The 57,671-nt window shown below is 62.9% G+C and carries 51 protein-coding genes (2 of these 51 running past the window's edge); 16 read left to right on the top strand and 35 right to left on the bottom strand.

Annotation, left to right across the window (positions count from 1 at the left end; genetic code table 11):
* On the bottom strand, positions 1-419 hold the 5' portion of the coding sequence (locus AC0Z42_RS13380) for a DUF2271 domain-containing protein (protein WP_485468706.1). Its footprint begins 97 nt before the window's first position; only the first 419 of its 516 coding nucleotides appear in the window; the start codon lies at positions 417-419; the stop codon falls past the left edge of the window.
* 44 nt (positions 420-463) lie between these two features.
* The gene (locus AC0Z42_RS13375; protein WP_485468705.1) at positions 464-1,108 is read right to left on the bottom strand and encodes a PepSY-associated TM helix domain-containing protein; all 645 of its coding nucleotides are present in this window, start codon (positions 1,106-1,108) and stop codon (positions 464-466) included.
* Positions 1,109-1,330: 222 nt separating this feature from the next.
* On the opposite strand from AC0Z42_RS13375, the gene AC0Z42_RS13370 reads away from it, so the two are divergent.
* Entirely contained in the window at positions 1,331-1,828 is a 498-nt protein-coding gene (locus AC0Z42_RS13370; protein ID WP_485468704.1) for a pyridoxamine 5'-phosphate oxidase family protein, read from the top strand.
* 78 nt (positions 1,829-1,906) lie between these two features.
* Positions 1,907-2,497 carry a DUF2239 family protein gene (locus AC0Z42_RS13365; RefSeq protein ID WP_485468703.1) on the top strand — a complete coding sequence of 197 codons (591 nt, stop codon included), beginning with the start codon at positions 1,907-1,909 and terminating at the stop codon, positions 2,495-2,497.
* A 13-nt stretch (positions 2,498-2,510) separates the two neighbouring features.
* Here AC0Z42_RS13365 and AC0Z42_RS13360 read toward each other — a convergent pair whose 3' ends face one another.
* The 13 genes from AC0Z42_RS13360 to AC0Z42_RS13300 all read right to left on the bottom strand — a co-directional run bounded on the left by AC0Z42_RS13360 (position 2,511) and on the right by AC0Z42_RS13300 (position 18,777).
* A complete protein-coding gene (locus tag AC0Z42_RS13360; RefSeq protein ID WP_485468702.1) occupies positions 2,511-2,786 on the bottom strand; it encodes a hypothetical protein in 276 nt (91 codons plus the stop codon).
* A gap of 141 nt (positions 2,787-2,927) precedes the next feature.
* Positions 2,928-3,242, bottom strand: a complete 315-nt coding sequence (locus AC0Z42_RS13355; RefSeq protein ID WP_485468701.1) for a KGG domain-containing protein — start codon at positions 3,240-3,242, stop codon at positions 2,928-2,930.
* Positions 3,243-3,388: 146 nt separating this feature from the next.
* Positions 3,389-4,090: a ligase-associated DNA damage response endonuclease PdeM gene (gene pdeM, locus AC0Z42_RS13350; protein ID WP_485468700.1), complete on the bottom strand. Its 702-nt coding sequence runs from the start codon at positions 4,088-4,090 to the stop codon at positions 3,389-3,391.
* Complete coding sequence (locus AC0Z42_RS13345; RefSeq protein ID WP_485468699.1) at positions 4,087-6,552, bottom strand: ligase-associated DNA damage response DEXH box helicase; 2,466 nt, start codon at positions 6,550-6,552, stop codon at positions 4,087-4,089. Before AC0Z42_RS13345 ends, pdeM begins: the two co-directional genes overlap by 4 nt.
* Positions 6,549-8,186, bottom strand: coding sequence for an ATP-dependent DNA ligase (locus AC0Z42_RS13340; RefSeq protein WP_485468698.1), 1,638 nt, complete (start codon positions 8,184-8,186; stop codon positions 6,549-6,551). The genes AC0Z42_RS13345 and AC0Z42_RS13340 overlap by 4 nt, the downstream gene beginning before the upstream one ends.
* Entirely contained in the window at positions 8,179-9,204 is a 1,026-nt protein-coding gene (locus tag AC0Z42_RS13335) for a ligase-associated DNA damage response exonuclease (RefSeq protein ID WP_485468697.1), read from the bottom strand. Before AC0Z42_RS13335 ends, AC0Z42_RS13340 begins: the two co-directional genes overlap by 8 nt.
* A 79-nt stretch (positions 9,205-9,283) precedes the next feature.
* Positions 9,284-11,008 carry a RecQ family ATP-dependent DNA helicase gene (locus tag AC0Z42_RS13330; RefSeq protein WP_485468696.1) on the bottom strand — a complete coding sequence of 575 codons (1,725 nt, stop codon included), beginning with the start codon at positions 11,006-11,008 and terminating at the stop codon, positions 9,284-9,286.
* A gap of 119 nt (positions 11,009-11,127) precedes the next feature.
* Entirely contained in the window at positions 11,128-11,526 is a 399-nt protein-coding gene (locus AC0Z42_RS13325; RefSeq protein ID WP_485468695.1) for an MAPEG family protein, read from the bottom strand.
* Between the two features lie 41 nt (positions 11,527-11,567).
* Entirely contained in the window at positions 11,568-14,939 is a 3,372-nt protein-coding gene (locus AC0Z42_RS13320) for a hybrid sensor histidine kinase/response regulator (RefSeq protein ID WP_485468694.1), read from the bottom strand.
* A complete protein-coding gene (locus AC0Z42_RS13315; RefSeq protein WP_485468693.1) occupies positions 14,936-16,057 on the bottom strand; it encodes a hybrid sensor histidine kinase/response regulator in 1,122 nt (373 codons plus the stop codon). The genes AC0Z42_RS13320 and AC0Z42_RS13315 overlap by 4 nt, the downstream gene beginning before the upstream one ends.
* Before the next feature lie 158 nt (positions 16,058-16,215).
* Positions 16,216-16,803, bottom strand: coding sequence for a chemotaxis protein CheB (locus tag AC0Z42_RS13310; RefSeq protein WP_485468692.1), 588 nt, complete (start codon positions 16,801-16,803; stop codon positions 16,216-16,218).
* 21 nt (positions 16,804-16,824) lie between these two features.
* A complete protein-coding gene (locus AC0Z42_RS13305) occupies positions 16,825-17,649 on the bottom strand; it encodes a CheR family methyltransferase (protein ID WP_485468691.1) in 825 nt (274 codons plus the stop codon).
* A 123-nt stretch (positions 17,650-17,772) separates the two neighbouring features.
* Positions 17,773-18,777, bottom strand: coding sequence for an aldo/keto reductase (locus AC0Z42_RS13300; RefSeq protein WP_485468690.1), 1,005 nt, complete (start codon positions 18,775-18,777; stop codon positions 17,773-17,775).
* An 87-nt stretch (positions 18,778-18,864) separates the two neighbouring features.
* Between AC0Z42_RS13300 and AC0Z42_RS13295 the strand changes: the two genes are divergently transcribed.
* Positions 18,865-19,743 carry a LysR family transcriptional regulator gene (locus tag AC0Z42_RS13295; RefSeq protein WP_485468689.1) on the top strand — a complete coding sequence of 293 codons (879 nt, stop codon included), beginning with the start codon at positions 18,865-18,867 and terminating at the stop codon, positions 19,741-19,743.
* Between the two features lie 62 nt (positions 19,744-19,805).
* Positions 19,806-20,309 carry a GAF domain-containing protein gene (locus tag AC0Z42_RS13290; protein WP_485468688.1) on the top strand — a complete coding sequence of 168 codons (504 nt, stop codon included), beginning with the start codon at positions 19,806-19,808 and terminating at the stop codon, positions 20,307-20,309.
* Here AC0Z42_RS13290 and AC0Z42_RS13285 read toward each other — a convergent pair whose 3' ends face one another.
* A complete protein-coding gene (locus AC0Z42_RS13285; RefSeq protein ID WP_485468687.1) occupies positions 20,310-20,906 on the bottom strand; it encodes an O-methyltransferase in 597 nt (198 codons plus the stop codon). It lies immediately after the preceding gene.
* 37 nt (positions 20,907-20,943) lie between these two features.
* A complete protein-coding gene (locus AC0Z42_RS13280; RefSeq protein ID WP_485468686.1) occupies positions 20,944-21,843 on the bottom strand; it encodes a DMT family transporter in 900 nt (299 codons plus the stop codon).
* A gap of 93 nt (positions 21,844-21,936) precedes the next feature.
* Between AC0Z42_RS13280 and AC0Z42_RS13275 the strand changes: the two genes are divergently transcribed.
* Both AC0Z42_RS13275 and AC0Z42_RS13270 read left to right on the top strand, forming a co-directional pair.
* Positions 21,937-22,716, top strand: a complete 780-nt coding sequence (locus AC0Z42_RS13275) for an AraC family transcriptional regulator (RefSeq protein WP_485468685.1) — start codon at positions 21,937-21,939, stop codon at positions 22,714-22,716.
* Positions 22,717-22,797: 81 nt separating this feature from the next.
* Positions 22,798-25,239, top strand: a complete 2,442-nt coding sequence (locus AC0Z42_RS13270; protein ID WP_485468684.1) for a tetratricopeptide repeat protein — start codon at positions 22,798-22,800, stop codon at positions 25,237-25,239.
* Between the two features lie 3 nt (positions 25,240-25,242).
* On the opposite strand, the gene AC0Z42_RS13265 is transcribed toward AC0Z42_RS13270, so the two are convergent.
* The 4 genes from AC0Z42_RS13265 to AC0Z42_RS13250 form a co-directional block, all read right to left on the bottom strand.
* Positions 25,243-25,575, bottom strand: coding sequence for a hypothetical protein (locus tag AC0Z42_RS13265; protein ID WP_485468683.1), 333 nt, complete (start codon positions 25,573-25,575; stop codon positions 25,243-25,245).
* Positions 25,576-25,610: 35 nt separating this feature from the next.
* Positions 25,611-26,414 carry a type I methionyl aminopeptidase gene (gene map, locus AC0Z42_RS13260; protein ID WP_485468682.1) on the bottom strand — a complete coding sequence of 268 codons (804 nt, stop codon included), beginning with the start codon at positions 26,412-26,414 and terminating at the stop codon, positions 25,611-25,613.
* A gap of 21 nt (positions 26,415-26,435) precedes the next feature.
* Positions 26,436-27,011, bottom strand: a complete 576-nt coding sequence (locus tag AC0Z42_RS13255; RefSeq protein WP_485468681.1) for a TetR/AcrR family transcriptional regulator — start codon at positions 27,009-27,011, stop codon at positions 26,436-26,438.
* A gap of 91 nt (positions 27,012-27,102) precedes the next feature.
* Positions 27,103-28,344, bottom strand: a complete 1,242-nt coding sequence (locus tag AC0Z42_RS13250; RefSeq protein WP_485468680.1) for a hypothetical protein — start codon at positions 28,342-28,344, stop codon at positions 27,103-27,105.
* Positions 28,345-28,636: 292 nt separating this feature from the next.
* Here AC0Z42_RS13250 and AC0Z42_RS13245 point away from each other — a divergent pair, with 292 nt between their 5' ends.
* Positions 28,637-29,998 (top strand): serine hydrolase domain-containing protein, encoded by a 1,362-nt coding sequence (locus tag AC0Z42_RS13245; protein WP_485468679.1) that lies wholly within the window; start codon positions 28,637-28,639, stop codon positions 29,996-29,998.
* Between the two features lie 55 nt (positions 29,999-30,053).
* Here AC0Z42_RS13245 and AC0Z42_RS13240 read toward each other — a convergent pair whose 3' ends face one another.
* Positions 30,054-30,356, bottom strand: a complete 303-nt coding sequence (locus AC0Z42_RS13240) for an HNH endonuclease (RefSeq protein ID WP_485468678.1) — start codon at positions 30,354-30,356, stop codon at positions 30,054-30,056.
* 261 nt (positions 30,357-30,617) lie between these two features.
* Between AC0Z42_RS13240 and AC0Z42_RS13235 the strand changes: the two genes are divergently transcribed.
* From AC0Z42_RS13235 to AC0Z42_RS13225, 3 genes are all read left to right on the top strand, one after another.
* The gene (locus AC0Z42_RS13235) at positions 30,618-31,046 is read left to right on the top strand and encodes a hypothetical protein (protein WP_485468677.1); all 429 of its coding nucleotides are present in this window, start codon (positions 30,618-30,620) and stop codon (positions 31,044-31,046) included.
* 231 nt (positions 31,047-31,277) lie between these two features.
* Positions 31,278-32,699, top strand: a complete 1,422-nt coding sequence (locus AC0Z42_RS13230; protein WP_485468676.1) for a serine hydrolase domain-containing protein — start codon at positions 31,278-31,280, stop codon at positions 32,697-32,699.
* A 322-nt stretch (positions 32,700-33,021) separates the two neighbouring features.
* On the top strand, positions 33,022-34,536 hold the full coding sequence (locus AC0Z42_RS13225) for an AMP nucleosidase (RefSeq protein WP_485468675.1): 1,515 nt from the start codon (positions 33,022-33,024) through the stop codon (positions 34,534-34,536).
* Positions 34,537-34,554: 18 nt separating this feature from the next.
* Here AC0Z42_RS13225 and AC0Z42_RS13220 read toward each other — a convergent pair whose 3' ends face one another.
* From AC0Z42_RS13220 to AC0Z42_RS13205, 4 genes are all read right to left on the bottom strand, one after another.
* Positions 34,555-35,025 (bottom strand): RES family NAD+ phosphorylase, encoded by a 471-nt coding sequence (locus AC0Z42_RS13220; protein WP_485468674.1) that lies wholly within the window; start codon positions 35,023-35,025, stop codon positions 34,555-34,557.
* Positions 35,022-35,504, bottom strand: a complete 483-nt coding sequence (locus tag AC0Z42_RS13215) for an antitoxin Xre-like helix-turn-helix domain-containing protein (protein ID WP_485468673.1) — start codon at positions 35,502-35,504, stop codon at positions 35,022-35,024. Before AC0Z42_RS13215 ends, AC0Z42_RS13220 begins: the two co-directional genes overlap by 4 nt.
* Positions 35,505-35,626: 122 nt before the next feature.
* Positions 35,627-36,097, bottom strand: coding sequence for a cyanophycin metabolism-associated DUF1854 family protein (locus tag AC0Z42_RS13210; protein WP_485468672.1), 471 nt, complete (start codon positions 36,095-36,097; stop codon positions 35,627-35,629).
* Positions 36,098-36,099: 2 nt separating this feature from the next.
* A complete protein-coding gene (locus AC0Z42_RS13205) occupies positions 36,100-38,373 on the bottom strand; it encodes a cyanophycin metabolism-associated ABC transporter (RefSeq protein ID WP_485468671.1) in 2,274 nt (757 codons plus the stop codon).
* 480 nt (positions 38,374-38,853) lie between these two features.
* On the opposite strand from AC0Z42_RS13205, the gene AC0Z42_RS13200 reads away from it, so the two are divergent.
* The 3 genes from AC0Z42_RS13200 (at position 38,854) to AC0Z42_RS13190 (ending at position 47,013) form a co-directional block, all read left to right on the top strand.
* Complete coding sequence (locus tag AC0Z42_RS13200; protein WP_485468670.1) at positions 38,854-41,031, top strand: cyanophycin synthetase; 2,178 nt, start codon at positions 38,854-38,856, stop codon at positions 41,029-41,031.
* Between the two features lie 66 nt (positions 41,032-41,097).
* Entirely contained in the window at positions 41,098-43,668 is a 2,571-nt protein-coding gene (gene cphA / locus AC0Z42_RS13195; RefSeq protein WP_485468669.1) for a cyanophycin synthetase, read from the top strand.
* Between the two features lie 168 nt (positions 43,669-43,836).
* Positions 43,837-47,013: a bifunctional diguanylate cyclase/phosphodiesterase gene (locus tag AC0Z42_RS13190; RefSeq protein WP_485468668.1), complete on the top strand. Its 3,177-nt coding sequence runs from the start codon at positions 43,837-43,839 to the stop codon at positions 47,011-47,013.
* A 1-nt stretch (position 47,014) separates the two neighbouring features.
* Here AC0Z42_RS13190 and AC0Z42_RS13185 read toward each other — a convergent pair whose 3' ends face one another.
* Entirely contained in the window at positions 47,015-47,464 is a 450-nt protein-coding gene (locus tag AC0Z42_RS13185) for a YbjN domain-containing protein (protein ID WP_485468667.1), read from the bottom strand.
* A 212-nt stretch (positions 47,465-47,676) separates the two neighbouring features.
* On the opposite strand from AC0Z42_RS13185, the gene AC0Z42_RS13180 reads away from it, so the two are divergent.
* Positions 47,677-47,970, top strand: coding sequence for a hypothetical protein (locus tag AC0Z42_RS13180; protein ID WP_485468666.1), 294 nt, complete (start codon positions 47,677-47,679; stop codon positions 47,968-47,970).
* A 44-nt stretch (positions 47,971-48,014) separates the two neighbouring features.
* Entirely contained in the window at positions 48,015-48,884 is an 870-nt protein-coding gene (locus tag AC0Z42_RS13175; RefSeq protein WP_485468665.1) for a MurR/RpiR family transcriptional regulator, read from the top strand.
* Here AC0Z42_RS13175 and AC0Z42_RS13170 read toward each other — a convergent pair.
* The 3 genes from AC0Z42_RS13170 to AC0Z42_RS13160 all read right to left on the bottom strand — a co-directional run bounded on the left by AC0Z42_RS13170 (position 48,881) and on the right by AC0Z42_RS13160 (position 51,402).
* Positions 48,881-49,291, bottom strand: a complete 411-nt coding sequence (locus AC0Z42_RS13170; protein ID WP_485468664.1) for a YgiW/YdeI family stress tolerance OB fold protein — start codon at positions 49,289-49,291, stop codon at positions 48,881-48,883. The two genes, AC0Z42_RS13175 and AC0Z42_RS13170, sit on opposite strands and share 4 nt — an antisense overlap.
* Before the next feature lie 82 nt (positions 49,292-49,373).
* On the bottom strand, positions 49,374-50,747 hold the full coding sequence (locus tag AC0Z42_RS13165; protein ID WP_485468663.1) for an ATP-binding protein: 1,374 nt from the start codon (positions 50,745-50,747) through the stop codon (positions 49,374-49,376).
* On the bottom strand, positions 50,731-51,402 hold the full coding sequence (locus tag AC0Z42_RS13160; RefSeq protein WP_485468662.1) for a response regulator: 672 nt from the start codon (positions 51,400-51,402) through the stop codon (positions 50,731-50,733). The genes AC0Z42_RS13165 and AC0Z42_RS13160 overlap by 17 nt, the downstream gene beginning before the upstream one ends.
* 179 nt (positions 51,403-51,581) lie before the next feature.
* On the opposite strand from AC0Z42_RS13160, the gene AC0Z42_RS13155 reads away from it, so the two are divergent.
* The gene (locus tag AC0Z42_RS13155) at positions 51,582-52,907 is read left to right on the top strand and encodes an aspartate aminotransferase family protein (protein WP_485468661.1); all 1,326 of its coding nucleotides are present in this window, start codon (positions 51,582-51,584) and stop codon (positions 52,905-52,907) included.
* Positions 52,908-52,915: 8 nt separating this feature from the next.
* Here AC0Z42_RS13155 and AC0Z42_RS13150 read toward each other — a convergent pair whose 3' ends face one another.
* The 5 genes in view from AC0Z42_RS13150 to AC0Z42_RS13130 are tightly spaced (at most 19 nt apart) and all read right to left on the bottom strand, a layout consistent with a single transcriptional unit that may run on beyond the window.
* Positions 52,916-53,179 carry a PAAR domain-containing protein gene (locus AC0Z42_RS13150; protein WP_485468660.1) on the bottom strand — a complete coding sequence of 88 codons (264 nt, stop codon included), beginning with the start codon at positions 53,177-53,179 and terminating at the stop codon, positions 52,916-52,918.
* Positions 53,180-53,198: 19 nt separating this feature from the next.
* A complete protein-coding gene (locus AC0Z42_RS13145) occupies positions 53,199-54,497 on the bottom strand; it encodes a hypothetical protein (protein ID WP_485468659.1) in 1,299 nt (432 codons plus the stop codon).
* Complete coding sequence (locus AC0Z42_RS13140) at positions 54,494-55,792, bottom strand: hypothetical protein (RefSeq protein ID WP_485468658.1); 1,299 nt, start codon at positions 55,790-55,792, stop codon at positions 54,494-54,496. The genes AC0Z42_RS13145 and AC0Z42_RS13140 overlap by 4 nt, the downstream gene beginning before the upstream one ends.
* Positions 55,789-57,087, bottom strand: a complete 1,299-nt coding sequence (locus tag AC0Z42_RS13135; protein WP_485468657.1) for a hypothetical protein — start codon at positions 57,085-57,087, stop codon at positions 55,789-55,791. Before AC0Z42_RS13135 ends, AC0Z42_RS13140 begins: the two co-directional genes overlap by 4 nt.
* Positions 57,084-57,671, bottom strand: partial view of a hypothetical protein gene (locus tag AC0Z42_RS13130; RefSeq protein WP_485468656.1) — the 3' portion only. It continues 687 nt past the right edge of the window; the window shows 588 of its 1,275 coding nt (coding positions 688-1,275); its start codon lies beyond the right edge, outside the window; its stop codon occupies positions 57,084-57,086. The genes AC0Z42_RS13135 and AC0Z42_RS13130 overlap by 4 nt, the downstream gene beginning before the upstream one ends.

The raw sequence follows: 57,671 nt of genomic DNA, 5'->3' as shown, positions 1-57,671 counted from the left end.
ACCAGTTCGCGGCCACCGGCTTCGCGCGCCGCTTCCACCACCAGCTGGTATTCGCCGGCCGGCAGCTTGTCGAGCACGGCTTTGGAACCGGGGAAAGTCAGGTTGTGTTCGCCTGGCGCACGGGTGGCGCCGCTGACGCCATCGACCGGCATGGCCAGGTCGCGCCCGCTCTTGCGCCACCACAGGCGCATGTCCTTGAGCCACTTCTCGCCCGCCTTGTCTTTCTTCTTCACGTCGTACAGCACGGCCAGGTTGCCCACCACTTTCTGGTCTGCCGATTCGAGCCAGGCGGCCACGTAAGGACGGTGGTATTCCGCTACGTTCAGTTGCGGGATTTCAAGCTTGAGGGCCAGGTCGGCCGCCATCGCCGAGGTGCCGATCAGGGGAAGACCGAGCGCAAGGGAGTAGCGTAATTTCATGGTATGCCTGTCAAAGTAAGGAGAAAACAAGGAAAAGAAAAACATCAATGGATAAACAGCAGCGCGATCGCGCAAGGGATCAAAATACCGAGGCCAACCATCGGCCAGGTGAACGGCCGGTTGGCTGCGTGGAACTTCAGAATCAATAGTCCCGTCAGGCAAAACACGATGCACAGCCCGGCAAAAATATCGATGAACCAGATCCAGGCCACGCCCGTGTTGCGGCCCTTGTGCACGTCGTTGAGCCAGGATATCCAGCCGCGGTCGGTGAGTTCATATTCGGCGGCGCCGTCTTCCAGGCCGATGCGCACCCAGGCGTCGCCGCCCGCTTTCGGCAGCGGCAAATAGACTTCGTCGACGCTCCACTCGGCCGCACGCCCGCCTGCGTTAAGCGACCACTGCTGTTCCAGCCAGCGCTCGGCCGCTGCAGGCATCGGCGCGTTGGCGCCATCATGCTTTTCGGCATAGGCGGCAAGTTCCGTAACCAGCGGCGCAGGCAGTTGCGCTTTCTGCCGGGAAATCACAGGCTTGGCTTCGATCTGGCTGGCGTGGTTCAGGGTAATGCCGGTGATGGCAAACAAAAACATGCCCAGCAAACATAGTGCCGAGCTGATCCAGTGCCATTGATGCAATTGCTTCAGCCAGAGGGCCCGGCTGGCAGGATTGCGCGACACATCAGCTTGCTTCATTCCCATCCTTCAATAGTGCATACGTTTATCATTATCAAACAAATGATAATGATTATCATTTATTAAGTCAATATCAGAAATGGGCACAACAACACCGTTTTGTAACAAGACTGAAACATGGGCGGGCGCGGCCGGCCTGCCCCGCAAAGTACGCTGTCGAACAGAGCGGCGCTCGTGTGCGGCCTATGCTGTGGTTCAGGACAACTACAAACGGAGCACAGCATGACTTCCTATACCAGCGAACAGATCGCCACCATTGCCGACAAGATCAAAAGCGTCAAATTCGGCATGTTTACCACCAGCGACGACACGCGCACCCTGACCAGCCGCCCGCTGACCCAGCAGCAAGTCGACAGCGAAGGCCAGATCTGGTTTTTCGTCACCGACGAGGCAGCCTATACGCGTGACCTGCTGAACAACCCGCAGGTCAATGTCAGCTTTTCCGAGCCCAGCGACAGCCTGTATGTGTCGGTGTGCGGCCGCGCCGAATTGCTGAAAGACCGCGCCAAGGCCGAAGAATTGTGGAACCCGGTCGTCAAGGCCTGGTTCCCCGGCGGCCTCGACGATCCCCATCTGTCGCTGATCAAGGTCACCATCCAGTCGGCCGAATACTGGGACAGCGACGCCAGCAAGATGCGCCAGTTCTTTGAAATGGCCAAGGCGGCGATTACCGGCGACACGCCGAAAGACCTAGGCGAACACGGCCGTATCGACCTCTGATTATTTTACCCGGGTTTTATTGACTTTTATTTTAACCCGGGTAAAATTGGCTGCTTACCCTATTCAGAAGGAGGCAGCATGAACCCATCCCCCCTGACCGCGTTTGCCGGCAAGAGCAAGGTTGCCGCCGGCACATTGCATGCCGTGGCGCAAACCTTGAAGGAACTTGTAAGCAAGGATCCCGACGCGCAAATCCTGGTTTTCAATGATGACAACGGACAACAAGTCGACCTGAACCTGCACGGCAGCCTGGCCGAAGTATTGCAGCGCCTGCCGCGTCCCCCCATGGACGTGGAAGAAACGGTAGCACCTGCTGCGCCACGCACGGCGGGCCGGCCCAAGCTGGGCGTGGTGGCGCGTGAAATCACCTTGCTGCCACGCCACTGGGAATGGCTGGCAACACAGCCCGGTGGCGCTTCTGTGGCGTTACGGAAATTGGTGGAACATGCACAGCGCGACAACAAGGCACAAGACGAACAGCGGCAGGCGCGTGAAACCGCCTACCGCTTCATGAGTGCCTTGGCCGGTGATGAAGCAGGCTTCGAAGAAGCGAGCCGCGCCTTGTTTGCAGGGCAGCGGCCAGCCTTTTTGACACAGGTGCAAGCGTGGCCAGCCGATGTGCGCGAGCATGCACTGCGGCTGGCACAAGCGGCCTGGAGCGTCAATTAAACGTCAGACAGGGTCAGACGCCGGTGCTGCCCGTCACATCGGGGGCGTCGTCGGCGCTTTGCCGGCTCTGGCCGGCATTACCACCCTGATACTGGCGTGGCAGCCGGTCGGCTCGCCGCACTTCGCCGATGGAAAACAGGTCGTCGCCAATGTCGAGTCCCCGTTCACTGTCGACCAGCACGAAATTCTCGCCTTCCTGTGCGTGGCTTTGCCGGTTGCCACTGCCTGCCTGCTGATGCCCTGGATCGCCTGCCTTGCCGGCTTGCTCCGGTGGATGATTCTGCGCCATGTCGACCTCCGTAAGTGAAGTGCTGCGTAATCGCAACCTTTCCAGCATAGTCCACGGCGCGATGGACAGGCATAGGAAGTCGTCAGATCGGTATGTAGGATTTATCCTACACAGAGCGCAGGCGCATGGCTGCTTACAGCCTTAGCCGCCGCGGTTGCCGCCACCGCTACCACTACCGCCACCGGACGAACCCGAACCACCACTTTGCTTGTTGCCATCATTTTTATGGCTTTGGCTGCCGGCCCGGCGTGCTTCTTCCGAGGTGAATTCGTGGGCCGTGCCTTTTTCATGGGCGGCACGACCACCTTCGCTGGCGATTTCACGCTGCTGCGCCGGATCCATCGACGCAAAACCGCGTTTGCTGGTGTCGCTTTGCTTGTTGCCGCTACCGCTACCGGCATTGCCGCTGGCTTTGCCGCCTTGCTGACCTTGTTTGTTGTCACTCGATGTAGCCATGATGATCTCCTCGATGGTTAATAATGCCGGACGTTGAACCATACTTACGCATGGGAACAGTCATCTTAGTGCGCGATCGGCTAACCCAGAATAGGCGCATGACAAGACGACATGTAGGAACTATCCCGCCTGCGGTGGCGCAGTTACTATTGGTTTTTGATCGATGGTATCAGACACTCAACAGTATCCGGCCCCTGTCCGGGAACCCGGAATATGGCCGTGTCCGCCACTACAAAGATGGCCTCGTCTGGCGCGGGGCGGATCGCATGGCCGCCCGTAAATGCACCGAACGAAGGCAGCATGGCGCGATGCGGCCCCAGCAAAAAACACGGCAGACGCAAGCTCTCTCGCGCGGCGCGCAAGTGAAACACCGGGTGCACATGGCCGGCCAGCACATAGGCATCTGTTTCCAGCTCCGGATGATGGCATAGCGCAAACGGGCCCACCCGGTGCGGCTCATCGACCATGGTAATGCCCAGGCTGGCCGGCGGATCGCCCGCATGCAGGTCGTGGTTGCCGCGCACCAGGCTCAGGCGCAAGTGCGGATGGCGCGCGCGCCAGGCATGCATGGCCGCCAGGGTGGCAGGCGCATGGGCGGCCCTGGCATGCAAAAAGTCGCCGAGGAATACAATTTCCTCGCAAGCATGCACATCGAGCAGTTGCGACAGGGCCTGCAGGTTACCGGTGGTGGTACCGTGCGGCACCGGCACGCCCAGCGAACGAAACGCGGTGGCCTTGCCGAAATGGATATCGGCCACCAGCAGCATCTTGCGCGCCGGCCAATAGATGGCCTTGCTGGCCAGCAGCCACAGCGTTTCACCGGCAAGGTTGACGATGCAATGTGTCATGCGGCCGCTTTTTCCAGCTCGCGCACCAGTCGCGCCACCCGGTCCGACAGTTTTTCCGTGGTCAGCTTTTCGCGGAAACGCTCGACCATCAGGCCAAAGGCAAACGGCGAAGCACGCTTCAGGGCGTGCACGCTCATGCTGCGCTGGTGCAGCTCGCGCAAGGTGTCGCGCAGGCGCGTCAGCTCCAGCTCCTGCTCCAGCACTTCGCGCTGCGCTTGCGTCAGCAGCAGATTTGTCGCGTCATGCTTGCGAAACACCTCAAAAAACAGCGACGACGAGGCCTGCAGCTGGCGCGTGCTTTTCGGCTGGCCCGGATAACCCTGGAATACCAGGCCGGCAATGCGGGCGATTTCGCGAAAGCGCCGCTGCGACAACTCCGTCGCGTTCAGGCTGGCGAGCACATCTTCCAGCAAGTTGTCCAGACTGAACAGAGGTACTTCCCCGCCCGTTGCCGCCGTAAACAGCGGCGCAAAATCGAGGTCGTCGGCGCCCAGCAATTCAAAACCATAATCATTGACGGCGATCGACAAGGTGGCCGGCTGCACGCGGGCAATCCGGTAGGCCAGCAAGGACGCCAGCCCCAGGTGCACCGAGCGGCCCGCAAACGGATACAGGAACAGATGATGGCCTTCGCGGCTGGCCAGGGTTTCCACCAGCAGGCTGTTGCGCGTGGGCAGGCTGGACCATTTCTGCTGGATCGCCAGCAGCGGCGCCAGCGCCTGCATCTCCGGTCCCGCCGCCGCGCCCTCCTGCGCCTGCTGCAACTGGTCGAGCACGGCATGCGCCAGTTCCGACGACAGCGGCATCTTGCCGCCCTGCCAGCGCGGCACGGCGCCACGGCTGCCGGTAGCGCGCCGTACATAGGCCGTCATTTCATGCACCCGCACGAATTCCAGGATGCGCCCGCCAAACAAAAAATGATCGCCCTGCTTCAGGCGCGAGATAAACGATTCCTCGATGCTGCCGATCTTGCCGCCGCTCATGTACTTCACCTGTATCGACGACTCGGACACGATGGTGCCGATGCTCATGCGGTGGCGCCGCGCCAGCGCCGCATCCGGCACGCGGTAGATACCTTGCTCGTCCGGCAACACTCTGCGGTATTCCGGATACACGGTCAGGCTCTGTCCGCCACGCGCGACAAAATCCAGCGCCCACTGCCACTCCTGCGGCGTCAAATGCCGGTACGACCAGGCCGTGCGCACTTCCTCGTACAATTCCTGCGAGAGGAAGCCGCCGCCGAGCGCGATCGTCACCAGGTGCTGCACCAGCACGTCGAGCGGCTTGTCGGGCACCGGCCGCGCTTCGAGCTGGCCTTGCGCCAGCGCCTGGCGCGCGCCCGCCGCTTCCAGCAATTCCAGGCTGTTGGTCGGCACCAGGGTCACGCGCGAAACGCGCCCTGGCGCGTGGCCGCTGCGCCCGGCCCGCTGCACCAGGCGCGCGATGCCTTTCGCGCTGCCGATCTGCAATACGCGCTCGACCGGCAAAAAGTCCACGCCCAAGTCCAGGCTCGAGGTACACACCACCGCCTTCAATGTTCCCGCTTTCAGGCTCTGCTCGACCCACTCGCGCACCTCGCGCGCCAGCGAACCATGGTGCAGGGCGATCAGCCCGGCCCAGTCGGGCCGCGCATCGATCAGGTGCTGGTACCACAGTTCCGCTTGCGAACGGGTGTTGGTAAATACCAGGGTGGTGGCGCTGCCCTCGATTTCTGCAATCAGGGGCTGCAGCATCTGGATGCCCAGGTGGCCGCCCCAGGGAAAGCGCGTGGGATTGAGCGGGATCAGGCTGTCGACCACGATGCGCTTGCGCACCTTGCCTTCGACCAGCACGCCGCTGTTGTGTTCGCCAAGCAGCACATCTTGCGCCTGCTGCAAATTGCCGAGGGTGGCCGACACGCCCCAGGTGATCAAAGCCGGATTCCAGCGCCGCAGCCGCGCCAGCGCCAGCTGCACCTGCACGCCGCGCTTGCTGCCCAGCAGTTCGTGCCATTCGTCGACGATCACCGTTTCCAGCAGATTGAAGCGCTCGGCGGCATCGGCCTGCGACAGCATCAGCGACAGGCTTTCAGGGGTTGTCACCAGCACATCGGGCCAGGCTTTCGACTGGCGCGCGCGCTGCGCCGCGCTGGTGTCGCCGGTGCGCGCCTCGATGCGCCAGCCCGGCGCCAGTGCTTCGCCCGATGCTTGCAGCGCACGCACGGTATCGGCCGCCAAGGCACGCATCGGCGTAATCCACACCACGCGCAAGCCCTGCTTGCGGCTCTTGCGCACCAGGCGACTGGAGCGCAGCAAGGCGCCGAACCACACAGCATAGGTCTTGCCGGAACCGGTGCTCGCATGCAGCAGGCCCGGCTGGCCGCTGGCCGCCGCGCGCCAGACGGCGCGCTGGAATGGAAACACGCTCCAGCCCCTGGCCACGAACCAGTCATCGATGCGCTGCGCCAGCGCGCTTTTGCTCATGGGTTTTCCACCCCGCCCAGCAAAGCCTTCAAATTGTCGAGCGTATCGGCCTGGTCGATCGATTTGTCGTCACGCTGGCGCAAGATGCGCGGAAAGCGCACCGCGATGCCGGCCTTGTGGCGGCTCGACGCGGCGATGCCCTCGAAGCCGATCTCGAATACCAGCGTCGGCTTGACGCTGCGCACGGGGCCGAATTTTTCCACCGTGGTCTTGCGGATCACGGCGTCGACCTTGCCGATTTCAGCGTCGGTCAGGCCCGAATAGGCTTTGGCAAACGGCACCAGTTTGCGCTCGCCGTTTTCATCGTCATCCCACACGGCAAAGGTGTAGTCGGTGTACAGCGAAGCGCGCCGGCCGTGGCCCGCCTGGGCATAGATCAGCACCGCATCGATGGAAAACGGATCGATCTTCCATTTCCACCAGGTGCCCACATCCTTGGTGCGGCCCACGCCGTAAGCGGCCGAGAGCGCCTTGATCATCATGCCTTCGACACCGCGCGCGCGCGACTCCTTGCGAATCGCCGCCAGCTCTTCCCAGCTGTCGGCCGTGATGCGCGGCGACAGGCGCAGCGCCGGCTCGGCAATGTCCTGCACCAGGGTTTCCAGCAGCGCGCGCCGCTCGTGCTGCGGCAGGTGGCGGATATCGACGCCGTCGAGTTCCAGCACATCGTAGGCGACCAGCGCGGCCGGCAATTCGGCCTGCAGCTTGTTTGACACCGTCTTGCGGCCCATGCGTTTTTGCAGGTCGGCAAACGGCGATGGCGTCTCGCCCGGCTGCCAGATCAGGATTTCGCCATCGATCACGCAGCCTTCCGGCAAAGCCAGGCGCGCCAGCTCGGGAAAACGTTCGGTGATCAGCTCTTCGCCGCGCGACCACAGCCAGGTGGTGCCATCGCGCCGCAACAGCTGGGCCCGCATGCCGTCGTATTTCCATTCAACCAGCCATTCGCCGACCTCGCCCAGGGTCTCCGGCGCCGCCTGCAAAGGGTGGGCCAGGAAAAACGGATACGGCTGGCCGCCGCGCAGCGCGTGTTCGCCGGCGGACTCCTCGCTGATCAGTTTTAGAAAACCGGCGCCGGTGGGGCTGACCTTGCCATCGGTCCAGCCCATCAGGCGCTGCGCGATCAGCTTGCTGTCGACCGCCGCGATGGCGCTCAGCGCACGCGTCACCAGCAGCTTCGACACGCCGACCCGAAAACCGCCGCCGATCAGCTTGATCAACAAAAAGCGCTCGCGCGTTTCCAGTTCATCCCAATATCCGAGCAAGGCGCTGCGTATCGCCTCGGGTGCGGCGCCGCGCAAGGGAGCAATGCGCTGTTCGACCCATTCGGCCAGGCCGATATCGCTGACATGGCTGGGCGCGGGCAGGATCAGGGCGATGGTTTCGGCCAGGTCGCCGACGGCATGATAGGCCTCGTCGAACAGCCAGGTGTCGAGCACGGCCGCCTCGGTGGCGTATTCGCGCAGCAATTTGGTGGGCACGGCCTGGCGCGGCTTGCCGCCGGCCAGGAAATACACGGCCCAGGCCGCATTTTCGGGCGTCGCGCTGCTGAAATAGGCTTGCAGCGCGGCAAGCTTGCGGCTGGTGGAGGTAGTCTCGTCGAGCTCGGCGTACAGGCGGGCGAATTCACGCATGCGCGTCTCCCGCCTGATTGGCAGCATCGGCCGCCTCGTCATCGCCATATTCGGTCTCGAAGCCGCCCGCCTGCCAGCCGTTCTGCTGCAGCCAGCGCACCATGATCGGAATCGAGCCATGCGTGACGATCACGCGCTCGGCTTCGGTGGCCTTGATGGCGCGCATCAGGCCAGGCCAGTCGGCGTGGTCCGACAACACAAAGCCGCGATCGACGCCGCGCCGGCGGCGCGCACCGCGCAGCAGCATCCAGCCGCTGGCAAACGCATCGCTGTAGTCGCCAAAGCGTTTCATCCAGGCCGAGCCGGCAGCCGACGGCGGCGCGATCACCATGGCGGTTTTCAAGGCCGCCTTGTCCGTCACATCGCCCACCATCACGGTGTGCGGCAAGGCCACGCCGGAGGCACGGTAGACTTCGGTCAGGGCTTGCGCGGCGCCATGGCAGATGATGGGACCGATCTCGGGGTCGAGCCCGGCCAGGATGCGCTGGGCCTTGCCGAAGGCATAGCAGAACAGCACGCTGGTGCGCCCTTCGGCCGCGTTCTTGCGCCACCACTGGTTGATCTCATCGTAGATTTCCTGCGACGGCTGCCAGCGGTAGATCGGCAAGCCAAACGTCGATTCGGTAATGAAGGTATGGCAGCGCACCGGTTCAAACGGCAGGCAGGTGGGATCCGACTCCAGCTTGTAGTCGCCCGAGGCCACCCACACTTCGCCGCCGCATTCCATGCGTACCTGGGCTGAGCCAAGCACATGACCGGCCGGGTGCAGCGAGACGGTCACGCCGTTTTGATTGATGCGCTCGCCATATGCCAGGCCCTGGATAGCGACCGGCCCCAAACGCGATTGCAGCACCTTCACGCCGGAATCTGCGCTCAGGTAATGGCCATGGCCCACACGCGCATGGTCGGCATGGGCGTGCGTGATGATGGCGCGCTCTACCGGGCGCCACGGGTCGATATAAAACTGGCCCGGCACACAATACAGGCCTTCCTTGCGCACTACTACCATGTCGCTCATGCCAGTCCCATGTCGAAAAATTCTTCAATGGAACCATTTTAGCGACACGTCGCCTTGTCCTCTGTCCGACAACGCACACTCAGGCAGGAGCAACGAACTCGGCCATGAAAGTTCTGGTGGTTTCTTCAGGAAACTCGATGGTCACCTGGTCGCCCGCCACCGACAGCACAGTGCCGATATCAAAGCGCGGTACGCGCACCCGGCTGCCGACGGCGATCTGCGGTGCTGCCGGCGTGGCTGGCATTGCCTGCACCAGCGGCGCCAGCGTGCTCAATTGCAAGTGCTCATCGAAGGTGATCGGCGACGAGACGGCCGGCGGCGACAAACAGTTGTCGCAGCTGCAGCAGCGCTCGAAGTCGCCCGCGTCGCCAAAATAATCGAGCAGCAGCTTCCAGCGGCAAAAACCGCTCTGTGCATACGCCACCATCTGTTCCAGCGCCTGCTTGTCGCGTTCCTGTTTTTCGATATAGATCTGTTCCAGCTGCGCATATGACGGCGTCCTGGCCGTCACCGCTTTCAGGCAATAGCCAAGCTTGCGGTCCTGGCGCAGCAGCTTGCCATCCTTCAGCAATTTCAGGCACACCTTCAGATGGCCATCGGAAAAATCGGGCAGGCGCCCGGCCAGTGCATCAAAGGAAAACGTGGCCGGCAGCTCCTGCGCTTCGAGCACGATGGCGGCCAGTTCGGTGGCGGTCGGATAGTGCTTGGCGAGAAAAAATTGCTGTACCCGCTTGTCTTCCTGGAAGTACAGCAAGGTGCAATCGGCCGGCAGGCCATCACGCCCCGCCCGTCCCGATTCCTGGTAGTACGCTTCCAGGTTGGCCGGCACCTGAAGGTGGATCACGAAGCGCGTGTCGGGCTTGTCGATGCCCATGCCAAAGGCATTGGTGGCCACCATGATGCGGCGTTCGCCGCGCATGAACAAATCCTGGTGTTCCTTGCGCTCGCGCGCGGCCAGCTTGCCGTGGTAGCAGGTCACGCTTTCGCCCAGCTCCTGCAGCCGTTCGGTCAGTTCTTCGACGGCTTTCACCGTGGCCGCATAGACGATGCCCACGCCCGCCGTTTCGCGCAGCAGACGCAGCACCTGATCCTGTTTTTCCTCGGCATTGGTGACCTGGATCACGCTGTAGCGCAGATTGTCACGGTAGATGCCGGTATTGACGATATGGAGCTTGCGCGTATCGAGCTGGGCGCCAATATCGTCGATCACATCGTCGGTGGCGGTGGCGGTCAGCGCCAGCACCGGCGGGCGGCCCAGCGCGCGCAGGGCGGCGGCGATTTCCAGGTAAGCCGGCCTGAAATCATGGCCCCACTGCGAGATGCAATGGGCTTCGTCGATCACCACCAGCGACGGCGGCGCAGCGGCCAGCAGCGTCAGGAATTCGTTTGTTGCCAGGCGTTCCGGGGTACAAAAAATGATCACCTTGCCGCCCGCTTCGATGGTGGCGATGGCGTCCTGCTCTTCGGCGCGCGACAGGCTGCTGTTCAACTGCACGGCCGTAATGCCCAGGCCGGCCAGCTTTTCCTGCTGGTCTTTCATCAGCGAAATCAGCGGAGAAACAACGACGGTCGGGCCCGGCAGCAAGGAGGCGGGAATCTGGTAGCACAGCGACTTGCCACTGCCGGTAGGCATGATGGCCAGGGTGTCGCGCCCGTCCAGCACGCTGTCGATCACGTCCTGCTGGCCCACGCGCAGGCGTTCGACGCCAAAGACGGTGCGCAGCAGACGCTTGATTTTCTTAGCGGGAGTTTTGGCCGGCGTCTTGCCGGCGGTCTCGGGTAATGCAGTGGCGAGGGTGGCCATCTTGTATCCGTAAGGTGAGTGCCGGCGCCCGTGCGCCAGCGTGACCTCACTCTACGGTTGAGCTGAAATGTGCACCATAGGACGCCTGCCACAGCCCCTGTAGGATTTCAGGAAGTGGTTCAGGAAGAAAACAGGATCGCCCACAAGATCATGACCAGGCCGACAAATGACACGCCCCACACCAGGGTGCGTACCACCGGAATGCCGAGCGCATAAATCGGCACATACAGCACGCGTGCCGCCAGATACAGGATGGCGCCGTACAGCGTCAGGCTGTTGTGCACACCGGCCACATGAGCGATCAATACGGCAATCGCAAACAGTGGCAGGGTTTCATACAGGTTGGCCTGTGCCCTTCTCAAGCGGGCCGTGGCCTTGCCTACCGGCGGCCCCGGTTCGTCACGCGCGCTCATGTTGTAGGTGGCGCCGGTCTCGCGCGTGCGGGCACTCGACGCCATGAAAATTTGCACCAGCGCCAGCACCAATGTCCAGCCGAGTATCGTCAGTTCAGGAGTCATGCTTGTCTTTCAGTTAGTTAAACCGGGCAAGATTGCCCGGCTCACGATTGTTCCAGCGCCGCCTGCAGTTCCAGCAGGTCGTAGGGCTTGCGCAGCACGCTGGCCGAAAAGCCCAGCTCGTCCATCGATTCCTTGCCGTAACCGGTGGAAAAGATGATGCGCATGCCAGGCTTGTCGCGCAGCACCATGCGCGCCAGCGCAATGCCCGACATGCCAGGCAGGCTGACATCGGTAAACAGGATATCGAATTCTTGCTCATTGAGCAATTCCCATGCCGATTCACCGTCCGACACGCCACTCACCGTATGGCCCAGCATGCCCACCAGTTCGCACACCATCAGCTGGGAGTCGAGATTGTCTTCCACCACCAGGATTTTCATTGAGCTTGGCACGTCTCCTTGCGGCACCGGCGCGTGGCCCGTCAGGTCCAGGCCCGGCGTGCCGGCCGCCGCGCTGTCGTTTGGTGTGGCGGACCAGTCGAGCTGGCGCGCACGCAGTTGCTGCTGGCGGTTGGCCAGCACATGGCGCAGCTTGTGCGCCAGCTCTTCGCGACGGTACGGTTTGCTCAGCAACTCCACGCCCGCGTCAAGCCTTCCTTCGTGCACGATCACATCCTGCGCATAGCCGGAGGTAAACAGCACGGCGATATCGGGCTGCATCTCGCGCGCCATGCGCGCCATGTCGGTACTGCGCACCGGGCCAGGCATGATCACGTCGGTAAACAACAAATCGATCTGCGCGCCGCTTTGCAGCACCGCCAGCGCGCTTTCGCCATCCTCGGCCTTCAGCACCTTGTAGCCCAGGTTGCCCAGCATGTCGACCACGGTGGCGCGCACGCCCACGTCGTCTTCCACCACCAGCACGGTTTCGGTGCCGCCGGTGACCACGCCGCTCAGTTCCTCCTCGTCCGCCGCTTCCGCCATCAAGGTGCGCGGCAGGTAGATCTTGACGCCGGTGCCATGCCCCGGCTCGCTGTAGATGCGGATATGGCCACGGCTTTGCGTCACGAAACCATAGGCCATCGACAAGCCCAGGCCGGTGCCCGCGCCTTCGGGCTTGGTGGTAAAGAACGGCTCGAACGCGCGCTGCAGCACCGGGCCGCTCATGCCCTTGCCGGTATCGGTCACCGACAGCATCACGTACTGGCCGGCCGGCACATCAAGGTTGTGCACATACTGCTCGTCAAGCACGACATTGCCCATCTCGATGGTCAGCTTGCCCACGCCATCCATGGCGTCGCGCGCATTGATGGCCAGGTTCAGGATCACGTTTTCAATCTGGCCCCGGTCGACCAGGGTATTCCACAGCCCGGCGCCGCCCACCAGCACGATGTCGATTGCCTCGCCCAGGGCGCGCCGCAGCAGCGCATCCATGTTGCGCACCACGCGCGACAGGTCGGCCACCACCGGCTGCAAAGGCTGGCGGCGGGCAAAGGCCAGCAAATGCGACGACAGCTTGGCGCCGCGCTCGACGGCGGCAATCGCCGTGTCAAGCCGCTGGCGCATTACGCCGTCGTTGCCCGACAAATGGTGCAGCAGGTGCAAATTGCCCGAGATAATTTGCAGCACATTGTTGAAGTCATGCGCGATACCCCCCGTCAACTGGCCCACGGCTTCCATTTTTTGTGCCTGGCGCAAGGCGTCTTCGGCCTTGGTGCGCTCGCTCACTTCCTGTTCGACCCGGTGCTCGAGCGTTTCGTTCAATTCATGCAGCGCTTTTTCGATGCGGCGCCGTTCCGTGATATCGGTCTTGACGGCGATCAGGGAACGCGTTTGACCATGCTCATCGACCAGGCGGCTGACATTGCTCGACACCCACACCTGCATGCCATCGGGCTTCAGGTAGCGCTTTTCCAGGCTGAACGATTCGCCCGTTTCCACCAGGCGGCGGAACAGCAAGGTGTTGCCCGGCACATCGTCCGGATGCATGATGTCGTTCATGTTCATGCAGAGCAGCTCTTCGGAAGAGCGGCCCAACATGGTGCACAGGGCGCCATTGACGCGCTGGAAGCTGCCGTCCAGGCCCAGTTCCGACAGGCCCACCGAGGCCTGGCCGAAGATGGCGGCCATGCGCTCCTGGCTGGCGTGCAGTTCATTTTCGATCAGGCGCCGCTCGGTCACGTCGAAAGACACGCCGACATAGCGGCGCTGCCCCGGCGCAGGACCATCGACCACTTCGCCCTGGCGCGCGATCCAGCGCACTTCGCCGTCGAGCGGACGGCGCACGCGGTATTCCACGTATTCAAGCGGGTTTTGCGCCAGCTGCATGCGGCTCGGTCCGACTTTTTCATGGTCGCGCTGGTCGACCAGGCTCACCAGCAATTGCTGCGTGACGGCGGCATCGTCGGCGATGCCCCAGATGCGGCGGAAAGTCGGCGACACTTCCAACTTGCCGGTATCGGGAAACCATTCGAAGGTGCCGATGCCGCCGGCCTGCTGCGCCAGGCGCAAGCGCTCTTCGCCTTCGATGCGCTCGGTGACATCGCTGCCTTCGACCAGGATGCCGCCGACCACCCCGTCGTCGTCCTTGATCGGCTGATAGACGAAATTGATATGGCGCTGCCGTTGCTTGCCATCGGCGGTGTTCAGGTCGACCTTCAACTGGCGCCCTTCGAACGGCATGCCGGTGCGGTAGACTTCATCGAGCAGGTCGATGAAACCCTGCTCGCGCACTTCCGGCAAGGCTTCTTCGACGCTCTTGCCCAACAGCCCGGTGCGTCCGACCAGGTTCAGGTAATGCTCGTTGGCCAGCTCGAAAATATGTTGCGGGCCGCGCAGCACGGCCATGAAGCTGGGCGCCTGTTCGAACAGTGCGCGCAACAGGCCGCGCTCTTCGGCCACGCGCCGGTTGGCGTCGCGCGCCGCTTCCGCTTCGGCCTGCAGCGCCTGGTTGACGGCGCCCAGTTCGGTCGTCGCCAGCTTGAGCTGGCGGCCCTCTTCCAGGCGCGCCGTCAATTCCAGCGCCGTGCACAGCACGCCGTCAACCTGGCCGCCCTCGCCATGCACGGGGGTATAGAACAGGTCAAAATAATGATCGACGGGCACGCCGTCGCGCAGCAGCGGCAGCCTGCATTCGCGGTGCACCTGGGTTTCACCCCGCAGGCCGGCGTCGAGAATGCGCGCATTCCAGTCCCATATTTCGGGCCAGACATCGGGCACGGTGCCGCCCAGTGCGGCTGGATGGCGCCCCGCCGCGATCTTGATGTATTCGTCGTTGTAGATCATCACATGCCGGGGGCCCCACATCAGCACCATCGCCATCGGCGAATTGAGCACGATGTCGACGCTGGTGCGCAGGCCGGCCGGCCAGCCCGACATGGCGCCCAGGCTGGTGGCGGACCAGTCAAGCTGGCGCACCAGCTCGCCGGTGATGCCGCCGCCGCGCGGCTGATCGTTATCCCTCGTATCGTTCATGGCACGGCCACCTGCGCACTGACATTGCACTGGCGCGGCAAATTGAGCGTGAAGATCGTGCCCTGGGTGGCGGAGGACGTCACTTGCACCGTGCCGCCATGCGCCTTGATGAACATGTCGACGGTGTACAGCCCCAGGCCCAGGCCCTGCCCGGTCCTGCGCTTTTCACCGCTCTGGTGAAACGGCTCGAACAGGGCCGGCAGCAAGGATGGGTCGAGTTCGCCACGATTGAGCACGCGTATTTCAATATGATCGGCGGCGCGCCCGTCAAGCTCCAGCTGCACCGGCGCGCCTGCTTCGCCGTGCGTCAGCGCATTGGCCAGCAGGTTGGAAATGACTTGCGACAACAGCCCCGCGTCGCACTGGGCATGCAGTTCGCCCACATGGCTGAGGGCAATGCGCGCCGGCTGGCCCGGCATGTCGAATTCATCGACGATGGCCTGCGCCAGCGCCAGGTAGTCGTGCATGCCGCAACGCAGTTCCATGGTGCCCGAACGGATGCGCGCCAGGTCCAGCAGTTGATCGACCATGCGCGCCATGCGCTTGGCGCTGCTCTCGATGCGCTGCGCCGTGATGATCACCTTGGGATGCTCGCTCATCATCGGCAACAGCATGGCGCCGTTCATCACCACCGACAGCGGCGTGCGCAAATCGTGGCCAAGCACGGCAGTAAATAATTCGTTCAGGTGCAGCGCGTGCTTGAGTTCGGTAAGTTGCGACGACAGTTCGCGCTTTTGCTGGTACAGCTGCACCAGTACCTGCACCTTGCTTTGCAGCGCCTTGACGTCGACCGGCTTGAACAGGAAATCGACCGCGCCCGCCTCGTAGCCGCGAAAACTGTAGGTCGGTTCGCGCGTGGCGGCGGTCAGGAAAATCAGGGGAATGTCGCGCGTGCGTGCGCTGCCGCGTATCAGTTCGGCCAGCTCGAAGCCATCCATCTGCGGCATCTGCACGTCGAGCAGGGCCAGCGCCACATCGTGGGTGAGCAAGATTTCCAGCGCTTCGGCGCCCGAACTGGCCTTCAGGATGACGATGCCGGGACGGGCCAGCACAGCCTCCAGGGCAACCAGGTTTTGCGCGATGTCGTCAACGACAAGAATGTGGATAGGTGCGGTCACGGATCAGTCTTCAGGCATCGCGACGGCCAGCCGGCAGCGTGCGTTTCAATAAAATGTACAAACAAGAATTTCAATATCAGAAACTCAACTTTAATGCGGTAATGTGTATCTTACACGTACTATGGCGTGCGCACCGGCGCACTGTGCAAGCGTGCAGCTCAGTTCGCCAACAAAGCCAGGCTGGCGGCCAGCTGCTGCAAGTTCAGCACCCGGTCGGCGCCCGCGCGCCGCAGCGCAGCGGCCGGCATGGCAGCAGATATGGCGGCGGCCGGATCCTGCACCCAGGCAAAGCCGCCCAGCTGGCGCACCTTCGCCAGCCCTTCGGCGCCATCGGCCGAGGCGCCGGTCAGGATGATGGCCAGCATTTCGCGGCGGTAGGCGCAGGCCGCCGTTTCCAGCAGCACATCGATCGACGGCCGCGAAAAATACACGGGCGCTTCGAGCGACAGCGAAAAGCTGCGATCCGGCTCGATCTGCAGATGGTAGTCGGGCGCGGCGAAATACACCACCCCCGGCTGTAGCGCTTCCTTGTCCTGCGCTTCACGGATCGGCAGCAGGCAACGCGCGCCATACAGCTGGGGCAAACGGCTCGACCGCCCCGGCGCCAGGTGCAGCACCACCACCACGCTGGCGCGGCAACTGGCCGGCAAGGCGCACAGCAGCAAACCCAGCGCTTCGACGCCGCCGGCCGAGGCGCCGATGGCGATCAGGCGCAGCCCTTCCGGCGGTGCAGCAATGGTGCTCACGGGCGCGCGGTGTGGCATGGTTCAGGCCCGCTGGAAGATTTTTTCTGCCTGGCACAGCTCGCGGAAATTGCCCGCATGGCGGCTGAAATGCAGGCTTTCCTTCATGCCCAGTCCCAGGAAACCGCGGTTGACCAGCGCCTCGTGGAACAGGCCCAGCGCGCGGTCCTGCAGATCCTTGTTAAAGTAAATCATCACATTACGGCAAGACACCATGTGCACCTCGGAAAAAACGCTGTCGGTTGCCAGGCTGTGGTCGGCAAACACAAAATGGCGGCGCAGCCGGCGGTCGAAAATCGCGCCATTGTAGGCGGCCGTGTAGTAATCGGACAGGGAACGCTTGCCGCCCGAACGCCGGTAATTATCGCTGAACTGGGCGATGCGGTCGACCGCATAAATGCCGGCCTCGGCGGCGGCCAGCGCATCGACATTGATATCGGTGGCGTAAATCATGGTGCGTTCGAGCAAACCTTGTTCTTCCAGCAGGATCGCCAGCGACCACACCTCTTCGCCGCTGCTGCAACCGGCGACCCAGATCTTGATCGAAGGGTAGGTATGCAGCACCGGCACGACTTTTTCGCGCAGCGCGCGAAAGTACGCCGGGTCGCGGAACATCTCGCTGACCTGCACCGTGAAGAACTGCAGCATCTGCAGGAACATGGCCGGCTCGTGCAGGATGCGGTCCTGCAACTGCGACAAGGTCGCGCAGTCAAAGCGTTCCAGTGCCTGGCGCATGCGCCGGCGCAGCGAGGCCACCGAATAATCGCGGAAGTCATGCTGATAGCGCAGCAATATTCCTTCCAACAATAATTTCAGCTCAATATCAAAAATTGCATCGTCGTCTAACAATGGTTTTCCACCTTTGCTTGGTTTCCCGGCTTACATGGGGACCTGGTCGATGCTAGCAGATCATCCTGCATTTTTCCTTATGAAAAGGCTGCTGTACGTTCGGTAGCGAACACTGAGCAACTATCAGGCGTCCACCCCCTTCATGCCCTCGTCGGTATAACGGGCGCCAAAGGCCGAGCCCGATGGAAATGCCTGCGCCATGGCCGCCAGTTCAAGCGGGCTCAAGCTGATGGACAGCGCGCCAAGGTTGTCGTGCAGATAAGCGATCCGCTTGGTGCCCGGTATCGCGATGATATCGTCGCCCTGCGCCAGCAGCCAGGCCAGCGCCAGCTGGGCCGGCGTGCAGCCTTTTGCCTGCGCCATCTGCTTTACCAGCGCGACGATGGCCTGGTTGCGCGCGATATTCTCATCGGCAAAGCGCGGATTGAAACGGCGAAAGTCTCCGGCGTCGAGCTTGGCAACGTCGTCTATCGCGCCGGTCAGAAAGCCGCGACCCAGCGGACTGTAGGCAACAAAGCTGGCGCCCACGGCGCGGCAGGCGGCCAGCACGCCCTGCTCGGGTTCGCGCGTCCACAGCGAATACTCGCTTTGCACGGCGGCCACCGGCGCGATCGCGGCGGCGCGCAGCAAGGTATTGGCCCCCACTTCGCACAGGCCGATCGCGCGGATCTTGCCCTCCTGCTGCAATTGCGCCAGCGCTCCCATCGATTCTTCCAACGGCGTGTCGAGGTTGATACGGTGCAGGTAAAACAGGTCGATCTTGTCGACGCCGAGCCGCAGCAGGGACGCTTCGCAGGCCTGGCGGATATATGCGGCGCTGTTGTCGACCCGACGCGCATAGCTGCCCGGCTCGCGCGCCAGCCCGCACTTGGTGGCCACCAGCGCCCGCGAGCGCTTGCCTTGCAAAAATCGGCCCAGCAATTGTTCGTTGTGGCCAAAGCCGTAGGCATCGGCCGTATCGAACAGGGTAACGCCGGCGTCGAACGCCGCTTCCAGCGTGGCCAGCGACTGCGCCTCGTCGGTGGCGCCATAAAACTCGGACATGCCCATGCAGCCCAGACCAAGAGGTGAAGTAGCCAGTCCGCTATTGCCGATTTGCCGCACGCTTTGTTGCACGCTTTGTTGCATATTGATTCTCCAGTGATGGTTGAGTAACACCAGTCTGGCGCGCCTTGAGCGGCGGGGGAATGTCCGATTTCGTGATACCTTTCGGGTATGAGAGCCCTGGACACCCATGCATTGACGCTGTTTTGCGCGGTCGCCCGCTGCCTGAACTTCCGCCAGGCGGCGCAGCAACTGCACATGACGCAGCCGCCGCTGTCGCGCGCCATCAAGGCGCTGGAAGACAAGCTCGGCACGCGCCTTTTCCAGCGCGACACGCAGGGCGTGGCGCTGACCGATGCCGGAGCAACCCTGCTGCCGCAGGCGCTGCAGATCCTGGTGTTACTGGAGCAGGCCGAGCGCTCACTGGAACGCGGCAGTACGGCGCCGCAGCTGCGCCTGGGCGTGACGACATCGGTGGAAGCGGGCCTGTTCCGGCCGCTGCTGGCGCAGCTGGCAACGCGCCTGCCGGCCACCATGCTGCGCCTGCAGGCGGGGCCGTCACCGGCCCTGATCACGGCCGTGCGCAAGGGCAAGCTTGACGCGGCGCTGGTGGCCATGCCGGCCAATACCTTCGAACTGGCAGTGCATCCCCTGTTACGCCAGCGCATGATGGTGGCCTTGCCGTCCGGCCACGCGCTGGCGCGCAGGCGCACGCTGCGCCTGCCGGACTTGCAGGGTTTGCCCGTGTTCTGGTTCGAACGGGCGCGCCAGCCGGCGTTTTTCGACCATTGCCAGCAGATATTTGCCCGCCACGGCTACGCTCCCGTGTTCCTGCGCGAACCGGCGGACCATCATGTGCTGCTGGCCGAAGTGGCCGCCGGCAAGGGTGCGGCGCTGCTGGCCGACTCGTTTCGCGCGCTGCGCCTGGCCGGCGTGGTCTACCGCGCGCTGGCCGAAGGCGAGCAACTGGCGCTGCAGATCGCGCTGGTGGCGCCACATGAGCGGCCGCATCCGGCGCTGGCCTTGCTGCGTACACTGGCAAACGCCTGAAGCCCTGCGCAATCGCGCCAGAAGCGCTACCATGTCGCCTTCCCTGTTTATGAGCTTTCACCATGACATTTACCATCAGCGACGCCGCCTACGGCACCGATACCCCTGCCGCCAAGCAAACCATGTACGCCGACCTGCGCTCGCAGCTGCAAGGCCTGCTGGCCGGCGAAAGCGACCTGATCGCCAATACGGCCAACTTCAGCTCGCTGGTGTTCAACACCATGCCGGGCCTGAACTGGGCCGGCTTTTATTTCCTCAAGGACGATGAACTGGTGCTGGGACCGTTCCAGGGCAAGCCGGCCTGCATCCGCATCAAGAAAGGCCGTGGCGTCTGCGGCACCACCGTGGTCGAAGGCAAATCGATCGTGGTGCAGGATGTGCACGCGTTTCCTGGCCATATCGCCTGCGATGTCAATTCGCGTTCGGAACTGGTGGTGCCGGTATTTTCAAATGGCGTGGTGTTTGGCGTGTTCGATCTCGACAGCCCCCTCCCCGGCCGCTTCGACGATGTCGATGCGCAAGGCATCGAGTCGCTGGTGCGCGCGCTGGAAAGCACGATCGTCTGATCAGCCAGCTGCCTTGACGGCAATAAACTCGCCTTTGCCGACCGGTACCAGGCAAGTCGTATAGCGCGTGTCAAGCCGTATGCCGTCAAGGAACGCCGCCATCTCGTCAAAGTGCGAGGTGGCGTTGTCGACCACCAGCACGCCGCCGGGCGCCAGCACGCGGTCCAGCTGCGCCCACCACGCCCCATACTGGCTGCGCGCCGAGTCGAGGAAGATGAAATCCCAGGCGCCGTCCTGCGCCGCACGGAGCACCTCGCCCGCATCGGCCAGTTTCTGCTCGATCACGCCAGACAGCTGCGCCCGCTCTATATTCGCCCGCGCCATGGCAAATTTGTCCTGCGCCAGCTCGACGCTGGTCACCTTGCCGCCCAGCGGCTGCGCCGCGCGCGCCAGCCACAGGGTGGAATAACCGTTCGAGGTGCCGATTTCCAGCAGGCGCCGCGCGCCACGCGCCTGTATCAGGACTGCCAGCAACTCGCCGGTATCGCGCGTGATATTGAGCATGCGGCTGCCGCGCTCGGTGTGCGCCGCATCGTTGGCGATGCCGAACGCTTCGAGTTCACTCAGCAGTGTATCGAGGCTGGTATTGATGGTCATGGCGCCCTCCCGGCAAAAACACCAGCATAACAAAAAATCAAGCCGATTTGACCTTGGCACGACGCAAGGGTTGCTTGAGCAGTTGCACCATCAGCACGCCCAGCAAGGTGACGCCGCCACCGATCACATCGTAGGCGTGCAAGGTTTCGCCCAGGAACAGCATGGCGATGATGACGGTGAATACCGGCAGCAGATTCATCAGCGTGGTGGCACGGCTCGGCCCCAGTTTTGCCAGCCCATGCATCCATAAAAATGGCGCGACGATGGAGGCAGGGATGCCGGCAAACAGCACCAGCGGCAGGCCGGCTTTGGTCACGGGTGGCGCCGACTGGCTCAGGTAATAGACGAACAGCACCGGCACCGCGCACCAGACCTGCACCAGCAGCGAGTGCCAGTTATTGAGCGGAATCTTCCAGCGCTTGAGCAGCACGCCATAGCCGGCATACGACAGACAGGCCAGCAGCATCAATCCATCGCCGGCGGCGGCGCCATGCGCCAGCAGCGCGGCCGGCTCGCCATGGCTGAGCAGGTACGCCAGCCCCAGCAGCGACACCAGGCCGCCGAACACGCCGCCCACGGTGGCCGCCTCGCCCAGCAGCAGCACCGACAGGCCGACCGCCAGCAGCGGCATCATCGACGCCAGGATGCCCATATTGGTGGCCGAGGTGGTCTGCGCGGCGATATACGCCAGGCATTGGTACATCACCATGCCCAGCATGCCCAGCACAAACAGCTTGCCCAGGTAGGGCTTGACGACGGCGCGCTGCTTCCATACCGGGCGACCGAACGCCAGCGCCAGCAGCACGCCGGCCAGCAGCCAGCGGAAAAAGGAAATGGCGGCCGGATCGATCACGCCGACGGCCATCTTGCTGACGATGGTATTGATGGCCCAGATCAGCACGGCGATCACGGGAAACAGATAATGCCTGGCCTGCATGGCGACTCCTGGATTCAACAGCCTGTATTGTCGCATGGTCCGTTTTCATGGATATAATGCATTTCGGACAAACGATACGGACAGGGAGACAATATGGCCAGCAATCAGCATTTTCCTGCCGTTTCCGACAGCCTGCCCTATCCCGTATATTTTCGCCTCGACGATTTCCACGCGCAGCAGCAGTTCGGCTATCTGAGCCACCCATGGGGCCAGCTGACCTATTGCGCCACCGGCGTGATGGAGCTGATGGTGGCGGGCCAGCGCTATCTGGCGCCACCGCAGTACGCCATCTGGATACCACCCGATACCTTGCACGATGGTTATATCCGTCAGGATGTCGTGTTTCATTCGGCCTACATCGACGCCAGCCTGTGCCTGGCATTGCCCACCCGGCCCTGCGCGCTGGTGCTCAGTACCTTGCTCAAAGCCATACTTGGCGACTTTGCCGGGCGTGGCGTCACCACGCCCGCCACCGGCAGCGACCAGCGGCTGGCGCAGGTGCTGGTCGACCAGCTGCAACTGGCGCCAAGCACCAGCAACTACCTGCCCGGCAGTGATGACGCGGTGATCGCCGCGCTGCTGGCGGCCTTGCAGGACGATCCCGGCAGCAAGCGCGGGCTGGCCGACTGGGCCGCGCAATTTCACCTGACCGAACGCACGCTGGCGCGCCGCTGCCAGCGCGAACTGGGCATGCCCCTGGGCGAATGGCGCCAGCGCCAGCGCTTCCTTGCCGCGCTGCCGATGCTGGAACGGGGCGCCTCGGTGCAGGCGATTGCGCTGGAACTGGGCTATGGCACGGCATCGGCCTTTATTGCCATGTTTCGCCGGCAAAGCGGCAGCACCCCTGACCAGTTGCGCCGCGGCATGCGCTGAAACTGCCGCCTGGCGAAAGGTGATGATCGAGGCAAGAATGCTAAAATCGACACATCTTTCATTGAGCAAAAGGACGGTCGCATGAACCCAGTGTCGGAGACGAACGGCGATGAAACCGGCGGCGCCAGCGCGCCGGCCTCGCCCGCCCCCATCAACCTGGGCAAGCACGACGCACCCACCGTACTGGGCAAGCTGCGCACCCTGGTGCAGGACAAGACCCGCTTCGAGCCGCAGGACATCACGCCGCTGGCCGAAGACGATGTGCAGCAGGAGTTTTCACTGCAAGCCCATTACACCTTCGACGCACGCCTGGAACAGCGCCATATCAACGGCTATTTCACGCCGTCAGCGAGCGATCACTGCTGCGCCAGCCATGAAGTGGTGCCATTCGCGCAGGGGCAAAACAGGGACCGGCTGCGCCGCGCGGCGGCAAAACTGAGCACGGCGCTGAACAGCGCTGGCCACGCCTATGATGGCATCGCCGACGGCCTGTACCTGGGACATGCCGTCAAGCAGTGGCACCTGGACACCTGCAACAGCTGCACCGGCCATGGCCGCGTCAACTGCACCACATGTTACGGCAGCACCACCGAAACCTGCTGGAGCTGCCACGGCCGGCGCACCGTCAGCTGCAATGCCTACGGCTGCCATGGCAGTGGCAAAATATCGTGCTCGTATTGCAGCGGCAGCGGTTTGGTCATGGAACAGGTGACCGACTACGTGACGGTGGAAGTACCCACTACCATCTACGAGAACGGCAGCTCGCGCACCAGCTACCACACCGAAACGCGCACCCAGTACCGCAACGTGCAGCGCACTTGCCACCATTGCAGCTACGGCAAGGTCACCTGCAACACCTGCCACGGCAGCGGCAATATCAATTGCAGCACCTGCCGCGCCAGCGGCAGCGTCACTTGCCGCACCTGCAGCGGTGTGGGCGACTTGCAGTGCAATCCTTGCGATGGTTCCGGCAAGGTCGGCAATGCAGCCTGGATCGATGTGCATGTGGCGCCTGCCTACAGCGTCAGCCTGCCGGAACAGGCGCCCGACGAAGCGCGCCGCATCCGCGAAAAAGAAAGCGTGCGCTCACTGGCCGCCATCGCCAGCAGCCTGGCACTGGCAAACGTGCGCATAGACGACGAAGACCTGCCGCAGGAAGTCGAGGCCCTGTACGCGGGCGAATTTCGCATCGTGCGCCTGGACGCCGCCTGCAATGGCGAATCGCATCACCTGGTGGCCTACGGCCGCGATTTGCGCTGGCTGACGCTCGACGATATCGTTGAAAAACTGCTGCGCGGCGATCTCAAGGTGCTTGGCGACGCGCTGGCCGGCAGTCTTGATGACGGCCTGTTCTCGTCCCGTATACAAGGCCTGCTGGTTCCGCTGCGCGATGTGGCAGCGTCCGAGCTGAACGCCGACGTGATCGAAGCGGTGCTGAGCGGCGAGACCAATCACGCCCACGCCGAGGTGGTGTCGGCCGACTACGCCAGCAATGTGCGTACCTGCGTGCTCGGCGCGCTGCGCCAGGTCTATACCCGGCTGGCCAAGCAGTTCTGGTGGAAAGGCGCGCTCGCCGCGCTGGCCGCCACCATCGGCGTGTGGTTTTTCTTCGGGCGCGGCATGGGCGCTTTTGCCGGCCTGCTGGCCACTGGCGCGGCCTGGCTGCTGTTCAGGCGCCAGGTCAAAACGGTGCTGGCAGAGGCCCTGGGCGGCAGCAAGCAGGCCGAGCGGGCCATGCTGATCGCCGGCAAGGGCGGCCGCCACCAGCTGGCCTACACCCTGGTGCTGGCGCCAGCCATCGCGGTGGCGCTGGGCGCCGGCTATGGCCTGCCGCTGCGCCAGCGCGCCAGCACGGCGCCGGTACCGGCCATCGCTTCGACGCCGGTGGCGCCGCATGTGGCCAGCGTACCGCAGGACGCGAGTGCATCGAAAGCCTTGAAACTGTATGAAAACGGCGAGAAGGCGCAGGCGTTGGCAATGCTCGACGTATTGGTCAAGAAGGGCAATGCCGATGCGTATGGCCTGTATGGCTGGATGACCTTGATGGGCGAAGGCCAGCCAAAAAAACCGGGCCAGGCCGCACCGACAGCGCAGGAACGCCAGGCATGGCACGCCGACGCCAAGCCGTGGATCACCCGCGCGCTGGCAAAAAACGACAGCTACGCGCTGGCCGCCAAGGGCGTGATGCTGGCCGAAGGCTGGCAGGAACAGCGCAACATGCCGCGCGCGCTGGAACTCTTGAAACAGGCGGCGCAAAAAGGCAATACCGAAGCGATGCATTTGCTGGGCCTGTACAACATGATGGGCAAAAGCACGCCAGTGAACCACAAGGAAGCGCGCAAATGGTTCACCCAGGCCGCCGACAAGGGCAGCGCCGGCGATATCTACAATCTGGGATTGATGGACTGGGAAGGCGCGGGATTGAAACGCCCCGACCGCGCCAGCGCAATGCAGCGCTGGAAGATTGCAGCAAGCATGGGCGAGGAACGCGCCGTAAAAGCGGTGGCGCAGGGAAAACCGTAAAGATCAGGGAAACAGCAGCAGATGCCGCGCCGTAAAGGCGAGCAACGCGTCGACCAATACTGGCCGCTGCGTCTGGAAGCTGGCCTGTTCGCGCGCCAGCGGCGGCAACTGCAATTGATCCACCGCCAAGGCGCTGACAGTGTCAAAATTCATGTATAGCGCGCTATCGTAGCCTTCCCAATCCACATACGCCAGCCATTCGGCCAGCACCACCACGCACGCCACCGGCGGCGCCAACGCGGCAATGCGTTCCGCACGCAGCACGCTGTCGCTACGGATGCCGTGCTGCATCAGGACCGCTTGCGCCACCTGCTGCAACGCGTCTTCGGGAACCAAACGATGGCGCGCCAGCAGCCGCTCGGTCAGCGAGTTCAGGGCTGGGCGCCTGGCAATGCCGACAAGGTAAAGATTTCAAAACCGGTTTCCGTCACCGCCAGCGAGTGTTCGAACTGGGCCGACAGCGAGCGGTCTTTGGTGACCGTGGTCCATTTGTCGGGCAATACTTTGACCTGGTAGCTGCCGACGTTGAGCATCGGTTCGATGGTGAAGATCATGCCCGGTTCGAGCACGATGCCGGTGCCGGCTTTACCGTAATGCAGCACTTGCGGCGTGTCGTGGAAAACCTTGCCCACGCCGTGGCCGCAGAAGTCGCGCACCGAGGAAAAGCCCTGCGCCTTGGCCACCGCTTCGATCGCGGCGCCAACGTCGCCCAGGGTGGCGCCCGGGCGCACCGTGTTGATGCCGACCATCATCGCTTCATACGCGGTATTGACCAGGCGATTGGCCAGGATCGAGACGGCGCCGACCTTGAAGGTGCGGCTGGTGTCGCCGTGCCACTCGTTGAATTTCGGCGTGACGTCAATATTCAAAATGTCGCCCACCTTCAGGATCTTGCTCTCGGACGGGATGCCGTGCGTGACCACGTGGTTGACCGAAATGCAGCTGGCGTGCTTGTAGCCGTGGTAGTCGATGGTGGCGGGGATGGCGCCGGCGGCGCGCATGAATTCCTCGCACATGGCGTCGAGCTTGGCGGTCGAGATGCCGGGCTTCACAAAAGGCGTGATGTAATCGAGCGTGTCGGCGGCGATGCGGCCGGCCGCGCGCATGCCTTCGAAACCTTCTTCGTCGTGCAGCGGGATTTTCTTGCCGTGTTCAAGCTGGGTGGAATAGCGCATGGTGTGTGTTCTTTATATTGATTAGTGTGTGGTGTGGGCGGCCCAGCCGCGCACGGCGTCGTGCGAGGCGCGCAGCATGGCGTCAACGCTGGCGGGGATCGCGCGGTCCTGGGTCAGATAAGGTTTGACGACGGCCACCGGGGCGTCGATCAGCATGAACTTGAGCACCAGATGATCGAGGCCGGCGCCGGCGCAGCGGCTGAAGCAGGCGTCGAGCGCGGCTTGCTCCTGTTCCAGCGCGGCCTGCAATTGGTCGTCCAGGCCGCCGTTGAAATCGGGACTGTCCTCGCATTGCAGCAGGAAGCGCGCATAGACGGGCTTGCGGCGGCACCAGTCCAGCAGGCCATGCACGCCGGCCCAGGTGTCGCCCTCGCCCCACAGGCTGGCGACTTCTTCGCGGAAGTCGCCTTTCACGCGCAGCCAGGCGCGCGCCAGGATGGCATTGCGCGAATCGAACCGGTGATACACGGAGCCGATCGGCGCGCCCGCCTTGACTGCGATGGCGGACATCGACACCGCCGCCACGCCGCATTGGGCAGCGACCGTGATGGCGCTGTCGATAAAATGATTTTCGTTGAATTTAGCTAGTCTGACCATTCAAATAGAATAGCAATTCTAATTGAATCCGTCAAGCATGCCGAAGTTTGCCTCATGCCCGCGTTCCGTTTGCAGGGCTTCCGCTACCCCACTACGGTGTCGCGAGCTGCGTTGAAGCGCTGCCTTCGGGGATGAGCAGGGCGAAGTCGTAGCCGTTGATCAGATTGAACACGTCGATGTCGCCCGCCGCCAGTTTGCGCAAACCGGGCCGCAATGACCGCAGATCAAATAGCGACCAGCTGCCGTCGGTGGCGCCCGCACCGGCCAGCAGTTTGAAGGCAGAGCTCTCAAGTTCGATCTGTGCCGGCCGGTATGGCTTGCCCGCTCCCGCGAATCTCAGTTGCTGCCCTTTCGCCGCCACCACGATCAGGTGCAGCGAGGTACGACCCTGGCCTTCGGCGCGCTCCGCCAGAAAGTTGCCGACGTCACGATTGTTGAGCGGATTCATACCCTTGTAGGCGTGATTTGCGCCGACCTTCACCACCAGCTTTTGCTCTTGCACGCCGAGCCGCGAGGCCAGGGTCTGCTTTAACAGCGCCAGGCGCATGCGATTGGAGAGGTCGCGATCGCCGGGTACTTTTGAGGCGCTCTTCTGATAGATGGCACGGCTGTCCAGCAGTGCATCGAGCAGGCCGAGCGCAGTTTGCTCCTTGGGGCCAGCCAGTAGCGGGCGCAGCGAAGCGAGTTCCTCGTTGGAGGCCGACAGCATCAGGTACTCCAGGGGATTGCCGGTAGCCACCGCCTTTTGATAAGCGACAGCTTCCATTTGACGCAAGGCTTCCAGCTTCGCGCGGGCGGTCGGATTAACCGGCTGGGCCAGCATCCGGGTGATCAGGTATTTGGCCGTACCGATGAATTCCTGGTCGATGCCCCAATGCTCGAAGCGCGGCCCTGCGGCCAGTGCAAAGCCGGCCAGCATCTCTGCCTCCTGGCGCATGGTGTAGAAAGCAACAGAGTCCGGATAGGCGGCGTCGAATCGGGCGATCGCAGTGACCGCGTCGGCGCGCTTGAGCATCCCTTCGAGCGCGCTTGCCACGACTGGACCATTTTCCGTGACCAGGGTCGTGAAGCCGGCAGGCGCCAGGGCATTGAAGTAGGCGGAAGAGAACTGGGCGATCTCGGCGACACCGTGATCCTCGCCGAGGAGCACATACTGCGCCTGGCGCGAAGCTTGCAGCAGCGTAGCCGCACCGGGCCCCGCCAGCGTGCCTTTGTCCAGCGTGATGGCGAGCCGGTTGGCCTGGAGCTTGTCAAGGACGGCAGTATCGGCGGCGGCCGGACCGGCAAAGCCAAGCATCAAGGCAGAGGCAAGGAAAGCGAAGCGCATGAACATGGCAGTGTGGGCCGATCAGGGCCGATCAGTGAATGAGTCGACAGTGTAACCTGCCGCCCTCAGAGATTTTGCTGAAAACAAACAGCCTGGACCAAGCTTTCCACTGTTCGTCGCAAATCCGGGAAGCCTCGCGCAATGCTCGATACTATCGGCCCATTCAATCAATGAAGGGAGACGTATGCGCATTTGTCCATGGCCATTACCAGTCCACGCTTCAGGCCGCGTGCTATGCCTGGGAGTCTTGCTGGGGGTGGCGGCAGGTAGCGTCCCCGCCCACGCGGGCGAGTCCGATATGGCCGGGCGTATCGCCGGCGGACTGCGGCAGCGGGTGGACATCGCAGGCGAGCCGGCGCAGACCTTCGATATCGAGCAGCGCCTGCGCCGCTATCAGGTCTCCAGCGCCAGCGTGGCGGTCATCCGCGACAGCAAGATCGTTTGGGCCGGCGTCTACCGGCAACCATCCGCGCCTGCGGCCGACACCGACACGCTGTATCAGGCCGCGTCCATCAGCAAGGGCGTGACCGGCGCGCTGGCGCAGCGTCTGGCGCGCAGCAACAAGCTCCAGCTCGATGTTCCGGTGGACGCCTGCCTGCGGCCATGGACCCTGCCCGCAGGGCAGCAAAGCCCCGGGCATCCGGTGACCTTGCGCAATTTGCTCAACCACACCGCGGGTGTGACCGTGTCCGGCTTTCCCGGCTATCCACCGTCGCAGGCGATCCCTGCCGACCTTCAGGTCATCAAGGGCGAGCCGCCGTCGCTCACGCCGGCGGTTGCCATCCAGACCATCCCGGGCGCTGCCTATGCGTATTCCGGCGGCGGCTACACCATCGCCCAGGTCGCCATGCAGCAATGTCTGCACACGCCTTTTGCGGAATTGATGCGCCAGCAAGTGCTGCAGCCCCTTGGGATGCGGCGCAGCACATTCGCGCAGCCATTGCCGGCGGCAGAAATGAACCGCGCGCGCGGCCACTACGTCGACGGCAGCGAAGTCGAAGGCGGAGCCTTCGTCTATCCCGAACTGGCGGCCGCCGGCCTGTGGACCACGGCCAGCGACCTGGCACGCTTCGCCATCGGTATCCAACGGTCATGGAAAACCGGCACGGACTTTCTGAGCGCCACCGAGGCGCGCGATATGCTGACGCCGGCGCTGAACAATTATGCGCAGGGCTTGTTCGTGGTCGGCGATGGCGAGCACAAACGCTTCATGCATTCCGGCGGCAATACCGGCTTCAAGAGCACCTACGCGATGTATCTCGACAGCGGCAACGGCGTCGTCGTCATGACCGACGGCGACAACGGCAGCTATCTTGGCGGCGAGATCGTCAAGGCGGTGGCGTCCGCCTACGGCTGGCCTGACTTCAAACCTCGCCTGGCCCACCCGGCTCCGCTGGACCTGGCAACGGCCACACGCCACGTCGGCATCTACCAGCTCGACCGCTTCGAGGGCCGTTTCGCCAACCGCTACGAACTGCGCTTCGACGGCAAGGACTGGACCATGATCATGCCGGACATCGGCGCCACCCGGCTGGTGCCAACCGGCAAAACCAGCCTGGTATCCCCGGAGACCGGCGAAATTATCGAACTGGCGCAGGATGGCAGACAGGATATGCTGTTGATCGGCGGGCGCAAGGCCCACCGCAGCCCGGACAGCTGAACCGGCAACGGTAGCGCCAACCCGGCCAAGGCGTGCCGGCGCAAGACAGCGATTTTCAGCGTGGGAATTTGTACCGTACCAGCAGCGTAGGTCCCTTTCCCCCAGGTGGAGTCAGCAGTATCTCGTCACCTGGCTGCATCTCTTCATACATCACGGTGCAACAGGTTGGCATCGAGTGGCCGCGCGCCGGATAAACGCCAACCTCGGTGTGCAGGTTCGCCGCGCGTACGTCCACGCTGGCCTCGCCGGATTTTCCCGCTTCTTGCAGCAGTTTGCGCAGCGCAGTGACGAAGTCCTCTTTGCTGAGTCTGGCAGGTGCCTGGCTGGCTTGCGGGCGAACGGCAGCGTCGTTTTTCATGGCAGTTTCTTTCAGTGTATACATTCCCGCCACTATATCATTCGCCTCTGGCCGCCACTTGTCGTATGCCCTGACAGTGGTTGTAAACATTCAGGGTAGAGTGTTACATCTTGTGTCCTGCTGAGGCAGCGTCGGGCTGGCTTTGGCCATCGATCAGGCGAGGCAACGGGCAAGTAGGCATGTCGCCGGGCATGCTAGAATCATGTGGCTTTTTGATAATATTGCTCCGCGCGTTGCGGGGCTAATTGAAAATAGGTCAGCATGCCATTCTCATCGAAATATATCGCTCTTCTCCTTGCCTGTATTTCGTCGTGCGCGCTTGCGCAGCAGCCTCCTGCGGAGCTGGCGCGCAAAGTCTCCGCTGAATTGGACCGGTGTACCAAAGCACTCAAGTGCGAAGTCAATGCTTGCGCCAGCAATGGCGGCCTGAAGTCTTGCTATGGCCGTTCCAACGCCCTTTGGGATCAAGCAATCGCGCAGCTCGAAGCAAGGCTCGACAAAAAGGACGGCTGGTGTGCCACCTATTGGGCGCAATTGAAGGATGCTCAAGCCAAGTTTGCGGAGCAAGCCAGCCAGGTCAAGTCGCTCGGGGATGGCCCGTACAATACAGATGACGATCTTGCTTTGCTCATGTATCAACAGCAGTATGAACTCGCCTATTCGGTGGCGAAGAACAGCGCGTGCAAATGAAAATTATTAAGCGGCCCTTATCGCACGCGCCTGCACGGCTGGCCGCGTATCGGCGCGCAATTCCATATTGATTGATCCAAACTCGCTTGCAGCGGAAAGTCGGCCCAGGGTTTATTGTGTTGCCCCAGGTCAGAAAAGCATTGCACGTATGCACATCAAACGGCAGGGACTTTACAGCGAAATTACGGCAATATACTCATGCGCCCGGTGGGCGGTTAGATGGAGAACAACATGTTTCGAGTTTTGCTTGCCTGTCTCTTGATGGTCGGTACCGCTGCAAAGGCGGACAATATCGAGCGCGACCTCGATGCCATCGTACAAAGCTACGGTGAGGTCGGCATATTCGCCGGCACGGTGCTGGTGGCGCATGACGGCAAGACCGTCTACGAAGCGGCCGTGGGCCTGGCCAATCGCGAGACGAATGTGCCAAACCGCGCCAACACGCGCTTTAACATTGGCTCCATCGGCAAGACCTTCACCGCGGTGTCGATCTTGCAACTGGCCGAAGCAGGCAAGCTCAAACTGAGCGATCCGATCTCGCGCTTCCTTCCCGACATCCCTTACGCGGAGAAGGACACGATCACCGTCGCCCACTTGCTGAACCACTCGGCCGGCACCGGCAACTACATGGCGCACAAGGACTTCGCCGCGAACATGGACAAGCTGCGCACCATTGACGCCTTCCTGCCGCTGATTTACGACCAGCCGCCCAGTTTTGCGGCCGGCAGCCGCTTCCAGTATTCGAATTCGGGCATGGTACTGCTCGGCGCCGTCGTCGAAAAAGCCAGCGGCCAGTCCTACCGCAACTACCTGCGCGACCATATATTCAGGCCTGCCGGCATGACTGACAGTTCGCTCACCCTCGAAGACGAGCCACTGCCTGACCGCTCGATCGGCTACACCCGCAACGGCGACGGCAGCATAAGCTCCAACGTGAAGTCAGTACCGCCGCCGTCCTCCGATGGCGGCATGCGCACGACCACGCGCGATATGCTGCGCTACGATCAAGCGCTCAAGCGAACGGTGTTGTTGTCCGAAGCGAGCAAAGCGACCATGTGGACCCCCGTGGGACCGGACAAGGAATATGCCTTCGGCTGGGAGCGCAAGAGCGCTTTCGGCGACACCGTCATCGGCCATAATGGCGGTGCGCCCGGCATCAATGCGGTGTTCCGCCGCTACCAGGGCAGCGGCTATACGGTCATCGTCCTTTCCAACACGGGCATGGGAGCCACCGACGTTGCCGAAAAGATCGAGGCACGTTTGTATGGCAAACCGGCGCAACTGGCCGTGCAGGCCGATTCCGACATGATGCTGGCTCTCGATCTGGTGATGCGCGGCGACCTGCGCGGCGCCGCCAGGCTGTATGACCGCAATCCGAGCCACGCACCGTCGGTGTACCAGGCGGCAAGGACCCGCATCGACGGCGGCTATGAAACTGCCGAGGCGATAGCACTGCTGGACCGCTACCTTCGCTTCGACGCCGCAGTCCAGGTGGCGCCTCCCGCTGGTGCCTGGTGGCGCAAAGGCATGGCCTATGAGCAGCTGGGCGACAAGGCCAAGGCGCGCGCGAGCTATATGCAGTCGCTGGCGCTCGATCCCGCGTTCGACAAGGCCAGGCAGGCGCTGGCGAAGCTCGATACGCCAGAGACCTGATGCCAGATATCGCTGGGCGCGAATCGGGCGGCGCTTCCGCCCGTGCCTGCATGCCGTCATTGCGCACACCAGCAAACCACGCTTCGGCCCAAGACTCCAGCCCGGGCATCCGGGCCAAGCGGGCCTGAAAAATGTCGAGGGCAAGGCGCGGCGACGCAGACAGTACGCCAGTACGGCAAGGAGCCGCAACGCCGCCATCGGCATTTTCTCGGACCCGTGTCTCCGGCCCGCCGTTTTTAAGCTTTCATCAGCTCCAGGCCGTACCCCATCAACACCGTGCCTGCCTTACAATGCCATGTACCAACCCTGATAGGAGTACCGCTTGCATACGCCCGCCTTTATCGCCTCCGCCCGTTTTGACGATCCCCGCCTGGCTCTGGAACAGGTGCAAGCCATCTACCGTGCCAGCATCGACCACCTGCGCGACGCGCTGCAGCGCTTTGTTGCCGGCGAAAACATGCAGGAACGGGTGCGCGGCTGCTATCCCTTCGTGCGCATCCAGACCGAAACCGTGGCGCGCGCCGATTCGCCGCTGGCCTACGGTTTCGTGGCAGGCCCCGGCGTGTTTGAAACCACATTGACGCGCCCCGACCTGTTTGCCGATTATTACCTCGACCAGTTCACCCTGCTGCTGAAAAACCATAACAACGGCCAGAAGGTGACGCTGGAAGTGGGCGTCAGCGCCCAGCCTATCCCCGTGCATTTCTCGTTTGCCGAACACGACCATATCGAAGGCAATATGGACGCCGGCCGCCGCATGGCCATGCGCGACCTGTTCGACCTGCCCGACCTGGCGGCGATGGACGACGGCATCGCCAACGGCACCCTTGAAACGGCGCATGGCGAAGCGCAGCCACTGGCCTTGTTTACGGGGCCGCGCGTCGACTATTCGCTGCAGCGCCTGCGCCACTACAGCGGCACCTCGCCGCAGCACTTCCAGAACTTCGTGCTGTTTACCAATTACCAGTTCTATATCGACGAATTCATCCGCCTGGGGCACGCCATGATGCAGCGCGCACCCGACGCCGGCACGCCCTCGGACGACGACGGCTATATCGCTTTCGTGGAACCGGGCAATGTGGTGACGCGCCGGGTCGGCCAGTCGGTGGAGGTGGACGACGCCCTGGGCGCGGCGCCGCCGCGCCTGCCGCAGATGCCGGCCTATCATTTGCTGCGCGCCGACGGCAGCGGCATCACCATGGTCAATATCGGCGTCGGTCCGGCCAACGCAAAAACCATTACCGACCATATCGCCGTGCTGCGCCCGCACGCCTGGCTGATGCTGGGCCACTGCGCCGGCCTGCGCACCACGCAAAGCCTGGGCGACTACGTGCTGGCGCACGCCTATGTGCGCGAAGACCATGTGCTCGACGAAGACTTGCCGCTGTGGGTGCCGATCCCGCCACTGGCCGAAATCCAGCAGGCGCTGCAAACGGCGGTGGCCGAAATTACCCAGCTGACGGGGCTGGACCTGAAACACATCATGCGTACCGGCACGGTGGCCAGCACCGACAACCGCAACTGGGAACTGCTGCCGCAGCGCACGCCCGAGCGCCGTTTCAGCCAGAGCCGCGCGATTGCGCTCGACATGGAAAGCGCCACGATTGCCGCCAACGGCTTCCGTTTCCGCGTGCCGTATGGCACTTTGCTGTGCGTCAGCGACAAGCCTCTGCACGGCGAAATCAAGCTGCCCGGCATGGCCAACCACTTTTACCGCGAACGGGTCGACCAGCATTTGCGCATCGGCATCCGCGCGGTGGAACTGCTGCGCCGCCAGGGCGTGGACCGGCTGCACAGCCGCAAATTGCGCAGCTTTGCCGAGGTGGCGTTCCAGTAAAGCGGTTCAAGTAAAGCGTCAGGGGAAGAAACGCGGATCGTACTGCCAGCGCCGCACGGTGCTGGCAGTGATCGCGGCGGCGTCAGGGTGGCGCGGATTGATCAGCACATTGCATTCATCGGGAACGATCACCGATGGCACCACCAGCAACGCGGTCTTGCCCGCCGCGCTCCAGTGATCGCCGGCCCGGCTGGCCGACCGGCTGGCGGGGATGGCGTCCCAGCCGCCAGGCGGTGGGTCGAGTAACTGGCGCGCCTGCCATACTGCTTCCGGCACCTCGATGCGCACCAGGAAGCGGTTGAAAGGGAGCGTGCCGGCGCGCAGGTAGTGCACGGTTTCCAGGGTAGCCAGCGCAATGCTGGTGGCGCAATACACCACCGGCACGCCCTTGCTGTTCCAGCGCCCGCCCGTGAGCTTGGCGCCGATGCCGTTCAGGTCATCGGCGGCATAACCTGGCGTATCGGCGGCGATACGCCAGAGCACGCTCATGCGTAAGCTCCGCTTTCACTCATCGCCAGCAATTCCCTGATCATGTTTTGCCCCTCGAACGTATCCATGTAACTGGCGGGGGTGGCGCCGGCCAGCGCCGGCAACGGCTTGCTCAGCCAGTCAGACAGCCAGCGCGCGGCATCGAAACCGGCCGGATCGCCGGAGCGCTCGACCATGGCTTGCACCATGCCGATCAGCGTCTCGACGCCCAGCACCCGCTCCGACTCGTCTTTCGACAGCAGGCCGGCGTCTTTCTCCTTGCGGCTGATGGTCGCGCGCGACAGGCCCAGGCTGGACAACAGCAGCTCCTTGCTCATGCCCATGCGCGCCGACAAGCGGCTGATGGCCGCCGCCGGAATGCCCTGGCGTATCAGCGCAATGCGTTCATGCGGATCACCGCCATGCATACTCATGCTGTCGTACAAGACCCGGGCCTGGCGCGCCGCCAGTGAGTGATCTGCTTGCTTGGGGATTGCCATGATCGTCTCCTTCAAGACATCAGCATAGATCAAATGAGATCATTTGCAAGGCGCATAGACCAAAAAATGCCGCTCAGTTTGCGCTGAACGGCATGCTCATTAGAAAAGCGGTTCGCCCACCGTTACAGGAAGCGATCAAGGATTTTGCGCGTGTGCTTGTCGATGGTAAACATGTCGCGGATCAGAAATTGAATGCCATGGCTGTCGGCGATCAGCAGCGAGGCCGCGCCGATGCGGCGGATGTCTTCCTCGCCTTTCAGCACGAACTGCGTCTCGCCGCGATCCGTATCGACATGCCAGGTGCACGGCGTGGCAAAGCTCGACACGCTTTTCACGCGCGAAATCTCGGGCATGAATTCGCGCCCTTCGAGTTCCTCGATCAGCAAGTCGCGCGAGGCTGGCGGCAAGTCGTCCAGATGCTCGATCCACGCCACTTCCTTGCCATCGCCCTGCACCAGCGAAATGCCTTCGTCGGGCGACTGGATCGGAAACGCCCGCACCGGCGCCACGCCCTCGATGACCTGGCCGTCAAACGTCGTCATCAGCAACTTGCCATATGGGTTGCGGCTCAATCCAAAAGTAATCTCGGCCATGCTTATTCCTTGTCTTCCAATACCATTTCAGCGGCGTTGCGCGCCTGCGCTTCGTACAGGCGGTAATATGCGCCCTCTTTTGCCATCAGCTCGTCATGGCTGCCCACTTCCACCACCTGGCCACGGTCCAGCACCACCAGGCGGTCGGCCCGCTGCAGCGTCGACAAGCGGTGCGCAATCGCAATCGTGGTGCGGCCCTGCACCAGGTTGTCGAGCGCCTTCTGGATTTCTTTTTCGGTTTCCGAGTCCACCGACGAGGTCGCTTCATCCATGATCAGGATGCGCGGATCGATCAGCAAGGCGCGCGCGATCGAGATGCGCTGGCGCTCGCCGCCCGACAACCCCTGGCCGCGCTCGCCCACCATCGAATCGTAGCCCTGCGGCAGGCGCAGGATGAATTCGTGGGCATGCGCGGCGCGCGCGGCGGCGATGATGTCCTGGCGCGTCGCGTGCGGCTTGCCGTAGGCGATGTTTTCGGCGATGGTGCCGAAGAACAGGAAGGGTTCCTGCAGCACCAGGCCGATATTGCGGCGATAGTCGGATACGGCAAACGAGCGGATATCGACGCCATCGAGCAAAATCGCGCCTTCCGACACGTCATAGAAACGGCAGATCAGGTTGACCAGCGTGCTCTTGCCCGAACCGCTGTGGCCGACCAGGCCGATCATTTCGCCGGGCTTGATGTTCAGAGTGATGCCGCGGTTGACCGCCCGGTTGCCGTAGCGGAAACCCACTTCGCGCAGATCGATCCGGCCTTCGACCTTGTCCAGTTTCACCGGCTGCGATGGCTCGGGCACGCTCGATACATGGTCGAGGATGTCGAAGATGCGCTTGGCGGCCGAGGCCGACTTTTGCGTCACCGACACGATGCGGCTCATGGAATCGAGGCGGCCATAGAAACGCGTGCTGTAGGCGATAAAGGCGGTCAGTACGCCGACCGTGATTTCGCCGCGCGACAGTTGCCAGATGCCGAAGCACCAGATCACCAGCAAGCCCATTTCGGTCAGGAACGACACGGTGGGCGAGAACAGCGACCAGACCTTGTTCAGTTTGTCGTTGACGGCCAGGTTGTGCGCATTGGCGTCGCGGAAACGCGCCGCTTCGCGGTGCTCCTGGGCAAATGCTTTCACCACGCGGATGCCGGGAATCGTATCGGCCAGCACATTGGTCACTTCGCTCCACACGCGATCGATCTTTTCAAAGCCGGTACGCAAACGGTCGCGCACCAGGTGGATCATCCAGGCGATGAACGGCAATGGCGCCAGGGTCATGATGGCCAGCCATGGGTTCATCGACCACAGGATGGCGCCGGTCATGATGATCATCAGCACGTCGGAGGCGAAGTCCAGCAAATGCAGCGACAAAAACACGCAGATGCGGTCGCTGCCGCTGCCGATGCGCGCCATCAAATCACCGGTGCGCTTGCCGCCGAAGAATTCGAGCGACAGTTTCATCAAATGTTCATACGTGGCTGAACGCAGGTCGGCGCCCATGCGCTCGGATACCAGCGCCAGCACATAGGTCTTGCCCCAGCCCAGCAGCCAGGCCAGCAAGGCTGAGCCGAGCAGGCCGCCCATGTAATACACCACCAGCCATGGGTCGATCTGCTGTCCGTTTTGATACGGGATCAGCACATTGTCCATCAGCGGGGCCGTCAGGTAGGGCGGTATCATGTGCGCGGCGGTGGAGAGCAGCATCAAGGTGAAACCCAGCGCCAGCTGGCCACGGTAGGGGTGGGCGAAGCGCCACAGGCGGAACAGGGTCCAGGTCGACGGCGGGGTATGCAGCACCTTGGCGCAGATCGGGCATTCTTCCTGGTCCGGCTCCAAAGGCGCTTTGCAGCTGGGACACACTTCCTGCTCGGCTGCCAGGACAGGCTGGCCCGTCAGGTGGCTGTCGAGGCGCTCGACGAATTGCTCCAGCACCCGCATCGCGTGCAGGTTCTGGCCCAGGGTAAAGCGCCACGAGGCCAGGCGGCCATGGTCGTCGAACAATTCAAGGTGGCCGACACCGGCGTGATCGTGGTGCGCCAGGCGCAGGCCGGGCCGGTACGACCAGTGCTGCCACGTGGTTTCGCCGGGCGCGCGCGCCAGCAGACGCTTCTCCGTGACAACTATTATGCCTTTTGTGAAACGTAATCGCGCGTCGAGGTCAACCTCCACGCTACTTAAAACGTTCTCCCCGGCAAGCAGATTGTTTTCCACCTGCGCCAGCCAGTGTTCAGGCAGCGAAGTGGCGGGGGTGGGTACTGCAGGAACTATCAGTTCAGTTGTCATCGTAAAGCATGCTCCGGCTCTTGGCCTGGCCCTTGAAGGGCGGATTTGGGGGGTGAAAGCTGCCTGTCCTGGGGTGTGCAGCGGGGTGGCGACTGGCAGATTAACCAGTTGCAATTTCCTGTATTGTATCGAATGGATGCCTGCAGGTATGGCAAGGATGGCGAAACTGATCAGCAAGCGCCAGGTGGATGCTGCGCTTTTGCAACGCCAGGCGGAAGTATACAACAACGGGCCGTTGCGCAAATGATGCAATTTGTGGGGCAAGCCAGGGTAAAAATGATATGTAAGGCAACGATAGGTAACAATTAGAAACGTAACTCCAGCAGAATAGTAGAAGCAAATGCGACAGGAGGCCCCTAAAAGTGGCACACTGCGCATACCCGGGATAAAGAACCAAGCGCAGAGCCTGAAAAGTCTCTGTAGAGCCACCTAAAGTATCTGGCGCCCAGACGCCTGGCTTGTTATCAAGAAACCACTTACATGATCAAGAAGAAGAACATCGAATTTGTCCGCGTCACCCATCTGCGCGGCCCGAATATCTGGACCTACCGTCCGGTGATCGAGGCCTGGGTCGATATCGGCGAACTGGAAGATTACCCATCCAACACCCTGCCCGGCCTGTACGAGCGGCTTGTCGTATGGCTGCCCGGCATGATCGAGCACCGCTGCGGCGTGGGCGAACGCGGCGGCTTTTTCGAGCGCCTGCGCGAAGGCACCTGGTCGGCCCACATCCTCGAGCACGTGGTTCTGGAACTGCAAAACCTGGCCGGCATGCGCACCGGTTTCGGCCAGACGCGCTCGACCAGCCAGCGCGGCGTGTATAAAATGGCTTTCCGCACGCGCGAAGAACAGGTCGGCCGCGCCTGCCTGGAAGCGGCGCGCGAACTGCTGATGGCCGCCATCAACGACACCGCTTTTGATCTCGAAGCAACCCTGGCGCCGCTGCGCGAGATGGTCGATTCGCGCTGCCTGGGACCGAGCACGGCCAGTATCGTCGATGCCGCCACCGAACGCCGCATTCCCTCGCTGCGCCTGAACGACGGCAACCTGGTGCAACTGGGCCATGGCGCCGCACAGCGCCGCATCTGGACCGCCGAAACCGACCGCACCAGCGCGATTGCCGAAGGCATCGCCAGCGACAAGGACCTGACCAAGTATCTGCTCAAGGCCTGCGGCGTGCCAGTGCCTGAAGGCAGCCTGGTGCGCAGCGCCGAAGCGGCCTGGGAAGAAGCCCAGGATATCGGCGTGCCGGTGGTGGTGAAACCATACGATGGCAACCATGGCCGCGGCGTATCGCTCAACCTGATGACCGAAAGCGATGTCAAGGCAGCCTATGAACTGGCCGCCACGCAAAGCGACAGCTCGGCCGTGATTGTGGAAAGTTTCATTACCGGCGACGAACACCGTTTGCTGGTGGTCGGCAACAAGCTCGTTGCCGCTGCCAAGGGCGAATCGCTGTGGGTCGACGGCGACGGCACATCCACCGTTTTACAGCTGGTCAATACCCAGATCAATACCGATCCGCGCCGTGGCGAAGGCGAAGATTTTCCGCTCGGCACCGTCCGTCCGCATGAATCGGGCGAGATCGTGCTGGAACTGCAGCGCCAGGGCATGACCGCCGATTCCATCCCACAAGCGGGCCAGAAAGTGCTGATCCAGCCGAACGGCAACGTTGCCATCGACGTTACCGACGAAGTCCACCCATCGGTGGCGCATGCGGTGCTGCTGGCCGCGCGCGTGGTCGGCCTCGATATCGCCGGCATCGACCTGGTCACCAAAGACATCACGCGTCCGCTCGAAGAGCAGCGCGGCGCGATCATCGAAGTCAACGCCAGCCCGGGCCTCTTGGCCCATATCAAGCCGGGTGTCGGCAAGCCGCGCGCGGTTGGCGCGGCGATTGTCGAGCATCTGTTCGAACAGGAAGAGACCGGCCGCATTCCGCTGATCGGCGTGACGGGCACGCGCGGCGCCAGCCTGATCGTGCGTATGCTGTGCAAACTGCTCAATTTGTCCGGCCTGCATACCGGCGCCGTCTGCGGCGAAGGCATGTTTCTCGACCAGCGCCGCGTGGTCAGCGGCAATTGCGTGAACTGGGATGCCGGCCAGCGCCTGCTGCTCAACCGCACCGTGCAGACGGCCCTGTTTGAAAGCAATCCGCGCATGATCCTGGCCGAAGGCCTGGCGTATGACCGCTGCCAGATCGGCATCGTCACCGACACCGGCAGCCTGGATGACGTGAAAGATTTCGATGTGCTGGACGAAGCGGGCCTGTACAAGGCCGTGCGCAGCCAGGTCGACGTGGTCTTGCCGACCGGCGTGGCGGTGCTCAACGCGTCCGAGCCGCAGGTATTGGCACTGGCCGAGCTGTGCGATGGCAGCGTCACGCTGTTTGCCCAGGATGGCAGCCTGCCCGCCATCGTTGCCCACCTGGCCGCCGGGCGCCGCGCCGCTTTTGTGCGCGGCAACCATATCGTGCTGGCCGAAGGCGGCATTGAAATCGTGCTGCTGTGCCTGGACCTGCTGAAACCGGCCACCGCCGGCAACGTCGACAGCGTGCTGGCGGCCGTCGCTGCAGCCTGGTCGCTGGACCTGTCCACCGACCTCATTTGCGCAGGCCTGCGCACGTTTGACGCGGCGCCAGGCAGCATCGGCAACTGAGCGGCAACAGACAGCACCAGCCCGGCGCATGCCGGGCCCACAAGAACACAAGGAATACGGTTAATTATGGAAGTATCTCGCGTACGGGCCCTGCGTGGCCCCAATCTCTGGAGCCACGACACCGCCGTGGAAGCCATCGTTTCCTGCACCACGCAGGAACTCGACATCGCCCAGTTGCCTGGATTCGAAGCGCGCCTGCGCAATCTGTTTCCGCACCTGAGCCCGCTGCAACCGCTGGGCAACTACAACGCCGCGCCGATGGCGCAGGTGCTGGAACTGGTGGCGCTGGGCCTGCAGGCGCAAGCCGGCTGCCCGGTCACCTTCAGCCGCACCACGCCGACCCTGGAAACCGGCATTTTCCAGGTCGTCGTCGAATATTCGGAAGAAGCGGTCGGCCGCCTGGCCCTGGAGCTGGCGCAGCAACTGTGCCTGGCCGCGCTCGATGATGCGCCGTTCGATCTGGCCGCCGCGCTGCTGCAACTGCAGGAACTCGATGAAGACGTGCGCCTGGGGCCATCGACCGGCGCCATCGTCAACGCCGCGCTGGCGCGCAATATTCCGTTTCGCCGCCTGACCGAAGGCAGCCTGGTCACATTCGGCTGGGGCAGCAAGCAACGCAAGATCCAGGCCGCCGAAATGGACGGCACCAGCGCGATTGCCGAAGCGATCGCCCAGGACAAGGAACTGACCAAGAAACTGCTGGACTCGGCCGGCGTGCCGGTGCCGCAAGGGCGCGTGGTGCTTGACGCCGACGACGCCTGGGCCGCCGCCTGCGAGATCGGCCTGCCGGTGGTCGTGAAACCAAAAGATGGCAACCAGGGCAAGGGCGTCACCGTCAATGTGACCACGCGCGAACAGCTGACGGCCGGCTTTATCGCGGCGCAGGAATTCCGCGACGATATCCTGGTCGAGCGCTACCTGCCCGGCCACGATTTCCGCCTGCTGGTGATCGGTAACAAAATGGTGGCGGCAGCGCGCCGCGATCCGCCGCAAGTGGTCGGCGACGGACGCCACACGGTGCGCGAACTGGTCGACCAGGTCAACCTCGATCCGCGCCGCGGCAGCGGCCACGCCACCTCGCTGACCAAAATCCGCTTCGACGACATCGCCCTGGCCAGCCTGGCCAAGCAGGGTTTTGTCGCCGATTCGGTGCCGCCGGTGGGCCAGCGCGTGATCCTGCGCAATAACGCCAACCTGTCGACCGGCGGCTCGGCCACCGACGTCACCATCGACGTGCACCCGGAAGTGGCGGCGCGCGCCGTGGCTGCGGCGCACATGGTGGGGCTCGATATCTGCGGCGTCGACGTGGTCGCCGACAGCGTCCTGAAACCGCTGGAAGAACAGAACGGCGGCATCGTCGAAGTCAATGCCGCACCGGGCTTGCGCATGCACCTGGCGCCCTCGTTCGGCAGGCCGCGCCCGGTCGGCGAAGCGATCATCGCCGCCATGTTTGCCGAAGGCGACGACGGCCGCATTCCGGTGGTGGCCGTCACCGGCACCAACGGCAAGACCACTACCGTGCGCCTGATCGCCCATCTGCTGACGGCGTCGGGCCTGCGCACCGGCATGACCAATACCGACGGCGTGTATATCGAAGGGCGCCAGATCGACAGTGGCGACTGCAGCGGCCCGCGCAGCGCGCGCAACGTGCTGCTGCACCCGGACGTCGACGCCGCCGTGTTTGAAACGGCGCGCGGCGGCATGCTGCGCGAAGGCCTGGCGTTTGACCGCTGCCAGGTGGCGGTGGTGACCAATATCGGCGCCGGCGACCACCTCGGCCTGAACTACATCACCACCGTGGAAGACCTGGCGGTATTGAAACGGGTGATCGTGCAGAACGTGTCCGACAGCGGCGTGGCGGTATTGAACGCCACCGACCCGGCGGTGGTGCGCATGGCGAAAAACTGCAGCGGCAGCGTGACGTTCTTTGCGGCCGACAAATCGCACCCGGTAATGGCCACCCACCGCGCCCAGGGCAACCGCGTAGTCTACGTGGAAGACGGCAAGCTGGTGGCGGCGCAAGGCAAGGCGCGCCATGAAATCTCGCTGTCGCAAGTGCCGATCACGCGCAACGGCGCGATCGGCTTCCAGGTCGAAAACGCGATGGCCTCGGTGGCCGCCGCCTGGGCCGTCGGCCTGGACTGGGACGCGATCCGCGCCGGCCTGAAATCGTTCGCCAACGAGAACGACAATGCGCCGGGCCGCTTCAATGTGTTCGACTACAAAGGCGCCACGCTGATCGCCGACTACGGTCACAATCCCGATGCGATTTTGGCGCTGGTGCAGGCGGTCGAAAGCATGCCGGCCAAACGCCGCTCGGTGGTGATCAGCGGCGCCGGCGACCGCCGCGACGAAGATATCCGCCAGCAGACCGAAATCCTCGGCGCCGCGTTTGACGACGTGCTGCTGTACCAGGACCAGTGCCAGCGCGGCCGCGCCGACGGCGAAGTGGTCGCCCTGCTGCGCCAGGGCCTCGACGGCGCAAAGCGCACCAGCCATATCGATGAAATCAACGGCGAATTCATCGCCATCGATACCGCCCTGGCACGCCTTGGCGAAGGCGATCTGTGCCTGATCCTGATCGACCAGGTGGAAGAAGCGCTGGCGCATATCGCCAAACGCGTGGCCGAAGCGTAAGCGGCTCACTGCCATGCAGAGGCGGCGCTGGTGCGCCGCCTTTTTTTCGTCCAGGCGCACCGGAAAGGTGCGCTTTCACTGCGAAGAACGCCGGGAATAATGTAATTTCAGGCATGAAAATTGCATATAAGAAACCATAACATCGGTTGACGACAAGGCGGTGCAGGCATGGTGGGCAAAATCTCGCGGTTTATCGGCAAGCTGACGGTGGGGCGCAAGCTGGCGCTGATCTACCTGCTCGACCTGTCCGCCGTCATCTTTATCTCCGGCATCCTGATCAACGAAAAATACCTGGCCATCGATTTTTCGCGCAAGGAAATGGCCGGCAACGAGTATATCGCCGTGATCCGCGACGCCATGCTGCCGCTCACGCGCACCGGCGCCGAGACCCAGGGCGCGGCGGCCGCGTCGAGCATCGCGCGCGCCGAAAGCGTCCTGGGCGGCCAGATGCGCAGCAGCGAACTGGCGGCCGAATTTGGCGCCCTGCTGGTGCGCCCGCACGACGCTGGCGGCGCTGATGATGACGTCGCGCCCTCCGCCGTGTTTGTTGCCGGGCGCGAACTGCTTACGCGCGTGGGCAATCAGTCGAACCTGATCCTCGACCCTGACCTCGACAGCTACTACACCATGTCGCTGGTGATCCTGCGTTTTCCCGAACTGCTGGAAGTAATCAACAGCATGCGCGAACTGGCATTGAACCTGTGCAGCGCGGAAGGCGTGCAGCGCCAGCGCATGCAGACCCAGTTCCTGATCCTGGAAGGGCGCATGGACGCCACCATGCGCGGCATCGGCAGCGACTATACGGAAGCGTTCGAAGCGAGCACGCCGCTGCTGCGGCGCCACCTGGCAGGCTCGCGCGCGGCCCTGAACGAGGCCGTCGCCCAGTTCCGCGCCAGCACCCAGGCGCTGGCCGGCGCCGAGCCCTATCCGGCCGGGCGCCAGGAACTGCTGCTGCGCGACGCGGCGGCGGTGTCGTCGCTGCAGCTGGCCTGGAAGGATGCCGAAACCGAGTTGCAGCGCCTGATCCAGCTGCGCGTGGACGGCTTTTTCACGCGCATGTGGCTGCACCTGGGCACCGCCGTGCTGCTGCTGGTAATGATACTGGGGCTGGTGTTTTTCGTCGCCCGCCAGATCGCCCTGCCGATCCGTCGCCTGGCCCGCGTGGCGCAGGAAGTGCGCGAGACGGGCGACCATAGCCTGCGCGCCGACTGGCACAGCGTGGACGAAATCGGCCGCCTGGTGGGGGCCTTCAACACCATGCTGCAGCAGCTCGATTTCCAGCGCGTGGCGCAGCAGGAACTGGTGGCGCGCGCCAGCGCCGCCGATGCGCAGCGCCAGCTGGTCGATGCGATTCCGATCCCGCTGATGGTCACCTCGATCCCGCACCACCAGGTGCTGCACGCCAACCAGGCCGCACATGCGTGGCAGCAGGGGCTGGAACTGGACCCATGGAGCCGCGGCATGAGCGCACAGGCCCGTTCGCGCTTTTTCCAGCGCCTGAGCGACCTGGGCGCCGTCGATGAATTCGAAGTGCTGTGGCACAGCGGCGACACGCCGAGCTGGGCCCTGATTTCGGCACGCCTGATCGAGTACCAGGGGCAGCGCGCGGTGCTGTCGACCTTCACGCCGATCAACAAGACCAAGCAGATGGAGTCGCGCCTGGAACTGTGGGCCAAGGTGTTCGAAGCCTCGGCCGAAAGCCTGATCGTGATGGATGCGAACATGCGCATCATCACCGTCAACCAGGCCTTCCGCCGCCATTCGCTGTACGACATGGTCGAGCTGATCGGCAAGCGGCCGGCCTTTTTGCTGGCGCCAGATAACAGCCCCGAACAGCTCGACAACCTGCGCCACACGCTGGTGCGGCGCGGCTACTGGCAAGGCGAAATCTCGATCCAGCGCAAGTCGCTGGAGAGCTATCCCGCCTGGCTGGTGATGAACGCCGTGCGCGACCTCGATGGCGTGACCACCCACTTTATCGCCAGTTCGCTCGACATCAGCGAGCGCAAGGCCAGCGAGCGCCAGATCGAACACATGGCCCACCATGATGCGCTGACGGGCCTGGCCAACCGCCATGTGTCGAACACGCGCCTGGCGGCCGCCATCATGCAGGCGCGCCGCAATGGCGAAAAGGTCGGCGTGCTGTTCATCGACCTGGACCGCTTCAAGAACGTCAACGATGCGCTGGGCCACCACGTCGGCGACGCGCTGCTGCAGTCGGTGTCGTCACGCCTGCTGCAGCTGGTGCGCGATGGCGATACCGTCAGCCGCCTGGGCGGCGATGAATTCGTCGTCATCCTGAACGGCATCGACAATGTCGAAGCCATCGGCCGCCTGCTTGAAACACGCTTGATCCCGGCCATGCGCGCGCCGCACCAGGTGGCCGGCAGCGAACTGTATGTGTCGTGCAGCGTGGGCGTGGCCGTGTATCCCGATCACGGCGACGACCTCGACACGCTGATGCGCCACGCCGACGCCGCCATGTACCAGGCCAAGAGCGGCGGGCGCGACAACGCGCGCATGTTCTCGCCACAGCTGCAGGACCAGCAGTTGCAGCAGCTGCACCTGGAAAGCGATCTGCGCCACGCCATCGACCGCCAGCAGCTCGTGCTGCACTACCAGCCGCGCATCGACGCCATCAGCGGCCTGCTGCACGGCGTGGAAGGCCTGATCCGCTGGAACCACCCGCAGCGCGGCCTGATCGCGCCCGACAGCTTCATTCCCGTGGCCGAGGAGTCGGGGCTGATCGTGCCGATCGGCGCCTGGGTAATACGCGAAGCGTGCCGCCAGCACATGGCCTGGCGCGACGCGGACGTCGGCAGCATTGCCATATCGATCAACCTGTCGGCGATCCAGCTGAAAAACGGCGCGCTGGTGGCTACCTTGCGCGAGGTGCTGGCCGAATTTCCCGTGGCGCCAGGCCAGATCGAATTCGAGCTGACCGAATCGATCCTGATGGACAATGTGGACGACACCATCGCCACCTTGCAACAAATAAAAGCACTGGGCTTCGGCCTGTCGATCGACGACTTCGGCACCGGCTATTCGAGCCTGAACTATCTGTGCCGCTTCCCGCTCGACAAGCTGAAGATCGACATGAGCTTCGTGCAGAATATCCACAGTTCGCCGCAAAACCTGGCCGTCACCAAGGCCATCATCGGCCTGGGGCATACCCTGGGCCTGACGGTAACGGCCGAAGGCGTGGAAAGCGCGGCCGACGCCGACGTGCTGCGCCATGCCGGCTGCGACGAATTGCAGGGCTATTATTTTGCCCGTCCGATGTCGCAGGCGCAGCTGCTGGCGTGGCTGTCAGGCGCCGAGCAGCCCTTGCCTGCCTGCGCCTGAATCAGTTCGCGCCGGCGTCGGCGATGGCTTGCGCGGCCACCGCGCTGGCGCGCATCTCGGCGGCGAACATCGACGTGGCGTGCGAGATGGCGCGCGTGGCGCGTGACAGGAATACGGACCAGTGGCGCTGGTCGACCAGCAGCATCTCGATGCAGAACCAGACCTGGCCGCGCACGGCGTGACCCTTGACCAGCTTGATGCGGCGATTCACTTCATCGAGCGCGGCCAGCACGCGCTGCAGTTCGTCGGGCGTGTCGATCGACCAGACATTGGGCAGGATCAGCTTGCCGAACTGATCGTCGTCCTCGTCAAAGCACAGCACGTAGCCCATGCCCTCGAAGCGGAAGGCAATGTCGCCATCGCTGTCGATGCTGGCCTGGTAGCCTTCGGCTTGCAGATGCTGGAGCAGGAATTCGGTAACGGCGGTATTGCCGGGAATATTGCTGGCCATGGTAGATCCTTTCAAATGGGATGCCGGCAACCGTGATGGTGCCGCTGCATACCCTCCTCAACGAGGCTGGCCGGCAAAAATGCAATACTTTTTTACGGTAGTCGAAAATTTCCAGAAAGCATCGATTTAACGCTGAGCTTGATCTGACGCAAAGTCAATCGGCACGGCGCTTTTATGCTGTCAGTTCCTCATCAACAAAGGCGGAGAGCGGCATGAGCAGTGCGCGGCAAGTTCCTCAGCAATTATTCCGGCCCGACATTCCGGCGCGGCTGGACATGCGCACTTGCGCGCTGGTCGAGCATGCGCTGGCGCTGCAGGAAATGGCCGGCACGGGGGCCGCCGCCCTGTTCCTGCATTGCCACGACGTGCCGCTGGCCACCGCCTTGCGCGTATTAACCACCGGGCCGCAGCGACGCAAGGCCAGCCCGCACCTGTTCGCCCGCTTGCGGCCACGCGCGGGCGCGGTTGGCTACGCCACCCTGGGCGCGGCGCTACCGGGACGCTGAGGGTTGCTGTAACATCGTCGCAACTCCATTTTTCAGGTACGGCGATGCAGGCAGGCACCCACCAAGACAGGCACGCGGCGTTGCTTGCCGAGATCCATGCGCGCTATGCGCAGTTCAGCCCGCAATTCCAGGCCGGCGCGCGCTACCTGGTCGACCATCCCGACGATGTGGCCGTATCGTCGATGCGCAGCATCGCTGCGCGCGCAAAAGTCCAGTCGGCGGCGCTGGTTCGGCTGGCCCAGCAACTGGGCTTTGCCGGCTGGCCCGAACTGAAGTCGATTTTCGTGGAACGTTTGCGCGCCGGCCCTGCGCCCTATGCGGAAAAAGCCGGCGCGCTGGCCGGCAAGGGTGGCGAACTGGTGGCCGAAGTGTTCGCGGTGCAGCAGCGCAACCTGGCCGCCACCGGACACGCCAGCCAGGCGGCCCTGATGGCGGCGGCCAGCCTGCTCGAAGCGGCCAGCCGCGTGCATGTGGCCGGCTTTCGCGCGGCGCACCCGATCGCCTACACTTTTCACTATTTGTACCGCTTGCTGCGCCCCAGCGTGCAGTTGCTGAGCGGCCAGGGCGGCACCCTGGAGATGGACTTGCGCGCCCTGCAGGCGGGCGAAGCGGTGGTAGTGGCCAGCTTTGCGCCTTATTCCAGCGAAGCGCTGCTGGTCGCCAGCCGCGCGCGCCAGGCCGGCTGCACGGTGGTAGCCATCAGCGACAGCGCGATCTCGCCGCTGGCCCGGCAAGCGCACGCCAGCATCGTGATCGCCGTCGACAGCCCCTCGTTCTTCCCGTCCATCGTGGCCGGCGTGGCCGCCGCCGAAAGCCTGGCCGAGTTGCTGGTGGCGGGCGCCGGGCCAGGCGCCGTGGCGAGCATTGCGGCGGCCGAAACCCAGTTGCGCGAACTGGGCGCCTATGCTTCCTAGTTCGCCACGACCTTGATCTGTTTCACGTCCAGGGTCGATTCGCCAAAGGTCTCCTTGTCGAATTCACCGGTCAGTTCCACCAGCGTCGTGTGATCGATCTTGACGCCCTGCGGGAACCGCTTGGCGTCGATCTCCACCGTCATCTTGCCGCTGGCGTCGGTAAATTCATACTCCTCGCCACCATTGTGACTGGTCAGCTTGCCCTTGACCTTCACGTATTGATCGTCCTTGGCCTTGGCCAGCACGTCCTTGGCTGTCATTAACGCCACGCTCGATGGGCCGGTGTAACCGCTTGCAGCGGCAGGCGCCGTATTCGACGGCCCGGTGTAGCCGGCGGGCTGGGCGATGGCAAAGGCGGAAGCGGCAATCAGGGCGCTCATGCAGGAGATGGTGAGTATTTTTTTCATGGTCATTCCTCTTCGGTAGTGGTGGGGTTTGCCTGTCGCTGCAGGCATGAACCCATTACACCTAGCCCACATTAACCGTATCTTAAGGTGCGCCCCGGGCGGGGAAATCGAGCGTCACGCCCAGCCCTTTTCCATCCAGGCCGGCACCGAATGCCAGCGCAATCCCATGCAAGTCGGCAATGCGCCTGACGATGGACAGGCCCAGCCCGCTACCCGATTGCTGCTGGCCCAGCACGCGGAAAAAGCGTTCGCTGAGGCGCTGGCGGCTGGCCTCATCCACGCCGGGGCCATTGTCGCGCACGCTGATGCGCGGCCGGCCAGCATGCTGCTGCGCGACAATCTCGATGCGGCTGCCGTCAGGGCAATAGCGCAGCGCATTGTCGAGCAGGTTGCGCAGCAGGATGTCAAACATGGCGGGGTCGGCCTCGACCGATGCGATGTCGCAGCGCACCGCCAGCGCCATGCAGCGTGCGGCTGCTTCCTGCGCATGCGCCGCTTGTAATTGTTCCAGCACCGGCGCCAGCGCCACCGGTAGTGTCGCCACCTGGCCGCGCGCCAGCGGATCGAGCCGCGCCAGGGTCAGCAGGCTGTCGACCAGCGCCGTCACGCGCGCAATATCGCGGCGCAGCTTCTGGAACGGCGCGGCCAGGTCGGGATGCTGGCGCTGCAGCAGTTGCACATGCATGTGCAGGCCGGCCAGCGGCGTGCGCAGTTCGTGGGCGGCGTCGGCCGTGAAGCGGCGCTCGGACTGCAGCGCCACGTCCAGCCGCGCCAAGACGCCATTCAGCGCCTGCACGATGGGCAGCAGTTCACGCGGCTGGCCGGCCAGTTCCACCTGCGCCAGGTCGCCCGGGCTCTTGGCCGCAATACTGGCTGCGGTCGCGCGCAGCGGTTTGAGCACCCTGCCCGTCAGCAGCCAACACACCAGCGCCAGCAGCACCAGAAAGCCGGCGATCGGCAGCCACAGGTGTTCGGCCAGCTCTTCCAGGATATCGTAGCGCTTCTTGTACTGTTGTCCCACCTGCACTTCGAACTGGCGCTCCTCGTCGCGCACCACGAACACGCGCCAGCGGCGCTGTTCCACTTGCGGGTCGGCAAAGCCATGGCCGTCGTCGAAGTCCCTCACGAACGGCTGCGCTGGCGCGCCGCTGGTGCGCTGCACCACCTTGCCGTCGACCACGATCTGGTATTGCATGTCGACCTTGCGCGTCGGTCCGCCGGAACTTTGCGCGCGCGCCAGCAAGCCGCGCTGCTGCCAGTCGGTGGTGGCGGCCATCAGCATCTGGCCCGATTCTTCCAGCGCATCGTCGAATACCTCATTGGTTTCATGCCAGGCGATCATGGTGACAATGCCCAGGCTGGCCAGCCACAGCACAGTGCTGGCGGCAACTATCGCCGCCAGCAGGCGCCGCCGCAGCGACCAGGGCTTGGGTTCCCGCTCAGGCCTGGCTGTCATCGTTTTTCAACCGGTAACCGAGGCCGCGCACGGTAACGATGCTGTCGGCGCCGAATTTCTTGCGCAGGTTATGGATATACACTTCGATGGCGTTGCTTTCCACTTCATCGCCCCAGCCGTACAGCGCTTCCTCGATCTGCGCTCGCGCAACAATACTGTTTTTCCTCAACAGCAGCGCATGCAGCACATGGTATTCGCGCGCCGTCAGCGCCACCGGCTGGCCGTCCAGGCTGGCCTGCTTGGTCTCGATATTGAGGGCGATGCCGGCGTGCGCCAGCGCATTGCTGACCTGGCTGGCGCCGCGCCGCACGGCCGCGCGGATACGCGCCGACATTTCTTCCAGCTCGAACGGTTTCACCAGGTAATCGTCGGCACCCAGGTCCAGCCCTTCGACCCGGTCGGCCAGCGCATTGAAGGCGGTGATCAGGATTACCGGCACGGCGTTGCCGGCGCTGCGCAACTGCGCCAGCAAGGCGTCGCCGCTCATGCCCGGCAAGCCGCGGTCGAGCAGCACGCAGTCGTAGTGATGGGTCATCAGGGCGGTCTGGGCCGAGTCGCCGCGCTCGACCCAGTCGACCGCGTGCTGGTCCAGACGCAACCAGGCGAGGATGGTTTCACCAAGAGAAATATCGTCTTCGGCCAGCAGGATGCGCATAAAAGGTTTCCAAAAAAGTCAGCCGCCAGTATGGCCCGCCCAGTGTCGAGCGGCAAGATGAACGCTATCTTAAGACGCCGATGAATGAATGATGTTTTTCAATTTAAATTACAACATATGTTGTAATTTGCTTCTGGCAATTTTATACTGGCGCCTCCCTTCTTGCCGAAAGCGCCGCCATGAGCCATGTTTTCCACCGCAGCTTGAACGCCACTTACCCCACCGCCGTTGCCGGCGACGGCCCCTACCTGATCGATGCTGACGGCAAGCGCTACCTGGACGCCTGCGGCGGCGCGGCCGTATCCTGCCTGGGGCACTCAGACGCCGCCGTGATCGCCGCCGTGCAGCGGCAGGTGGCCAGCATGGCGTATGCGCACAGCTCGTTCTTTACCAGCGCGCCGATGGAAGCACTGGCCGATTTCCTGGTGGCCAGGGCGCCAGCCGGCATCGACAGCGTGTATTTTGTGTCCGGCGGTTCGGAAGCGGTGGAAAGTGCGCTGAAACTGGCGCGCCAGTACTTCGTTGAGCGGGACCAGCCGCAGCGCCGCCATATCATCGCGCGCCGCCAGAGCTATCACGGCAACACCCTGGGCGCGCTGGCCACTGGCGGCAACGCCTGGCGCCGCCAGCAGTTCGCGCCGCTGCTGATCGACGTCACGCATGTGGCGCCCTGCTATGCGTACCGCGACCAGGCCGCTGGCGAAACCGATGGCGACTATGTCGCGCGCCTGGGCCGGGAACTGGAAGAGCGGATCGTTGAACTGGGCGCGGAAAACGTGATGGCCTTTATCGCCGAGCCTGTGGTGGGCGCCACGGCCGGCGCCCTGCCCGCCGTGGCCGGCTATTTTGCCCACATGCGCGCCATCTGCCAGCGCCACGGCATCCTGTTCATCCTCGATGAAGTCATGTGCGGCATGGGCCGCACGGGCAGCCTGTTTGCCTGCGAACAGGAGGGTATCACCGCCGACCTGATCTGCATTGCCAAGGGCCTGGGCGCCGGCTACCAGCCAATCGGCGCGGTGATGGTGTCAAGCGCCATCCGCGACACCCTCCGCGCCGGCACCGGTTTCTTCCAGCACGGCCACACCTATATCGGCCACGCCACCGCCTGCGCGGCTGCCTTGACAGTGCAGCAGCAGATCGAGGAACGCGATCTGCTGGCCAATGTGCGCGCCATGGGCAGCCTGCTGCAACAACGGCTGGTCGAGCGCCTGGGCGAGCATCCGCAGGTCGGCGATATTCGCGGCCGTGGCCTGTTCCTGGGGCTGGAACTGGTGCGCGACCGCGCCAGCAAGCAGCCATTCGAGCCATCCCGCCGCCTGCACGCGCGCATCAAGACGCAAGCCATGCAGGCCGGCCTGATGTGCTACCCGATGGGCGGCACCATCGACGGCCAGCACGGCGACCATGTGCTGCTGGCGCCGCCCTACATCATCGATGCCAGTCACGTCGACGAAATCGTCGACAAGCTGGCCAGTGCCATCGATCACAGCCTGGCCGGCTAGCGCCAGCGTCAGCCGCGCCCGCTGTTTCCCACCGTGGAAATCAGCTTGGCGCCGCAGGTCGTCTTGTGGCCTTCAAAGGCGACCGGCACGCCATCGATCAGCACCTGCGGATCGCCCTCGGCGATCTTGCAACCCACATGGCCCTTGACCGGGCAGATGCAAGGATCGCCCTTGCGCGCCACCGCCACCCCCAGCACCGTGCTGTTCGGCGCAGCCCCCGTCACCTTGCCGCCATGGCTGGTCGGATCATTCAAACGAATCACGCCTAGCATAGTGCCCCCCTGTCGATGTTCATTGCGAAAACCCCTGGAGATACTCTGGTGCATCATGCCGCAGCCCCCACCACGGCAGATAAGCATGATTGCCGCCGCGGGCACGAAACCACGGCTGGTCATATTTGATCGGCCGCACCACCGCCGGCGGCGCCACCACCAGCGCCACCGGGGCGGCCAGGTCGCTGGTGCCGGCGATCAAAACCGGCTTGCCGAAGTGATGCGCGTAGGCGATGCCGAGTGCCACATTCGTCAGCGCCGTGCCGGCGCCTGTTTCGCCCAGCACGGCGGTCAGGTTGAAACCTTGTTTCAGAAAATCGAATTCCGGCAACTCCATCGTCAGCGTCTGCGCCAGCGCGCCGATGCGGTCGGATGAGTCTTTATTGGTATTGCCCGCATCATGGATCACATAGCCGATCTCGGTATCGACCTTGCCCACTTTTTCTGCAGCGTCCGCAATGGCCGCCGTCCACGCCCCCACCAGGCGTGGCGGTTCGCCCTTTTTCAGCTCGAAGTCGGCGATGGATTTTATGCTCGGATAACCGAGCCACGCCAGCGGCGCGCGCTCGGTCTTGAAGTCGGGGTCAGCCAGTATCAGCAGCACCAAGTTTTCATTGATCTGCTTGTCCTTGGGGCGGCTGGGCGCATCCCAGTTCATGACCCAGACGGTTTCTTTTGGATGGGCTTGCAGGTAGTCCAGGGCGGCCGTCAGCGAGGTAAAGCCGGCGTTGGGGCCGCCCATGGTCAAGTGAACGTCGGGTGGCGTTGAGCGAGTCCAAAGAGTCGGGGAATGAATATTACCGATATTAAAGACAGCTGCGGCGTATCCACGGACAAAATTTTCTGCCTCCGCCGGAGCAAGCTTACCTTCGGGGAGAGCATATTCGATGTGAATACCTGCGAGTTCGCGCCAACGTGACTTGTTTTTTGCCGAGTGAACGTTATAAAAATACTCAGGATCCGCGTAGTACACGCTATGCATTAAATCAAACATCTTTTCAACGTATTTTTCATGATAGCCATCGAATGTTTCTGAACCATTATTTCCTATGGCGACAGATGCAATACTCTGAAGCCTGGTATATTTTTCAGGTTTATCTCTGACCATTTCATCCCCTGGATTGGCTTTTACCAGCCCTAGTGTCCACAGCAATTGCCACTGCGTCGGATAGTCTTTCCGCTGCAAAGGATTCAGCCATTGTAAGCCGACCACCTGCGCGATGAACGGACCACTGCGCTTCACTGGCTCTTCATGAACCGGTAAAGTCGCGCAAGCACAAAGCAGTAGCGAAACCAGCACCGCTGTCAATTTCTTCATTGCGAAAATCCCTGAAGATACTCAGGAGCATCATGCCGCAGCCCCCACCAAGGCAGATAAGCATGATTGCCGCCGCGCGCGCGAAACCAAGGTTTGTCATATTGAATCGGTCGCACCACGGCCGGCGGCGCCACCACCAGCGCCACCGGCGACGTCAAATCGCTGGTACCGGCCACCAGCACCGGTTTGCCGAAGTGATGAGCGTGTGCGATAGCGAGCGCCACATTCGTCAAGGCCGTGCCGGCGCCCGTCTCGCCGAGCACGGCGGTCAGGTTGAAACCTTGTTTCAAGAAATCGAATTCCGGCAACGCCATCGTCAGCGTCTGCGCCAGCGCGCCGATGCGGTCGGATGAGTCTTTATGCGTATTGCCCGCATCGTGGATCACATAGCCGATATCGGTATCGACCTTGCCCGCTTTTTCTGCGGCATCCGCAATGGCGGCCGTCCAGGCCTGCACCAGGCGCGGCGGTTCGCCCTTTTTCAACTCGAAGTCGGCAATGGATTTTGTGCTCGGATACCCGAGCCATGCCAGCGGTGCGCGCTCGGTCTTGAAGTCAGGGCCTGCGAGTATCAACAGTACCAAGTTCTCGTTGATCTGCCGGTCCTTGGGCCGGCTGGGCGCATCCCAGTTCATGACCCAGGCAGTTTCTTTTGGGTGGGTTTGCAGATAGTCGAGAGCGGCGGAAAGGGAGGTAAAACCGGCGTTGGGGCCGCCTGTGGTAACGCGAATATCGGGCAGCGTGGCACGGGTCCACAGGGTGGGAAAGCTGGGGTTGCCGATTGTAAATGTATGCCGGACATAATCCTGTAGAAAAGCTGCCGACTCCACAGGGTCGAGCTTTCCTTCTGGTAAAGCACATTCGATATGGATACCGGCTAGTTCACGCCAGCGTGATCTGTCCTCGGCGGAGTGAACGTTGTAGAAATACTCAGGATCGGAGTAATAAACATCATGTATAAGGTCAAATAATTCTTCCACGTATTTCCGGTAATAACCTCGAAAACTCTCAGACCCCTCATTTCCACTTGCAATAGAAGCGATGCTTTGTAGTTTAGTGTACTTCCCAGGATTTTTCTTCACCATACCATCGTCAGGATTTGGCTGAATCAGACCTAACGTCCACAACAGTTGCCATTGAGTCGGATAGTCCCGCCTTTGCAGCGGATTGAGCCATTGCACACCGACCACTTGTGCCATATACGGCCCGGTATGTTTCGATTCGACGTCCTGTACCGATGGCGTCGCGCACCCGCCAAGCAAAAGCAGCAGTAAAACCGCGATCAGCGCCCTCATTGCGAAAACCCCTGGATATACTCAGGCGCATCATGGCGCAGCCCCCACCACGGCAGATACGCATGATTGCCGCCGCGCGCGCGGAACCACGGCTTGTCATGCTGAATCGGCTGCACCACGGCCGGCGGCGCCACCACCAGCGCCACCGGCGACGTCAAATCGCTGGTACCGGCCACCAGCACCGGTTTGCCGAAGTGATGAGCGTGTGCGATAGCCAGCGCCACATTCGTCAAGGCCGTGCCGGCGCCCGTCTCGCCGAGCACGGCGGTCAGGTTGAAACCTTGTTTCAGAAAATCGAATTCCGGCAACGCCATCGTCAGCGTCTGCGCCAGCGCGCCGATGCGGTCGGATGAGTCCTTGTGCACATTGCCGGCATCGTGGATCACATAGCCGATATCGGTATCGACCTTGCCCGCTTTTTCTGCGGCATCCGCAATGGCGGCCGTCCAGGCCTGCACCAGGCGCGGCGGTTCGCCCTTTTTCAGCTCGAAGTCGGCAATGGATTTTGTGCTCGGATACCCGAGCCATGCCAGCGGTGCGCGCGCGGTCTTGAAGTCGGGACCGGCCAAGATCAGCAGCACCATGTTTTCATTGATCTGTCTGTCCTTTGGACGGCTGGGCGCATCCCAGTTCATGACCCAGACGGTTTCTTTGGGGTGGGCTTGCAAGTAGTCGAGCGCGGCGGAAAGGGAGATAAAGCCGGCGTTGGGGCCGCCCATGGTGACACGGACATCAGGCAACGTGGCGCGGGTCCAAAGGGTGGGAAAGCTGGGGTTGCCGATTGTAAATGTACGCCGGACATAATCCTGCAGAAAAGCTGCCGACTCCACAGGGTCGAGCTTTCCTTCTGGTAAAGCACATTCGATGTGGATGCCTGCCAGTTCACGCCAGCGTGATCTGTTTTTAGCTGAGTGAACGTTATAAAAATATTCGGGATCGGAGTAATAAATATCGTGGAATAAATTCATCGTTTCTCGGATATATTTTCGATAATATCCACGAAAAGTTTCTTCTCCATTATTCCCCCCTGCGACAGGCGAAATTGCCTGCAAGCTGGAATACTTTGCCGGATTCGCCTTGACCATGTCATCGCCGGGGTTCGGCTGTACCAGACCTAACGTCCAAAGCAACTGCCACTGCGTAGGGTAATCACGACGCTGCAATGGGTTCAGCCATTGCACAGCGACCAACTGCGCCATAAACGGCCCGCTGCGCTTTGTTTCGACTTCCGGCACCGGTAGCGTCGCGCACCCGCCAAGCAAGAACAGCATCAAAACACCGATCAGCGCCCTCATTGTGAAAATCCCTGAAGATACTCAGGAGCATCATGCCGCAGCCCCCACCAAGGCAGATAAGCATGATTGCCGCCGCGCGCGCGAAACCAAGGTTTGTCATATTGAATCGGTCGCACCACGGCCGGCGGCGCCACCACCAGCGCCACCGGCGACGTCAAATCGCTGGTACCGGGCACCAGCACCGGTTTGCCGAAGTGATGAGCGTGTGCGATAGCCAGCGCCACATTCGTCAAGGCCGTGCCGGCGCCCGTCTCGCCGAGCACGGCGGTCAGGTTGAAACCTTGTTTCAAGAAATCGAATTCCGGTAATTCCAGTGTCAAGGTCTGCGCCAGCGCGCCGATGCGGTCGGATGAGTCTTTATGCGTATTGCCGGCATCGTGGATCACATAGCCGATATCGGTATCGACCTTGCCCGCTTTTTCTGCGGCATCCGCAATGGCGGCCGTCCAGGCCTGCACCAGGCGTGGCGGTTCGCCCTTTTTCAGCTCGAAGTCGGCGATGGATTTTATGCTCGGATAACCGAGCCACGCCAGCGGCGCGCGCTCGGTCTTGAAGTCAGGGCCTGCGAGTATCAACAGTACCAA

Source organism: Janthinobacterium sp. 1L-D-8-B-C4 (genome assembly GCF_057291295.1).
This window is presented reverse-complemented; position numbering and strand designations above follow the sequence as displayed.

Coding starts and splice junctions, on each gene's coding strand:
- AC0Z42_RS13375 (WP_485468705.1), bottom strand. CDS start 1,108: ATGAAGCAAGCTGATGTGTCGCGCAATCCTGCCAGCCGGGCCCTCTGG.
- AC0Z42_RS13370 (WP_485468704.1), top strand. CDS start 1,331: ATGACTTCCTATACCAGCGAACAGATCGCCACCATTGCCGACAAGATC.
- AC0Z42_RS13365 (WP_485468703.1), top strand. CDS start 1,907: ATGAACCCATCCCCCCTGACCGCGTTTGCCGGCAAGAGCAAGGTTGCC.
- AC0Z42_RS13360 (WP_485468702.1), bottom strand. CDS start 2,786: ATGGCGCAGAATCATCCACCGGAGCAAGCCGGCAAGGCAGGCGATCCA.
- AC0Z42_RS13355 (WP_485468701.1), bottom strand. CDS start 3,242: ATGGCTACATCGAGTGACAACAAACAAGGTCAGCAAGGCGGCAAAGCC.
- pdeM (WP_485468700.1), bottom strand. CDS start 4,090: ATGACACATTGCATCGTCAACCTTGCCGGTGAAACGCTGTGGCTGCTG.
- AC0Z42_RS13345 (WP_485468699.1), bottom strand. CDS start 6,552: ATGAGCAAAAGCGCGCTGGCGCAGCGCATCGATGACTGGTTCGTGGCC.
- AC0Z42_RS13340 (WP_485468698.1), bottom strand. CDS start 8,186: ATGCGTGAATTCGCCCGCCTGTACGCCGAGCTCGACGAGACTACCTCC.
- AC0Z42_RS13335 (WP_485468697.1), bottom strand. CDS start 9,204: ATGAGCGACATGGTAGTAGTGCGCAAGGAAGGCCTGTATTGTGTGCCG.
- AC0Z42_RS13330 (WP_485468696.1), bottom strand. CDS start 11,008: ATGGCCACCCTCGCCACTGCATTACCCGAGACCGCCGGCAAGACGCCG.
- AC0Z42_RS13325 (WP_485468695.1), bottom strand. CDS start 11,526: ATGACTCCTGAACTGACGATACTCGGCTGGACATTGGTGCTGGCGCTG.
- AC0Z42_RS13320 (WP_485468694.1), bottom strand. CDS start 14,939: ATGAACGATACGAGGGATAACGATCAGCCGCGCGGCGGCGGCATCACC.
- AC0Z42_RS13300 (WP_485468690.1), bottom strand. CDS start 18,777: ATGCAACAAAGCGTGCAACAAAGCGTGCGGCAAATCGGCAATAGCGGA.
- AC0Z42_RS13295 (WP_485468689.1), top strand. CDS start 18,865: ATGAGAGCCCTGGACACCCATGCATTGACGCTGTTTTGCGCGGTCGCC.
- AC0Z42_RS13290 (WP_485468688.1), top strand. CDS start 19,806: ATGACATTTACCATCAGCGACGCCGCCTACGGCACCGATACCCCTGCC.
- AC0Z42_RS13285 (WP_485468687.1), bottom strand. CDS start 20,906: ATGACCATCAATACCAGCCTCGATACACTGCTGAGTGAACTCGAAGCG.
- AC0Z42_RS13280 (WP_485468686.1), bottom strand. CDS start 21,843: ATGCAGGCCAGGCATTATCTGTTTCCCGTGATCGCCGTGCTGATCTGG.
- AC0Z42_RS13275 (WP_485468685.1), top strand. CDS start 21,937: ATGGCCAGCAATCAGCATTTTCCTGCCGTTTCCGACAGCCTGCCCTAT.
- AC0Z42_RS13270 (WP_485468684.1), top strand. CDS start 22,798: ATGAACCCAGTGTCGGAGACGAACGGCGATGAAACCGGCGGCGCCAGC.
- map (WP_485468682.1), bottom strand. CDS start 26,414: ATGCGCTATTCCACCCAGCTTGAACACGGCAAGAAAATCCCGCTGCAC.
- AC0Z42_RS13255 (WP_485468681.1), bottom strand. CDS start 27,011: ATGGTCAGACTAGCTAAATTCAACGAAAATCATTTTATCGACAGCGCC.
- AC0Z42_RS13250 (WP_485468680.1), bottom strand. CDS start 28,344: ATGTTCATGCGCTTCGCTTTCCTTGCCTCTGCCTTGATGCTTGGCTTT.
- AC0Z42_RS13245 (WP_485468679.1), top strand. CDS start 28,637: ATGGCCGGGCGTATCGCCGGCGGACTGCGGCAGCGGGTGGACATCGCA.
- AC0Z42_RS13240 (WP_485468678.1), bottom strand. CDS start 30,356: ATGAAAAACGACGCTGCCGTTCGCCCGCAAGCCAGCCAGGCACCTGCC.
- AC0Z42_RS13235 (WP_485468677.1), top strand. CDS start 30,618: ATGCCATTCTCATCGAAATATATCGCTCTTCTCCTTGCCTGTATTTCG.
- AC0Z42_RS13230 (WP_485468676.1), top strand. CDS start 31,278: ATGTTTCGAGTTTTGCTTGCCTGTCTCTTGATGGTCGGTACCGCTGCA.
- AC0Z42_RS13220 (WP_485468674.1), bottom strand. CDS start 35,025: ATGAGCGTGCTCTGGCGTATCGCCGCCGATACGCCAGGTTATGCCGCC.
- AC0Z42_RS13215 (WP_485468673.1), bottom strand. CDS start 35,504: ATGGCAATCCCCAAGCAAGCAGATCACTCACTGGCGGCGCGCCAGGCC.
- AC0Z42_RS13210 (WP_485468672.1), bottom strand. CDS start 36,097: ATGGCCGAGATTACTTTTGGATTGAGCCGCAACCCATATGGCAAGTTG.
- AC0Z42_RS13205 (WP_485468671.1), bottom strand. CDS start 38,373: ATGACAACTGAACTGATAGTTCCTGCAGTACCCACCCCCGCCACTTCG.
- AC0Z42_RS13200 (WP_485468670.1), top strand. CDS start 38,854: ATGATCAAGAAGAAGAACATCGAATTTGTCCGCGTCACCCATCTGCGC.
- cphA (WP_485468669.1), top strand. CDS start 41,098: ATGGAAGTATCTCGCGTACGGGCCCTGCGTGGCCCCAATCTCTGGAGC.
- AC0Z42_RS13190 (WP_485468668.1), top strand. CDS start 43,837: ATGGTGGGCAAAATCTCGCGGTTTATCGGCAAGCTGACGGTGGGGCGC.
- AC0Z42_RS13185 (WP_485468667.1), bottom strand. CDS start 47,464: ATGGCCAGCAATATTCCCGGCAATACCGCCGTTACCGAATTCCTGCTC.
- AC0Z42_RS13180 (WP_485468666.1), top strand. CDS start 47,677: ATGAGCAGTGCGCGGCAAGTTCCTCAGCAATTATTCCGGCCCGACATT.
- AC0Z42_RS13175 (WP_485468665.1), top strand. CDS start 48,015: ATGCAGGCAGGCACCCACCAAGACAGGCACGCGGCGTTGCTTGCCGAG.
- AC0Z42_RS13170 (WP_485468664.1), bottom strand. CDS start 49,291: ATGAAAAAAATACTCACCATCTCCTGCATGAGCGCCCTGATTGCCGCT.
- AC0Z42_RS13165 (WP_485468663.1), bottom strand. CDS start 50,747: ATGACAGCCAGGCCTGAGCGGGAACCCAAGCCCTGGTCGCTGCGGCGG.
- AC0Z42_RS13160 (WP_485468662.1), bottom strand. CDS start 51,402: ATGCGCATCCTGCTGGCCGAAGACGATATTTCTCTTGGTGAAACCATC.
- AC0Z42_RS13155 (WP_485468661.1), top strand. CDS start 51,582: ATGAGCCATGTTTTCCACCGCAGCTTGAACGCCACTTACCCCACCGCC.
- AC0Z42_RS13150 (WP_485468660.1), bottom strand. CDS start 53,179: ATGCTAGGCGTGATTCGTTTGAATGATCCGACCAGCCATGGCGGCAAG.
- AC0Z42_RS13145 (WP_485468659.1), bottom strand. CDS start 54,497: ATGAAGAAATTGACAGCGGTGCTGGTTTCGCTACTGCTTTGTGCTTGC.
- AC0Z42_RS13140 (WP_485468658.1), bottom strand. CDS start 55,792: ATGAGGGCGCTGATCGCGGTTTTACTGCTGCTTTTGCTTGGCGGGTGC.
- AC0Z42_RS13135 (WP_485468657.1), bottom strand. CDS start 57,087: ATGAGGGCGCTGATCGGTGTTTTGATGCTGTTCTTGCTTGGCGGGTGC.